At 66.7% G+C, this 56,957-nt stretch carries 52 protein-coding genes, 1 rRNA gene and 1 pseudogene (1 of these 54 running past the window's edge); 18 read left to right on the top strand and 36 right to left on the bottom strand.

What is annotated here, in order from left to right:
- Positions 1–581, top strand: the 3' portion of a protein-coding gene (locus GQY20_RS00270) for a hemolysin family protein (RefSeq protein WP_157215046.1). 751 nt of this gene lie to the left of the window's left edge; the window shows 581 of its 1,332 coding nt (coding positions 752–1,332); its start codon lies off the left edge, out of view; the stop codon is at positions 579–581.
- Between the two features lie 43 nt (positions 582–624).
- Entirely contained in the window at positions 625–2,037 is a 1,413-nt protein-coding gene (locus tag GQY20_RS00265) for a hypothetical protein (RefSeq protein ID WP_157215045.1), read from the top strand.
- 165 nt (positions 2,038–2,202) lie between these two features.
- Here the strand turns inward: GQY20_RS00265 and GQY20_RS00260 are convergent, their stop codons facing one another.
- Entirely contained in the window at positions 2,203–2,661 is a 459-nt protein-coding gene (locus tag GQY20_RS00260; protein ID WP_157215044.1) for a hypothetical protein, read from the bottom strand.
- Positions 2,662–2,722: 61 nt separating this feature from the next.
- Positions 2,723–4,003 carry a phosphoribosylamine--glycine ligase gene (gene purD / locus GQY20_RS00255; protein WP_157215043.1) on the bottom strand — a complete coding sequence of 427 codons (1,281 nt, stop codon included), beginning with the start codon at positions 4,001–4,003 and terminating at the stop codon, positions 2,723–2,725.
- Between purD and xseA the strand changes: the two genes are divergently transcribed.
- The 3 genes from xseA to GQY20_RS00240 are packed head-to-tail and all read left to right on the top strand — an operon-like array spanning position 4,002 to position 6,586.
- Positions 4,002–5,417: an exodeoxyribonuclease VII large subunit gene (xseA, locus tag GQY20_RS00250; protein WP_157215042.1), complete on the top strand. Its 1,416-nt coding sequence runs from the start codon at positions 4,002–4,004 to the stop codon at positions 5,415–5,417. The two genes, purD and xseA, sit on opposite strands and share 2 nt — an antisense overlap.
- A gap of 24 nt (positions 5,418–5,441) precedes the next feature.
- Complete coding sequence (locus GQY20_RS00245) at positions 5,442–5,642, top strand: DUF2093 domain-containing protein (protein ID WP_157215041.1); 201 nt, start codon at positions 5,442–5,444, stop codon at positions 5,640–5,642.
- Positions 5,639–6,586, top strand: coding sequence for a M23 family metallopeptidase (locus GQY20_RS00240; protein ID WP_157215040.1), 948 nt, complete (start codon positions 5,639–5,641; stop codon positions 6,584–6,586). Before GQY20_RS00245 ends, GQY20_RS00240 begins: the two co-directional genes overlap by 4 nt.
- A 1-nt stretch (position 6,587) precedes the next feature.
- On the opposite strand, the gene GQY20_RS00235 is transcribed toward GQY20_RS00240, so the two are convergent.
- Entirely contained in the window at positions 6,588–7,016 is a 429-nt protein-coding gene (locus GQY20_RS00235) for a CBS domain-containing protein (RefSeq protein WP_157215039.1), read from the bottom strand.
- A gap of 117 nt (positions 7,017–7,133) precedes the next feature.
- Between GQY20_RS00235 and GQY20_RS00230 the strand changes: the two genes are divergently transcribed.
- Entirely contained in the window at positions 7,134–7,526 is a 393-nt protein-coding gene (locus tag GQY20_RS00230) for an acyl-CoA thioesterase (RefSeq protein WP_157215038.1), read from the top strand.
- A 19-nt stretch (positions 7,527–7,545) separates the two neighbouring features.
- Here the strand turns inward: GQY20_RS00230 and GQY20_RS00225 are convergent, their stop codons facing one another.
- The 6 genes from GQY20_RS00225 to hisS all read right to left on the bottom strand — a co-directional run bounded on the left by GQY20_RS00225 (position 7,546) and on the right by hisS (position 15,068).
- Positions 7,546–9,090, bottom strand: a complete 1,545-nt coding sequence (locus GQY20_RS00225) for a DUF4139 domain-containing protein (protein WP_157215037.1) — start codon at positions 9,088–9,090, stop codon at positions 7,546–7,548.
- A complete protein-coding gene (locus GQY20_RS00220; protein WP_157215036.1) occupies positions 9,087–10,469 on the bottom strand; it encodes a DUF4139 domain-containing protein in 1,383 nt (460 codons plus the stop codon). Before GQY20_RS00220 ends, GQY20_RS00225 begins: the two co-directional genes overlap by 4 nt.
- A 120-nt stretch (positions 10,470–10,589) precedes the next feature.
- On the bottom strand, positions 10,590–11,501 hold the full coding sequence (locus tag GQY20_RS00215) for a DUF4167 domain-containing protein (RefSeq protein ID WP_157215035.1): 912 nt from the start codon (positions 11,499–11,501) through the stop codon (positions 10,590–10,592).
- Between the two features lie 266 nt (positions 11,502–11,767).
- Positions 11,768–12,625: a peptide chain release factor N(5)-glutamine methyltransferase gene (gene prmC / locus GQY20_RS00210; protein ID WP_157215034.1), complete on the bottom strand. Its 858-nt coding sequence runs from the start codon at positions 12,623–12,625 to the stop codon at positions 11,768–11,770.
- Between the two features lie 113 nt (positions 12,626–12,738).
- On the bottom strand, positions 12,739–13,821 hold the full coding sequence (gene prfA / locus GQY20_RS00205) for a peptide chain release factor 1 (protein ID WP_157215033.1): 1,083 nt from the start codon (positions 13,819–13,821) through the stop codon (positions 12,739–12,741).
- Entirely contained in the window at positions 13,821–15,068 is a 1,248-nt protein-coding gene (gene hisS / locus GQY20_RS00200; protein WP_157215032.1) for a histidine--tRNA ligase, read from the bottom strand. The genes prfA and hisS overlap by 1 nt, the downstream gene beginning before the upstream one ends.
- 236 nt (positions 15,069–15,304) lie before the next feature.
- Here hisS and ppa point away from each other — a divergent pair, with 236 nt between their 5' ends.
- From ppa to GQY20_RS00185, 3 genes are all read left to right on the top strand, one after another.
- Positions 15,305–15,841, top strand: a complete 537-nt coding sequence (gene ppa / locus GQY20_RS00195) for an inorganic diphosphatase (protein WP_157215031.1) — start codon at positions 15,305–15,307, stop codon at positions 15,839–15,841.
- Between the two features lie 55 nt (positions 15,842–15,896).
- The gene (locus GQY20_RS00190; RefSeq protein WP_157215030.1) at positions 15,897–16,547 is read left to right on the top strand and encodes a DUF1345 domain-containing protein; all 651 of its coding nucleotides are present in this window, start codon (positions 15,897–15,899) and stop codon (positions 16,545–16,547) included.
- A gap of 102 nt (positions 16,548–16,649) precedes the next feature.
- Positions 16,650–18,569 (top strand): M61 family metallopeptidase, encoded by a 1,920-nt coding sequence (locus GQY20_RS00185; protein WP_157215029.1) that lies wholly within the window; start codon positions 16,650–16,652, stop codon positions 18,567–18,569.
- Positions 18,570–18,898: 329 nt separating this feature from the next.
- Here the strand turns inward: GQY20_RS00185 and GQY20_RS00180 are convergent, their stop codons facing one another.
- The 4 genes from GQY20_RS00180 to ispG are packed head-to-tail and all read right to left on the bottom strand — an operon-like array spanning position 18,899 to position 21,181.
- Positions 18,899–19,252: a TfoX/Sxy family protein gene (locus tag GQY20_RS00180; RefSeq protein ID WP_157215028.1), complete on the bottom strand. Its 354-nt coding sequence runs from the start codon at positions 19,250–19,252 to the stop codon at positions 18,899–18,901.
- Positions 19,249–19,728 carry a GNAT family N-acetyltransferase gene (locus tag GQY20_RS00175; protein ID WP_157215027.1) on the bottom strand — a complete coding sequence of 160 codons (480 nt, stop codon included), beginning with the start codon at positions 19,726–19,728 and terminating at the stop codon, positions 19,249–19,251. Before GQY20_RS00175 ends, GQY20_RS00180 begins: the two co-directional genes overlap by 4 nt.
- Positions 19,725–20,060 carry a DMT family transporter gene (locus GQY20_RS00170; RefSeq protein WP_232475815.1) on the bottom strand — a complete coding sequence of 112 codons (336 nt, stop codon included), beginning with the start codon at positions 20,058–20,060 and terminating at the stop codon, positions 19,725–19,727. Before GQY20_RS00170 ends, GQY20_RS00175 begins: the two co-directional genes overlap by 4 nt.
- Complete coding sequence (gene ispG / locus GQY20_RS00165) at positions 20,057–21,181, bottom strand: flavodoxin-dependent (E)-4-hydroxy-3-methylbut-2-enyl-diphosphate synthase (RefSeq protein WP_157215026.1); 1,125 nt, start codon at positions 21,179–21,181, stop codon at positions 20,057–20,059. Before ispG ends, GQY20_RS00170 begins: the two co-directional genes overlap by 4 nt.
- 95 nt (positions 21,182–21,276) lie before the next feature.
- Between ispG and GQY20_RS00160 the strand changes: the two genes are divergently transcribed.
- Both GQY20_RS00160 and GQY20_RS00155 read left to right on the top strand, forming a co-directional pair.
- A complete protein-coding gene (locus GQY20_RS00160) occupies positions 21,277–22,404 on the top strand; it encodes an acyltransferase family protein (protein WP_157215025.1) in 1,128 nt (375 codons plus the stop codon).
- A 2-nt stretch (positions 22,405–22,406) separates the two neighbouring features.
- Positions 22,407–23,330, top strand: coding sequence for an isoaspartyl peptidase/L-asparaginase family protein (locus GQY20_RS00155; RefSeq protein ID WP_157215024.1), 924 nt, complete (start codon positions 22,407–22,409; stop codon positions 23,328–23,330).
- An 83-nt stretch (positions 23,331–23,413) separates the two neighbouring features.
- Here the strand turns inward: GQY20_RS00155 and pal are convergent, their stop codons facing one another.
- From pal to GQY20_RS00090, 13 genes and pseudogenes are all read right to left on the bottom strand, one after another.
- Positions 23,414–23,935 (bottom strand): peptidoglycan-associated lipoprotein Pal, encoded by a 522-nt coding sequence (gene pal, locus GQY20_RS00150; protein WP_157215023.1) that lies wholly within the window; start codon positions 23,933–23,935, stop codon positions 23,414–23,416.
- A 76-nt stretch (positions 23,936–24,011) separates the two neighbouring features.
- Positions 24,012–25,289, bottom strand: a pseudogene (gene tolB, locus GQY20_RS00145) (Tol-Pal system beta propeller repeat protein TolB); the annotation flags it as partial.
- Between the two features lie 103 nt (positions 25,290–25,392).
- Entirely contained in the window at positions 25,393–26,421 is a 1,029-nt protein-coding gene (locus GQY20_RS00140) for a cell envelope biogenesis protein TolA (RefSeq protein WP_157215021.1), read from the bottom strand.
- Positions 26,421–26,870: a protein TolR gene (tolR, locus tag GQY20_RS00135; RefSeq protein WP_157215020.1), complete on the bottom strand. Its 450-nt coding sequence runs from the start codon at positions 26,868–26,870 to the stop codon at positions 26,421–26,423. The genes GQY20_RS00140 and tolR overlap by 1 nt, the downstream gene beginning before the upstream one ends.
- A complete protein-coding gene (gene tolQ / locus GQY20_RS00130) occupies positions 26,870–27,565 on the bottom strand; it encodes a protein TolQ (RefSeq protein WP_157216084.1) in 696 nt (231 codons plus the stop codon). Before tolQ ends, tolR begins: the two co-directional genes overlap by 1 nt.
- Complete coding sequence (locus GQY20_RS00125; protein ID WP_157215019.1) at positions 27,565–28,035, bottom strand: YbgC/FadM family acyl-CoA thioesterase; 471 nt, start codon at positions 28,033–28,035, stop codon at positions 27,565–27,567. The genes tolQ and GQY20_RS00125 overlap by 1 nt, the downstream gene beginning before the upstream one ends.
- A 139-nt stretch (positions 28,036–28,174) precedes the next feature.
- Positions 28,175–29,197: a Holliday junction branch migration DNA helicase RuvB gene (gene ruvB / locus GQY20_RS00120; protein ID WP_157215018.1), complete on the bottom strand. Its 1,023-nt coding sequence runs from the start codon at positions 29,195–29,197 to the stop codon at positions 28,175–28,177.
- Positions 29,198–29,276: 79 nt separating this feature from the next.
- Positions 29,277–29,693, bottom strand: coding sequence for an RcnB family protein (locus tag GQY20_RS32755; protein ID WP_157215017.1), 417 nt, complete (start codon positions 29,691–29,693; stop codon positions 29,277–29,279).
- Between the two features lie 233 nt (positions 29,694–29,926).
- Positions 29,927–30,529, bottom strand: coding sequence for a Holliday junction branch migration protein RuvA (ruvA, locus tag GQY20_RS00110; protein ID WP_157215016.1), 603 nt, complete (start codon positions 30,527–30,529; stop codon positions 29,927–29,929).
- A gap of 80 nt (positions 30,530–30,609) precedes the next feature.
- Positions 30,610–31,107, bottom strand: coding sequence for a crossover junction endodeoxyribonuclease RuvC (gene ruvC / locus GQY20_RS00105; protein ID WP_157215015.1), 498 nt, complete (start codon positions 31,105–31,107; stop codon positions 30,610–30,612).
- Positions 31,108–31,343: 236 nt separating this feature from the next.
- Positions 31,344–32,087 (bottom strand): YebC/PmpR family DNA-binding transcriptional regulator, encoded by a 744-nt coding sequence (locus tag GQY20_RS00100; protein WP_157215014.1) that lies wholly within the window; start codon positions 32,085–32,087, stop codon positions 31,344–31,346.
- Between the two features lie 107 nt (positions 32,088–32,194).
- Positions 32,195–32,434: a DUF2312 domain-containing protein gene (locus tag GQY20_RS00095; RefSeq protein ID WP_157215013.1), complete on the bottom strand. Its 240-nt coding sequence runs from the start codon at positions 32,432–32,434 to the stop codon at positions 32,195–32,197.
- Between the two features lie 91 nt (positions 32,435–32,525).
- Positions 32,526–32,831 carry a DUF1244 domain-containing protein gene (locus tag GQY20_RS00090; RefSeq protein WP_157215012.1) on the bottom strand — a complete coding sequence of 102 codons (306 nt, stop codon included), beginning with the start codon at positions 32,829–32,831 and terminating at the stop codon, positions 32,526–32,528.
- Between the two features lie 79 nt (positions 32,832–32,910).
- On the opposite strand from GQY20_RS00090, the gene pyk reads away from it, so the two are divergent.
- The 3 genes from pyk (at position 32,911) to GQY20_RS00075 (ending at position 38,225) form a co-directional block, all read left to right on the top strand.
- Positions 32,911–34,371 carry a pyruvate kinase gene (gene pyk, locus GQY20_RS00085; RefSeq protein ID WP_157215011.1) on the top strand — a complete coding sequence of 487 codons (1,461 nt, stop codon included), beginning with the start codon at positions 32,911–32,913 and terminating at the stop codon, positions 34,369–34,371.
- 369 nt (positions 34,372–34,740) lie between these two features.
- Entirely contained in the window at positions 34,741–37,836 is a 3,096-nt protein-coding gene (locus GQY20_RS00080; RefSeq protein ID WP_157215010.1) for a TonB-dependent receptor plug domain-containing protein, read from the top strand.
- Positions 37,837–37,967: 131 nt separating this feature from the next.
- Positions 37,968–38,225, top strand: coding sequence for a hypothetical protein (locus tag GQY20_RS00075; RefSeq protein ID WP_157215009.1), 258 nt, complete (start codon positions 37,968–37,970; stop codon positions 38,223–38,225).
- Positions 38,226–38,320: 95 nt separating this feature from the next.
- Here GQY20_RS00075 and clpB read toward each other — a convergent pair whose 3' ends face one another.
- On the bottom strand, positions 38,321–40,918 hold the full coding sequence (gene clpB / locus GQY20_RS00070) for an ATP-dependent chaperone ClpB (RefSeq protein WP_157215008.1): 2,598 nt from the start codon (positions 40,916–40,918) through the stop codon (positions 38,321–38,323).
- A 195-nt stretch (positions 40,919–41,113) separates the two neighbouring features.
- Here clpB and GQY20_RS00065 point away from each other — a divergent pair, with 195 nt between their 5' ends.
- Both GQY20_RS00065 and GQY20_RS00060 read left to right on the top strand, forming a co-directional pair.
- Positions 41,114–43,951, top strand: a complete 2,838-nt coding sequence (locus tag GQY20_RS00065; protein WP_157215007.1) for a M16 family metallopeptidase — start codon at positions 41,114–41,116, stop codon at positions 43,949–43,951.
- 29 nt (positions 43,952–43,980) lie between these two features.
- Positions 43,981–44,280 carry a hypothetical protein gene (locus GQY20_RS00060; protein ID WP_157216083.1) on the top strand — a complete coding sequence of 100 codons (300 nt, stop codon included), beginning with the start codon at positions 43,981–43,983 and terminating at the stop codon, positions 44,278–44,280.
- Between the two features lie 263 nt (positions 44,281–44,543).
- Here GQY20_RS00060 and GQY20_RS00055 read toward each other — a convergent pair whose 3' ends face one another.
- From GQY20_RS00055 to GQY20_RS00020, 8 genes are all read right to left on the bottom strand, one after another.
- A complete protein-coding gene (locus GQY20_RS00055) occupies positions 44,544–45,608 on the bottom strand; it encodes a 5-(carboxyamino)imidazole ribonucleotide synthase (RefSeq protein WP_157215006.1) in 1,065 nt (354 codons plus the stop codon).
- Entirely contained in the window at positions 45,605–46,090 is a 486-nt protein-coding gene (purE, locus tag GQY20_RS00050; protein WP_157215005.1) for a 5-(carboxyamino)imidazole ribonucleotide mutase, read from the bottom strand. Before purE ends, GQY20_RS00055 begins: the two co-directional genes overlap by 4 nt.
- A gap of 280 nt (positions 46,091–46,370) precedes the next feature.
- Positions 46,371–47,057, bottom strand: coding sequence for a 2,3-diphosphoglycerate-dependent phosphoglycerate mutase (gene gpmA / locus GQY20_RS00045; protein ID WP_157215004.1), 687 nt, complete (start codon positions 47,055–47,057; stop codon positions 46,371–46,373).
- Between the two features lie 122 nt (positions 47,058–47,179).
- Entirely contained in the window at positions 47,180–49,156 is a 1,977-nt protein-coding gene (locus GQY20_RS00040) for a putative bifunctional diguanylate cyclase/phosphodiesterase (protein WP_157215003.1), read from the bottom strand.
- A 258-nt stretch (positions 49,157–49,414) separates the two neighbouring features.
- Positions 49,415–50,533 (bottom strand): M14 family metallopeptidase, encoded by a 1,119-nt coding sequence (locus GQY20_RS00035; RefSeq protein WP_157215002.1) that lies wholly within the window; start codon positions 50,531–50,533, stop codon positions 49,415–49,417.
- The gene (locus tag GQY20_RS00030; protein WP_157215001.1) at positions 50,530–51,126 is read right to left on the bottom strand and encodes a DUF4136 domain-containing protein; all 597 of its coding nucleotides are present in this window, start codon (positions 51,124–51,126) and stop codon (positions 50,530–50,532) included. The genes GQY20_RS00035 and GQY20_RS00030 overlap by 4 nt, the downstream gene beginning before the upstream one ends.
- 199 nt (positions 51,127–51,325) lie before the next feature.
- Positions 51,326–52,099 carry a GNAT family N-acetyltransferase gene (locus tag GQY20_RS00025; protein ID WP_157215000.1) on the bottom strand — a complete coding sequence of 258 codons (774 nt, stop codon included), beginning with the start codon at positions 52,097–52,099 and terminating at the stop codon, positions 51,326–51,328.
- Between the two features lie 159 nt (positions 52,100–52,258).
- Positions 52,259–53,428, bottom strand: coding sequence for a serine hydrolase domain-containing protein (locus GQY20_RS00020; RefSeq protein WP_157214999.1), 1,170 nt, complete (start codon positions 53,426–53,428; stop codon positions 52,259–52,261).
- A 298-nt stretch (positions 53,429–53,726) separates the two neighbouring features.
- Between GQY20_RS00020 and GQY20_RS00015 the strand changes: the two genes are divergently transcribed.
- Positions 53,727–54,911, top strand: coding sequence for an acyl-CoA dehydrogenase (locus GQY20_RS00015; RefSeq protein ID WP_157214998.1), 1,185 nt, complete (start codon positions 53,727–53,729; stop codon positions 54,909–54,911).
- Between the two features lie 43 nt (positions 54,912–54,954).
- On the opposite strand, the gene GQY20_RS00010 is transcribed toward GQY20_RS00015, so the two are convergent.
- Complete coding sequence (locus tag GQY20_RS00010) at positions 54,955–56,391, bottom strand: lipopolysaccharide biosynthesis protein (RefSeq protein ID WP_232475814.1); 1,437 nt, start codon at positions 56,389–56,391, stop codon at positions 54,955–54,957.
- Positions 56,392–56,872: 481 nt separating this feature from the next.
- Between GQY20_RS00010 and GQY20_RS00005 the strand changes: the two genes are divergently transcribed.
- Positions 56,873–56,957, top strand: a 16S ribosomal RNA gene (locus GQY20_RS00005); the annotation flags it as partial.

The raw sequence follows: 56,957 nt of genomic DNA, 5'->3' as shown, positions 1-56,957 counted from the left end.
CGACCCCCCACAGCCGGCTCGCCGTGGCCGAGGGGTCGATCGATGCGATCATCGGCGTCGTCCAGTCGCGTGACATCGCCGCGGCGCTGATCGAGGGGCAGCCGCTGTCGCTGCGTGCGCTGTTGAGGGCGGTGCCGGTGATTCCCGATCAGATGGACGCGATGGACGCGCTCGACGTGCTGCGCCAGGCCGACGTGCCGGTGGCGCTCGTGCGGGACGAATATGGCCATTTCGAAGGCATGGTCACGCCGACGGACCTGCTCTCGGCGATTGCCGGCGCCTTCGTGTCCGATCAGGACGAGGCGACCGATCCTCCGCTGGTCGAGCGTGAGGACGGCAGCTGGCTGATATCGGGCTCCGCCTCGGCCGATGCGGTGGCGGAGGCGCTGGGCGTCACCCTGCCCGAGGACCGCGACTATGCGACGGCGGCGGGTTTCGCCCTGTCGATCCTCAAGAAGCTGCCGGTTACCGGCGAGCGCTTCGAATGGAAGCGCTGGCATTTCGAGGTGGTCGACATGGACGGCCGCAAGATCGACAAGCTGCTCGCCTGCCATGACCGCACGGGGCTGGACGAGGAATAGGCGCCCTCGCGGCAATCCCCGCGTTCATGCCAGCCTCGCTGTCATGACCGACACGACATCCTACAGCCCCGCCCTGATCCCCGTCGCCCGCACGCTTGCGGCGCGCGGCGCGCTCGACAAGGATCTCGCCACCGCCTTCGGCGTGCCCTTCACGACCATCCGCGCCTGGAAGCAGCAGCATCCCGACTTCGCCGCCGCCTGCCGCCTGTCTCCCGAAGCGGCCGACGCCGCCGTCGAACGCGCGCTGTTCCGACTGGCCACCGGCCATGACCGCGAGACCGAGCAGCTCGCCCTGAAGGACGGCGAACTGATCCGCACCATCGTCACCGAACATGTCCCGCCCAACGACAAGGCCGCCATCTTCTGGCTCCGCATCCGCCGCCCCGAGCGCTGGGCCGCGCCGATGGTGATCCGACGGGCCGGACCCGACGATCTCACGCCTACCGAAGAGACGCTGCGCGAGATCGAGCATGTCGCCTATGAGGCCTGGTGCGCCGCGATCGACGGCGAGCCGGAGACGGCGGGCGACGCCGACACGCTCGCCCGCATCGACGCGCTCGCTCCGGCGGATACGCCGACGGACGACACCGATCCCCTCCAGTTTCTCGCCGATCATCCTCCCCCGCAGGGGGAGGGGGACCAGCCGCAGGCTGGTGGAGGGGCTCACCTCCACTGCGGGCGCGTCGCCTGTCATACGCGGGAACCCCTCCACCGTGCTCCGCACGCGCTCGAGCGAGATTGTGTCCCCCGGACACAAACTTGGCGCGCTGGGAGCGCGCCAAAGCTCGAACGCCCTCCCCCTGCGGGGGAGGATGAAATGGCCGAACCGACGGCAAGCGATACCCTCCCTCATCGCATACACCCCCCTCTGCCGGCACCGATCACCGCACCCCTCGTCGAACCCATCGACGCCGATCCGCCCGCACCCGCAGCGCGCTACGACCCCGCCTTCGTGCCCTTGGCCCGCGCGCTCGCCGGACAAGGTGCGCTCGACCGCGATCTCGCCCGCGCCTTCGGCGTCACCACCACCATCATCCGCCAGTGGACGCTCCGCCACGCCGCCTTCGGACAGGCCGTGCGCCTTCCCAAAGAAGTCGCAGACGATGCCGTCGAAGCCGCTCTCTTCGCCCGCGCCACCGGCTACAGCCATGTCCGCGAGAAACTCCTGCGGAACGACGATGGCGACATCATCCGCACCCGGACCCGCGTCGAGCAGCCGCCCTCGCTCGCGGCCATCCTCTTCTGGCTCTCCCGCTGCCCCGACCATCGCTGGTCACTGAACGCCCGCCCCGATCTCGATCCGGACGAAGCCGCCGCCCTCATCGCCGAGACCCGCGAACGCGTCGCCGACTATGATCTCCACCGCCGCCACTGGCGCACCCATGGCTGCGCCCCGCCCGGCCGCGACGAGCCCGAGCCGCCCGAGTGGCTATGGGATGAGGAAGATCAGGAGTGAGCCTCTTGCCGTGCCTTTCCGGAATGGAGGCGGTCGCGGCAATGGCGGGGCATCTCTCGAAACGCGTCATGCCGGCTTTCGCTGGCATGACGCGGACTTACGCATCGATCGTCGAAGCGGGAAGAGTGCAGGATGCCATCGCCCCCATGTGGCGGGGGCGACGCCTCAGTCTCCGAGCTTGCCGAACTTCGCCTCGAAGCCTGCCTTGTCGCCACGCGCAAGGTAGCTCGCCTGTTCGACCCAACGGTCGCGGGCGATGCGGCCCTTGAAGGTGCCGAGCCGGTCGTCGACCTGCGCGATCTGCTGTTCGTTCAGATTGGCGATCTGCTCGAAGCGGATGATGCCGAGATCGTTGAGTATCGCCGCGGCGCGCGGACCGAGGCCCTTCATCAGCGTGAGCTCGTCCGGCGGACCTTCCCCCGGCGAGGGCAGGTTGAGAAACTGATTGCTGACATTTTCGACGGCAAGCGCCGCTTCATCCGTGATGCCGCGGCCCGGCTCTTCGATCTTGGGCGCGTGGGCGCCGGGGTCGCCGCCTTCGTCACGCCGCCGCCAGATGAAAAGGAAGGCTGCGGCGACGACGAGGACGATGAAGATGATAAGAAGTGTTGTAGTCTGGCTCATGGGGTGCGTTGCCCTTCGCTATTCCGCTCCTGAAACGGTCTATGGGCGAACGTGGCAGCGCTCAAGACGTTCCGGCACGGGCGATTTCCCGCCAGCCGATGTCGCGCCGGCAAAAGCCCGTGGGGAAGTCGATCGCATCCACCGCCTTGTAGGCCGCCGCCTGCGCGATGCGGATGTCGGGCGCGCGCGCGGTGACGTTGAGCACGCGGCCGCCATTGGCGACGAGCGTGCCGTTCTGCAGCGCCGTGCCGGCATGGAACACTTTCACGCCGGGCGTCTCGGCGTCCGCTATGCCTGTGATCGATCCGCCTTTCTCGGGCGTGCCGGGATAGCCATTGGCCGCCATCACCACGGTCAGCGCCGTGTCGCGCGACAGCCGGGGCGCCGGAACCTCGGCCAGCCGGCCCTCGGCGACGGCCAGCAGCAGATCGACCAGATCGTTCTCCAGCCGCATCATCAGCACCTGGCATTCGGGATCGCCGAAGCGCGCATTATATTCGATCAGCTTCGGTCCCTCGGCCGTCAGCATCAGCCCGGCATAGAGCACGCCGGAATAGGGCGTGCCGGCGGCGGCCATGGCCCGGACGGTCGGCTCCACGATCTCGGCCATGGCGCGTGCCTCCAGCGCCGGAGTCAGCACCGGCGCCGGGCTGTAGGCGCCCATGCCGCCGGTATTGGGGCCGACATCGCCGTCGCCGACGCGCTTGTGATCCTGCGCGGATCCCAGCGACACGACGCTATGGCCGTCGGTCAGCGCGAAGAAGCTCGCCTCCTCGCCGGTAAGGAACTCCTCGATCACCACCTCGGCGCCCGCGCTGCCGTAGCCGCCGTCGAACATGTCCTCGATCGCCGCCTCCGCTTCGGCGCGGCGTTCCGCGATCACCACGCCCTTGCCCGCGGCGAGCCCGTCCGCCTTGATCACCACCGGCAACGCGAAGGCGTCGAGGCCGGCAAGCGCGGCATCCTTGTCGGCGAAGCGCCGATAGGCGGCTGTCGGAATCGCCTCCTGCGCGCACAGATCCTTGGTGAAACCCTTCGATCCCTCGAGCTGGGCGGCGGCCTTGTCCGGGCCGAATACCGGAAATCCGGCTGCGCGCAGGGCGTTGCCGAGGCCGTCGACCAGCGGCGCTTCCGGCCCGATCACGACCAGCCCGATCGCGTGCGCGGCGCAGAATGCGGCCACCGCTTCGTGATCGGCGATGTCGAGCGCGACGATCTCGGCATGCTCGGCGATTCCGGGATTGCCGGGCGCGGCGAACAGGCGATCGAGTTTCGGTGATTGCGCCAGCTTCCATGCCAGCGCATGTTCGCGCCCGCCCGACCCGATCAGCAGGACATTCATGCCGTCTTCCCTCTATGATGACCCGCGGCTGTTAGCCGAGGAGGCCCCCGGCGACAATTCGCCCGCGCTTTCGGTTTCCGAGCTCTCCGGCGCGCTGAAGCGGACGGTGGAGGACCAGTTCGGCCATGTGCGCGTGCGCGGCGAGATTTCGGGCTTCAAGCGCGTGGCCTCGGGGCACAGTTACCTCACCTTGAAGGACGATCGCGCCTGCATCGACGGGGTGATGTGGAAGGGCACGCCCGCCCCCGCCTTCCGTCCCGAGGACGGCATCGAGATCATCGCAACCGGCCGGCTGACCACCTTCCCCGGCCGCTCCAAATATCAGATCATCATCGAGCGGATGGAGCTCGCCGGCCAGGGCGCGCTGATGGCGTTGCTCGATCAGCGCCGCCGCGCGCTCGCCGCGGAGGGCCTGTTCGATCAGGCGCGCAAGCGTCCGCTGCCCTTCCTGCCGCGCCGCATCGGCGTCATCACCTCGCCCACCGGCGCGGTGATCCGCGACATCCTCCATCGCCTCGCCGATCGCTGTCCCAGCCATGTGCTGCTCTGGCCCGTCGCCGTGCAGGGCGAGAGTGCGGCGGGGCAGGTCGCCGCCGCGGTGCGTGGTTTCGCGGCGCTGCCCACGCCGCCGGATCTGCTGATCGTGGCGCGCGGCGGCGGCTCGATCGAGGACCTCTGGGCGTTCAACGAGGAGGAGGTGGTGCGCGCCGTCGCCGCCTCGCCGATCCCGGTGATCTCCGCCGTCGGGCACGAGACGGATACGACCCTGTGCGATTTCGCCGCTGACATGCGTGCGCCGACGCCGACCGCCGCCGCCGAGATCGCGGTGCCGGTGCGGGCCGAGCTGCTCGGCCAGATCCGCGAGCTCGGGCTGCGCGCCGGCCGCTGCGCCAATCGCTATCAGGAGCGGGCGGGCGAGCTCCTCGGTCACATCGCCCGCCGGCTGCCGGCGCCGGACGCGCTGCTCGCGCCGCAGCGCCAGCGGCTCGACGATCTCGGCGAACGCTTGCCGCGCGGCCTGCGCCACCGCCTGACCCATGCCCGCAGCGATCTCGCCCACGCCGCCGGCGCGCTGCGTCCGCGGCTGCTCGACGACCGGCTCGGCCGCGCGCGGGACCGGCTGGCAGCGGCACGCCTGCGGCCCGAGCCGATCCGCGCGCGCATCCGGGACGGCAAGACCGCGCTCGACCAGCTGTGGCGGGTGATGGAGCATCTCCACCCGGACAAGCCCCTCCAGCGCGGCTATGCCCGGATCGAGCGGCGGCAGGGCGGCGTCGTCGCCACAGCGGCGGCGGCCCGCGCGGCTGGCGCGCTCACGCTGCACTTTGCGGACGGCGCGGTGGACGCGAAGGTTGAGAGGGATGCGCGCGGCGCATATGATGAGACAAAGCCTGTACAGCCGAAGCTGCTATGAGAGGCGCCTGAAGGAACGCGATAGATGTTGATGTCCCCCGGCGGCCGGCCAGCCCGCCTTCATTATCTGGCCAATGGTTTTCGGGTGCTGACCCCAGGCGATCATGTCGTCTGCGCGGTGACCGGGGCGACGATACCGCTGGATCATCTGCGCTATTGGAGCGTGGCGCGCCAGGAACCTTATGCGACGGCGGAGATCGCGACACGGGCCGAGGCCGGCGCGTGAAGCATGCTGCGCGACGCCTCGGCGCCGCTGCGATTCCCTTCCTTCTCGCCAGCTGCACCCCAATTCCGCCGGCACAGCCGCCTGCGGCCGTCCCGCCATCGCCACCTCCGCCCGTCGCGGAGCGGCCGGCATCGCCGCCCCAGGCTTTTGATTTCGCGCTGCGCGGGCCGCTGAGCCAGGGCGGCGTGGCGATCGGCTCGGCTCCGGCCGGTGCCGTGTCCCTGGCGTTGGACGGCAAGCCGGTGGAACTGGCTTCCGACGGCCGCTTCGTGATCGGCTTCGATCGCGATGCGGCTGCGACGGCGGTGCTCACGGCCCGCCTGGCGGACGGGTCGCTGCTTCGCCAGACCCTCTCCATCCAGCCGCGGCAATGGCGGATCGAAAATCTGCCGACACTGCCGCGCGGGACGACGCCGACACCCGAATTCCTCGCCCGGCGCAAGATCGAGCTCGCGAAGATCAACGCCGCCCGCGAGGTCCGGTCCGGCAGCATGGGCTGGGCGCAGCATTTCCTCTGGCCGGCGACCGGCCGGATCAGCGGCGTCTTCGGATCGCAGCGAATCTATGCGGGCGAGCCCGGTGCCTATCATTCCGGCGTGGACGTCGCCCGCCCGGCGGGCACGCCGGTGGTGTCCCCGGCCGATGGCGTGGTGATCCTCGCGGCGGATGCGCCTTTCTCGCTGGAGGGCAATCTGCTGATGATCGATCATGGCATGGGGTTGAACAGCGCCTTCCTCCATCTCTCGCGCATCGACGTGAAGGTGGGGCAGCGGGTGACGCGGGGCCAGCTCATCGGCGCGGTCGGCATGACGGGCCGGGCGACCGGGCCGCATCTCCACTGGAGCATGAAGTGGCGCGATGCCCGCATCGATCCGCAGGCGCTGGCCGGCCCGATGCCGGGGGCGGCGGGAATACAGCCCTCGTCCGCCGATTCGAGCGATTGATTCAGGCGCTCTGAATATAGTCGCGCATCGCGCGCGCTTCCTGCTCGATCCGGTCGATCCGCATCTTCACCAGATCGCCGATCGAGACGATGCCGATCAGCCGTCCCTGCTCCACCACCGGCAGATGCCGCACGCGCTGCTGGGTCATCATCGCCAGTGCGGAAAGCACGCTGACCTCCCCCGTCACGGTGATCACGGGGCTCGTCATGACGTCGTCCACCCGCTTGTCGAGGATGGCCGCGCCATCGCGTTGCAGGCCCTCGATCACGTCGCGTTCGGAGAATATGCCGGCGACTCTGTCTCCATCCATCACCGGCACCGCACCGATCCTGCGGCCTGCCAGCAAGGCGAGCGCATCCGAAACGCGGGCGCCGACGGCGATGCTCACCACCGCCTTTCCCTTGGTGTCGAGAATTGCCGATATCGTCATGTCAGGCTCCTCTGCATGAAACGGTCCGTGCCGACTGACGCTTGATGATCCCACTTCGGGCCGCCAAAGGAAAGGCACGAACGCCGTTTGCGATCGGAATGTTTGGAGGCCGGAAAGGTGACGGAAACCCGCGAACCCGTGCTGCGAGTCGTGCCAAGGCCGGGAGATATCAACGCCAACGGCCATATTTTCGGCGGCTGGGTGCTCTCGCAGATGGACATCGCCGGCGGTCTGGAGGCCAGCCGCGTAGTGAACGACAGCCGGCTTGCCACCGTCGCCGTCGAATCGATGAAGTTCATCGCCCCGGTGCTGCTGCGCGACGTGGTGTCCGTCTATGCCGAGGTGGAGCGGATCGGACGCACCTCCGTTTCCGTCCGCGTCGAGGTCATATCGAGCCGCAATCGCGGTGCCGAGCAGGTGAAGGTGACCGAAGGCCTGTTCACCTTCGTCGCCATCGACGAGGACAGCCGGCCACGGCCGATCGAGCGATCCGACGGCGGCGGGGCCTGAGCCGCAACGCGCAACCCCGTCAGTCGCGGTCGACCAGCTTATATTGCAGCGTCGCCCGTCCATTGGCAGGCAGCTTCGCGATCCAGAGCGTGCGGCCATTATGCGCATCCAGCCGATGGCTGGGCGAGACCGGCTGCGTCGAGGAGTCCGGCAGGATGAAGGCGATTTCGACCGTGGCCGGCGTGGCGTTGGCGTTGCTGATCTCGATCTCGTAGCGGCGGGACGAAGCGTCGCCGCCTCGCGCGAGGGCGCGCTGCGCGACCTGGATCTGCGGGCTGCTGCCGACGAGCCACTCGATCTCGTTGCCGATCGCGGCATCCTTGAGGATGGTTTCGCCCGCCAGCATCGGCCGCGATCCGGTCTGTTCGAAGATGGCCACCTTGCCGGATGGCAATGGCAGACCGAGTCCGCGTTCCTTCACGTTCTTCGTGCGCATCAGGATCGCGGCCGGCGCCGGATCCTGCTCTTCTCCGACGGTGACTCGCGCGGCGTAGACGGGATCGAAAGCGATATTCTCGCGCGCGAGCAAGGCGACCTGCTTCTGCGCATGCGCCGCCACGGTGACCGCCTCGGGAATCCGGTAGAGCTTCAGGTCGCCCAGTTCCTCCTGCACCGCGGTCATCGCGACGGGAGCCGCCATCAGCCGCTCGACGCGCGCCTGCGCCGTGACGATGATGTCCTCGCCGCCCATCATCGGTGCAGGAGGCGGTGGCGGCGGTGGAGGCGGCATGTCCACGTCGCTGGTCGTGCCCATTGGCCAGCAGGCGAGCGCGACGCTCGGCGCAAGAGGGTCGGCCGCGCCGGTATCACTCTCGGACCGATTGAGCGTTCCCGCCACGGCCTGCGCCTGCGCGTCAGGGAATGTCTCGTCATTGCCATTGGCGAGAGTCATCCAGGCGAACAGGTCGAAATGACGTCCGTCCGCGGCGATCTCGGCAACATAATTGGCCTGCCAATCGAAATTTTCGGCGAGATAGCTGAGCGTGACGACCGCGTGGACCGCGGCCTTGCTCGTGGTTTTCACGCTGAGCGTGGGTCGTGCCGAAAGGCCAGCCGGCGCGCCGTCATAATTCAGCGCTTCGGGAAGACCGGAACAGGAGAGCGCCTCGATCCCCTCGGCCGTCTGCAGGATCACGCCGCCGCCCGGGCCGGCCCGCAGCACCGCATCGGTTTCGCGTACCGCCCCCGTCGCCCGGCTGGTGCGGCGCAGATGGACGCGGCGGCCCAGCCAGCCGTCGATCAGCGCGGCGGGCGAGAGCAGGCGGGCGTCGCGATTCTTCTCGGCCATGCCGCCCGGCAGGCCGGTGACGATCGCGCTCACCGGGATCATGCTGCCGGCCACCCCTTCGAACCGGACTTCGCTGTCTCCGGCAGGAAGGTCGATCGAACGGGTCTCCGTGATCAGCGCGAAGCCGCGCAACCATGCCAGATCCATGCCGTCACCGTCGCCTCGATCGGGATTGCGATAGACCGTGACGGCTACCGTATCCGGCCGCGTCGAGGTGACGACCATGGCCTGCGCCGGCGCGGCCAGCGCCATCGACAGGGCGAGCAGGCGCTTCAATTGCGCGTCTCGAACACCGCCGTCACCTGGGTTTCGCCATTGGCGGCAACCGGCACATGCCATTGCGCCTCGTTGGAGGAGAGACGCTCGCTCTTGAGGCTCTCGCTGGCGATCCGCGTATCCTGCCAGCCCCAGTCGAGGCCGGACTGGATGAGATCCACCGTCACCGGTGCCGCGCGCGCATTGGTGATCGTATAGCGCATCGCCGTGCGCCAGCGCTCGTCGCCCAGCCGCTCCCGCTTTTCGACGACGCTCTTCACCTTGACGTCGAAGGCATCGCCCGTCCGGATGGCCAGTTCCGATCCCATCGGGGTGTGATCGATGCCGTTCTCGCCGATGAACTGGGGGTTGCCGCGCGCATCCTTCATATAGACGCGCACCGTGCCGGCCGGGAGCTGATCCCCCAGCCCGCCTTCCTTGCTGCTGGTGAATTTGAGCACCGTGCTCGCGCTGGCGGCATCGCCGCTCTGCAGCCAGCCGGCGCGATACTCATAAGCCTTGCGGGCCGCCGCGCCCTGTACGTCGAGGAAGCTGACCTGCTTGGTCTGCGCATTGGCGATCGTCGTGCGCTCGGCCAGGGGATAGAGATAATAATCGCCAAGCTGCGCGCGCGGGCCGCTTTCCGTTCCGGCCCGTCGGATCGGCGCAGGCTGCGCGCGATAGCCGTAGCGATTGTCGTTGCCGCCCTGGTTGGGCGTTCCGGCCACCATCACCACGTCGGCATTGGCGAAGCTGGTGCCGGTCGTGTTGCTGAGCGTGATCCAGCCCTGCACGTCGATCTTGCCGGCCGTTTCGTCGAAGCGGGCGACATAGTCGGCCTTCCAGCCGAGGCCGGGCGTCAGATAGCTGAGCCGCGCCGGGCGCGTGCCGCCGCGGCTGCTCTGCAACGTGATCGACAGGGTCGGGCGCGCGCGCAGATTGTCGGGCACCTTGTCGAACACGACGCGCACCGGCAGCCCGTCGTCGCGCAGCACCTCGATCCGCGGGCCGATCTGCAGCACCACGCCGCCATTCACCGCCAGCACCTTGGCCACCTCGCGCGTCTCCGCGCCCGTGGCAGGGTTGGTCCGTACGATGGTGACGGTCTGGCCGACCGCCTTTTCCATCAGCTTGCCGGGCGAGAGCAGGTCATAGTCGAAATTCTGCTCGACGATCGCGGTGCCGTCCGCGGCGAAGGAAACTGTTTCCGGCCGGATCTGCGCGGATACGTCCGGGAATTCCTGGCGGCTGCGCCCGGTGGGGATCGCGAGCGAGCGGGTATCCTGAACGAGGGCGAGATTGTCGTTGTAGATGGTGATGGCGACATCGCCCTGCGCGGTCTGCGCGAAGGCGGCGGCCGGGACGAGCAAAGGCAGGCTGGCTAGGACGGACAGGCGCATGCAGGCATCATCCCCTTATGATCTTGCGGGATAGTGGCCCGGATTCAAGCATTTGCGAAGAGCAAAAGAAAAGGGCGCCGCGCTGGTGCGCGACGCCCTTTCTGGTTTCGGGTCGAAAGATCAGGCTTCAGCGATAGCTGCTGCGCTCTCGTCCTTGCGCGGACGGCCGCGGCGGCGCTTCGGCTTTTCCTCGCCGTCCGGAGCGGCCTCGGCCGCCGGCTCGGGGGCAGGCGCCGAACTCTGCTCGGGTTCCGCGGCGAAGGCCGGCGGCAGGCTGGCGGCGTCGATCCGCTCGCCCTCGGTGCCTTCGGCTTCGCGGCGCGGACGGCCACGGCCGCGGCGTGCGCGCGGCGCGATCTCGACGCCCTCGACGCCGGGCTGCGGCTCGAAAGAAGCCGCGGCGGCAGGAGCGGCGGCTTCCGCGAAATCGAGCTGCGGCGCTGCCTCGGGCCGATCCTGGCGCTCGAAGCGCTGCTGGCGCTCGGGACGATCCTGGCGTTCCGCACGCTCTTGGCGTTCCGGACGGTCCTGACGTTCCGGACGGTCCTGACGTTCGGGGCGGTCCTGGCGGTCTTGGCGATCCTGCCGCTCGTAGCGCTCCTGGCGGGGCTGGCGCTCGCGGCGTTCGCCGCCATGGCCATTGCCCTGCTGCTGCGCATAGCCGTTGCCGTTGCGCTCGCCGCCGCTGTCTTCGCCATATTCGCCGGCGCCGTTGAAATCGCCGTCGCCGTCCTCGTCGAAGTCCTGATTGTCGAACCGGTCGCGGCGTTGATCCTCGAAGCGGCTCCGGGTCTCGCTCAGGACGCGGAAATAATGGTCCGCGAACTGGAGATAATATTCCGTCATCACCCGGTCGCCCTGCATCTGGGCGTCGCGAGCCAGCGTCTTATATTTCTCGTGAAGCTGGTTCGCGTTGCCGCGCGCGCGGTTATCGATCCGATTCCCCCGATCGGGGCCGTTATTGCCACCGTTCGGCCGGGGCGCACCGCCCCCGCGGCCACGACGGCGGCCGTTCTGACGATTGTTGATCAACTGTTCGCTGCCTTCGTCACTGGTGGCAAATGGTCACCACTCCCAAAGGCCGGGCCCACCCCGGCCAAAAATATGTGCACGACTCCCATCGGGGTGGACGGTCCCGAAAATCGGGGCATCCACAGCCTCCTATGCAGAACCGCCAACTTGCAGCGGCGCGGCCATTGGGGGTCGGTCAGGGGCCAGTCGTACCAGTGTCGAGGCCCCCATTCCTGGCGCCTATCTAGTGTCTCGTTCGGCGAAATCCAAGGGGAATTTCGGTCTTTCTACGATGAACCGCCCAGGATCACGCACCGATCCCGTCCGCCCAGATCCTGGCGGATCGACGGATCGAAGCCCGCGTCGCGAAACAGCGCCGAGACCGCGGCCCCTTGCGCAAAACCGATTTCGATGCACGCAACTCCGCCGGGAGCGAGCATTTGCCCGATCTGCGGCGCGAGCCGGCGATATTCGTCGAGGCCCTCCGGCCCGGCAAACAGGGCGGATGCCGGCTCATGCTCGGCTACCTCGCGCGGCAATACGGCCTCGCTTTCGACATAAGGCGGATTGCACAGCACGAGGTCGAAACGGTCGGCTATTCCTTCTCCCCAGTCGCCAGCCTGGAATCGCGCCCGCTCCGCGAGACCCAGCCGTTCCGCATTGCCGCGGGCGATAACCAACGCCTCCGGCGATCGGTCTATCCCGAGGCCATGGGCATCCGGCCATATGTCGAGCGCGGCGAGCAGCAGCGCACCGGATCCCGTGCCGAGATCCAGGATGCTGGCCGGCGCGCGTGCGCCGAAATGATCGATCGCGGCCTCGATCAGCGTCTCCGTGTCGGGCCGCGGGATCAGCACGCCGGGCGCCACCGCCAGCTCGATCGTCCAGAAGGCGCGCCTGCCGGTGATATAGGCGATGGGCTCGCCGTCCAGCCGGCGGCGGAGCAGGCCGGCGAAACTTTCGGGGGCGAGGTCGTCGAGCCGGCCGAGCAGCATCGCCTCACGGCTAAGGCCCAGGGCATGGGCCATCAGCAGCTCCGCATCGAGCCGGGGCGTGTCGCTGATCGTTGCAAGCGCCGTCGCACCGCGCACGATGCCGTCGCGCGCCGTCACGCCTCCGCCCACGGCGCTGGCGGATTCACCCATCGATTCGATCGCATCTTTCTCCCGTCATGCCAGCGTCCGCTGGGATGACGAAGAAGAACAAGCTCCACATCGACGACGCGCGCATGGCGCAATTCCGAGCGGAAGCGCCATCATCAGACATCCAGATTCGCCAGCCTCGCCGCTTCATCCTCGGCGATCAGCGCCGACACCAGTTCTTCGAGACCGGGGCCTTCGAGGATCTCGGGCAGGCGGTGGAGGGTCAGGTTGATGCGATGGTCGGTCACCCGGCCCTGCGGGAAATTATAGGTGCGGATCCGCTCGGACCGGTCGCCCGATCCGACCATCGACTTGCGCGCGCCCGCCCGCTCGCTCGCCAGCCGCTCGCGCTCGGCCTCGTAGAGACGCGTGCGCAGCACCTTCAGTGCCTTGGCCTTGTTCTTGTGTTGCGATTTCTCGTCCTGCTGGATCACGACGAGGCCGGTCGGCAAATGGGTGATGCGCACGGCGCTGTCGGTGGTGTTGACCGATTGGCCGCCCGGGCCCGACGAGCGATAGACATCGATGCGCAGGTCCTTGTCGTCGATCTGCACGTCCACCTCCTCGGCCTCGGGCAGCACCGCGACGGTGGCGGCGGAGGTGTGGATGCGCCCCCCGCTCTCGGTCACCGGCACGCGTTGCACACGGTGGACGCCGCTTTCGAACTTGAGGCGCGCGAACACGCCGGCGCCGGTCAGCGAGGCGATGACTTCCTTATAGCCGCCGAGTTCGGCCGGGCTGGCGGAGATCAGCTCCACCTTCCAGCCGCGTTCCTCGGCATAGCGCTGGTACATGCGCAGCAGGTCGCCCGCGAACAGCGCGGCCTCGTCCCCGCCGGTGCCGGCGCGGATCTCGAGCATGGCCGAACGTTCGTCGGCCGCATCCTTGGGCAGCAGGCGCAAGGCCAGCGTGCGTTCCGCCTCCGGCAGCTTCGCCTTGATCGCCTCGGCCTCTTCCTCGGCCATCGCCCGGATCTCGGCATCGGCTTCGGGGTCGGCGATCATATGGGCGAGATTGTCGAGTTCCGCGCGCAGCCGACGCACCTCGCCCGCGGCCTGCGCCACCGGCTCGACCTCGGCATATTCCTTCGAAAGCTGCACGAAGCGATCGGCGGCGAGATGGCCCGATGCCATTTCCGCCTGCAGTTCGTCGCGCCGCGCCTCGATCGCGGCGATGCGGGACGCGGGGATGGAGACCATCAGCGGCTCACCGCCTCGCCCACCTTGTCCAGCGGAACCATCGTCTGGCTGCCCTCTACGAGATTCTTCACCGCTGCCTCGCCACGCGCGATCTCGTCGTCGCCGATGATCACCGCAAAGCGCGCGCCGCTGGCATCCGCCTTCTGCATGCGGCGCTTCATGTTGCCGCGATAAGCCATGTCGGCGGCGATGCCGGCGCGGCGCAGGCTGGCGAGCAGGCCCGTGGCCACCGCCTCGGCCGCCGCGCCCATCGGCACGATAGCCGCCTGGATGCCGGCAGGCGCGGGTGCGTCGATCAGCATCGCCAGCCGCTCGATGCCGGCGGCCCAGCCGACCGCCGGGGTGGCGGGACCGCCGAGCGCCTCGATCAGCCCGTCATAGCGCCCGCCGCCGAGCACCGTGCCCTGGGCGCCGAGCCGGTCGGTCACGAATTCGAACGCGGTGTGGCGATAATAATCGAGGCCGCGCACCAGCCGGGGGTTGCGCGTCCAGGCAACCCCCGCGGCCTGCAGGCCGCGCGTCACCGCCTCGAAGAAGGCGCCGGCCTCGGAGGAGAGATGATCGTCGATCGTCGGTGCCGCCGCCGCGATCGGGATGTCGCGCGGATCCTTGCTGTCGAGAATGCGCAGCGGATTGCGGCTCAGCCGGTCGACGCTCTCCTCGGACAGCGCGTCCCGATGCGCCTCGAAATGGCGGATCAGCGCCTCGCGCCAGGCTTCCCGGGTCGCCTGGTCGCCCAGCGTGTTGAGCGTCAAGGTCACGCCTTCGGCGACGCCCAGCTCGTGCAGAAGCTGGTCGGCGAAGACGAGCAGCTCGACATCCGCCGCCGGCTCGGCCGATCCGATGACCTCGGCATCGAGCTGGTGGAACTGGCGGAAGCGGCCCTTTTGCGGCCGTTCGTAGCGGAACAGCGGGCCGTGCGTGGCGACCTTGAGCGGCGCATGCTGCTGCCAGCCATTGGTCAGATAGGCACGTGAGATGCCCGCGGTGAATTCGGGACGCAAGGTCAGCGAATCTCCGCCGCGATCCTCGAACGTGTACATTTCCTTGGAAACGACGTCGGTAGTCTCGCCGAGCGAGCGCGAGAACACGGCGGTCGCTTCGAAAACCGGCACCTCGACGCGGCCGAAACCATAGAGCCGGCGCACATGTTCGAACGTCTCGACGACATGTCCGAACCGCAAGGCGTCCTCGCCGAGCATGTCCTGGGTTCCGCGGATGGCCTGGGGTGTGGTGATCTTGCTCATTGCGAGCGCGCTCTTAGAGCCTGATCGCCTGAGGCGAAAGCGGTTTGCGCGCTGTGCAAAGCCGGCCGGTGCCTTCGTTTTCGGGAATGGAGGACAGTGCGGCTTGGCGGCCGGTCTGTCGGAAACGGCCGCAGTCGAAGGCAAAATTAAGGATGTTGGAAATAGACCTTGTGAACGCCGCTGCTCCGTCATAGGCGCGTGCTATTGGTGCGGCGCAACATATCAAGGGGACCCTTGTGAATATCGAGCTTATTCCAGTCGGCGACAATCCTCCTCACAGCCTGAATGTCGTCATCGAGGTGCCTGTGGGCGGCGAGCCGGTGAAATATGAGTTCGACAAGAAGTCGGGAGCACTCTTCGTCGATCGCATCCTGCACACGCCGATGCGCTATCCCGCCAATTACGGCTTCGTCCCGCATACCCTGTCGCCGGACGGCGATCCGTTGGACGCGCTCGTCGTCGCGCGCTCGCCCTTCGTGCCGGGCTGCGTCGTGCGTGCCCGCCCGATCGCGGTGCTGAAGCTGGAGGACGAAGCCGGCGGTGACGAGAAGCTGCTGACCGTGCCGGTCGACGCCACTTTCCCCTATTACAGCAAGGTCGGGGAAAAGGACGATCTGCCCGAGATCGTGATGCAGCAGATCGAGCATTTCTTCACCCATTACAAAGATCTCGAGGCGAAGAAGTGGGTGCGTATCGGTACCTGGGGCGGCGCCGAGGAAGCGCGTACCATCGTCATGGAAGCGATCGAGCGCGCCAAGGCCGCCAAGGCCTGATCGGACACGCTCTTCCTCATTCCATCCCGGCTTCGGCCGGGATAGGTTCGATCGCATGCCGAACCTGAGCCTCGCCATCAGCAGCACCATCGCGCCGCCGCGCTTCCTCGTTTTCGGCGGTCTGCTGATCGCTGGCATACCGATCGCGTCGAGGCTCGGCCTGCAGCATGGGCTGCTGCTGAGCTTCGATGTGGCGGCGGGCGTCTTCCTGCTCTCGCTCCTGCCGCTGCTGCGCAGCCGCACCGCGGACGACATGCGGCGCCGCTCGAAGGAGAATGACGCGAACCGGGCGCTGCTGCTCGGCATCACCGGCGCGGTGATGACGGTCATTCTCGTCGCCGTTGCGGCCGAGCTTTCCCAGAAGCAGCAGACGGACGGCTATGCCATCGCGCTGATCGTCTCGACGCTGCTCATCGCCTGGCTGTTCAGCAACAGCGTCTATGCGCTGCACTATGCCCATATCTTCTATCTGGAAAATCCGGAGGGCGAGGCGGACTGCGGCGGGCTCGACTTTCCGGGGACGAAAGAACCCGATTATTGGGATTTCGTCTATTTCGCCTTCACGCTGGGTATGACGTTCCAAACGTCAGACGTGGACATGACGCAGGGCCATATGCGGCGCGTCGCCACCTTCCACTGCCTGGCTGCCTTCATCTTCAACATCGGCATCCTCGCTTTCTCGATCAACGTGCTCGGCGGCAGCTGATCCGGAATCCCGCCGGGATCGAAGGCCCGGCACGCAGAAGCTGGAACTCGACAGGGCGCTGTGGCCGCGCCAAACAGGGGCATATCCTCTTCGGAGTGCTCGATGCGTTCTTCCCTGCTTGCTATTGCTTCCTGCCTTCTCCTCGCCACGGCACCGGCCGCCCATGCGGCGAACAGCGCCCCCCAGCCGCTCGCCGTCGTCGATACCATCCCGCCGGCGCGCGACGTCGCCTGGCCGGGGACGATCAGGCTCGCCGTCGATGTCAGCGACGTCACGCGCGGCATCTTTCGGGTGAAGGAAAGCATTCCGGTCTCCGCCGCAGGCCCGCTGGTGCTGCTCTTTCCGAAGTGGCTGCCCGGCGATCACCAGCCGAGCGGCGAGATCGAGAAGCTCGTCGGCCTCAAGATCAGCGCAGGCGGCAAGCCGGTCGAATGGCGGCGCGATCCGGTCGACGTCTATGCCTTCCACGTGACGGTGCCCGAAGGCGCCGGAGCTCTCGATCTCGATTTCCAGTTCGTCTCGGCCACGGCGGACAACCAGGGCCGGATCGTCGCGACGCCCGACATGGTGAACCTGCAGTGGAATTCGGTCGCTCTCTATCCGGCTGGCTATTTCGTCAGGAACATCACCTTCGATCCGTCGCTGACTCTGCCCGCCGGCTGGACGGCCGCAACCGCGCTCGATGCCGCGCCGGCCGAGGGCGCGACGCTGCGCTACAAACCCGTGCCGTTCGACGTGCTGGTCGATTCCCCAGTCTATGCCGGCCGCTATCGCCGTACCGAGACGCTGGCGGAGGGCGTGCGTCTCAACGTCTTCGCCGATCGGCCCGAGCAGCTGGCGATGACACCCGACGTGCTGGCCGCGCACCGCAGCCTCGTGGCCCAGGCGGTGAAGCTGTTCGGCGCGCAGCATTATGATCATTATGATTTCCTGCTCGCCGTCACCGACCGGCTGGGCGGGATCGGGCTGGAGCATCATCGCAGCTCCGAGAATAGCGGCGACGGCGATTTCCTGACTAACTGGAAGAATAGCGTCGCCGGGCACGATCTGCTGCCTCACGAATATACCCATAGCTGGAACGGCAAGTTCCGCCGTCCCGCCGACCTGTGGACGCCGGATTATCGCCAGCCGATGCGGGACAGCCTGCTCTGGGTCTATGAAGGCCAGACGCAATTCTGGGGCTATGTGCTCGCGGCGCGCTCCGGCCTGCTGAGCAAGGAGGAGACGCTCGGCGCGCTGGCGATGACCGCGGCGGTCTACGACACCCGCGTCGGCCGCACCTGGCGTCCGCTGATCGACACCACCAACGATCCGATCATGGCCGATCGTCCGCCGCTCGCCTGGCGGAGCTGGCAGCGATCCGAGGATTATTACAGCGAGGGCCAGCTCGTCTGGCTCGACGTCGACAGCCTGATCCGGGAGAAGAGCGGCGGGCGCAAGTCGCTCGACGATTTCGCCCGCGCCTTCTTCGGCCTCACCGATCGCGATTATGGCGAGGTGACCTACACGTTCGACGATGTCGTCGCGACGCTCAACACGGTGATGCCCTATGACTGGGCCGGCTTCCTGCGTCAGCGGCTCGACAAGACCAGCGAGCATGCGCCGCTCGACTGGGTGGCGCGCGGCGGATACCGGCTGACCTATGCCGAGGAGCCGACCACCTATTTCAAGGCGGCCGAAAGCGACCGCAAGATCAAGGATCTGACCTTCTCGATCGGCCTGGTCATCGGCAAGGGCGCCCGTGTGACCAGCGTCCAGTGGGACGGGCCGGCCTTTCAGGCGGGCATCACCGTCGGCAGCGAGATATTGGCGGTGAACGGCCGCACCTATGACGACGATCTGCTCAAGGATGCGATCAAGGCGGCAAAGGGCGGCACCAAGCCAATCACGCTGCTGATCAAGCAGGGTGAAGTCTATCGCAGCGTCGACGTGCAGTGGAATGGCGGCTTGCGCTATCCGCGGCTCGAGCGGGTCGGCGGCGGCGCCAGCACACTCGACGCGCTACTGGCACCGCGATCCTGAGCAAACACACCGTTTGCGCTGAGCTCGTCGAAGTGCTCCCTTCCACCTCTGCGATGGTGGAAGAAGCAGGAAAGGGCTTCGACAAGCTCAGCCCAAGCGGGCCGGGGGTCTGGACCCTGACTGTGCGTTACGGGTTCACACATCCGCGATTTGGAGCTTTGTTCTTCGGCACTCCGGCGAAAGCTGGGCTCGCTCTCCACAAGCATGCCGGGTGCCAGCTGAGAGTGATGCCAGCTTCCGCCGGCATGACGCGGGGAAAAACACGACCCCACCGATGTGGGAACGCCGAGGTGTCCGTGCAGCGATGATCGGGCCGCGTCTCCTCGCGCCTACCGTTTCTTCCGCTTCTTCTTCTCAGGCGCACGCCGCCCCGCCTCGACGGCGAGCAGCGCCCAGCGGCGCATTTCGTCCGGATCGTCATGCACGTCGCCGGGCGCGCGGCGGTAGTTCATGCCGCCGACGCGCCCGTCCTTGAAGGCGTAGCGGAATCGATCGCAGCCCGCTTCATCCCACAGCGGATCGCTCTCGGCGTCCGCCTTGAACCAGAGGTCGTCGAAGCCGAGCAGCGCGAAGACGGTGCCGTCGAGATACAGGATCTTGCCGCCCATCATCGATCGGGCGGTCACTTCGCCGATCGGTGCCAGCGCCTCCTCGATCCAGTCGACGAGGCCGTCGTCGCTCATTGCGCCGCGAGTGCCGTCAGCGCGTCGCCGTCGACGCGCATCACCGTCCACTCGTCCATCGGCTTGGCGCCGAGCGCCTTGTAGAAGGCGATGGACGGAGCGTTCCAATCCAGCACCGCCCATTCGAACCGGCCGCAATCGCGCTCGACCGCGATCCGGGCGAGCTGGACGAGCAAGGCCTTGCCGATGCCCAGCCCGCGGGCCTCGGGCTCCACGAACAGGTCCTCGAGATAGATACCGCGCTTCCCCGTCCAGGTGGAGAAATTGTGGAACCACACGGCGAAGCCGACGGCGCGGCCGTCATGCTCGGCGATCAGGCCATGCGCGTTGGCCTCGGGCCCGAACAGCGCCGCATGCATCATCACGGCATCGGCCTTCACCGCATGCGGCTCATGCTCATAGTCGGCAAGCGCCTGCACGAGGCGCAATATGTCCGGCACATCGGCGGGCATCGCCTCCCGGATGACGATGCTCATGCGTGATTTCCCACCATACGCAGCCCGGTGATGCAGGCGATGATCGCGCCCATCAGCAACAGCCGCACGAGCCCGGCGGGTTCCTGGTAGAAGAGGATACCGACGGCGACCGTGCCGATCGCGCCGATCCCGCCCCATACCAGATAGGCCGTTCCCATCGGCACGATGCGCGCGCCAACCTCGAGCAACGCCATGCTGGCGAGCGCGCAGACCAGGAAGCCGATCGTCCAGGGAATATTGCGGAAGCCTTCGACGTAGCGCAGGCAGGTGGTGAAGCCTACCTCGAACATCCCGCCGATCAGCAGCGCCCCCCACGCCAGCGTCGGATTCACTCCGCAGCCTGTTGCGCCGTCGCGTTCGCCGCCTCGATCTCGGCCGCCTTGGCCTCGACGAGCTTGACGATATGCTCGATCATGTCGGCATCCTGGACATGATGGTCGGTCACGCCGGACAGATAGACCATATGCTTGCCGTTGCCGCCGCCGGTGATGCCGATGTCGGTCTCGCGCGCCTCGCCGGGGCCGTTGACGACGCAGCCGAGCACGGACAGCGACATCGGCGTCGAGATATGCCGCAGCCGGTCTTCCAGCTTCTCGACGGTGCGGATCACGTCGAAGCCCTGCCGCGCGCAGGAGGGGCAGGAGACGACGCGCACGCCGCGGGTGCGGATGCCGAGCGACTTGAGGATCTCGTAGCCGACGCGGACCTCTTCCTCCGGCTCGGCCGAGAGCGAGACCCGGATCGTGTCGCCGATGCCGGCCCAGAGCAGGTTGCCGATGCCGATCGCCGACTTCACCGTGCCGCCGATCAGGCCGCCCGCCTCGGTGATGCCGAGATGCAGCGGGCAATCCACCGCTTCGGCGAGGCCCATATAGGCGGAGACGGCGAGGAACACGTCCGACGCCTTCACCGCCACCTTATATTCGTGGAAATCGTGATCCTGCAGCAGCTTGATATGATCGAGCGCGCTCTCGACCAGCGCCTCGGGGCAGGGCTCGCCATATTTTTCGAGCAGGTCCTTCTCGAGGCTGCCGGCGTTGACGCCGATGCGGATCGCGCAGCCATTGGCCTTGGCCGCACGTACCACCTCGGCAACGCGATCGGACGAGCCGATATTGCCGGGGTTGATGCGCAGGCAGGCCGCGCCCGCATCGGCCGCTTCGAGCGCGCGCTTGTAGTGGAAATGGATGTCCGCGACGATCGGCACCTTCGCCGCGCGCGTGATCTGCCGGAAGGCGGCGGTCGATTCGACATCGGGGCAGGAAACCCGGATGATATCGGCGCCGGCCTCCTCGCAGCGGCGGATCTGGTCGATCGTCGCCTTCGCATCGGAGGTTGGGGTATTGGTCATCGTCTGCACGGTGACAGGGGCGCCGCCACCGACCGGAACGGTACCGACCATGATCTGACGCGAGGTGCGGCGCGTGATATCGCGCCAAGGACGGATAGACATGGCGCCCCCTATAGCGCCAAGAAGGCGCGACTCAAAGACGGGAGCCGATCATCAGCGTTACAAGCCGTACAGCTCCCGTCCTGCGTCATTATGGTTTGGATTGGCTGAGGATCGGCGCCTTCCTGCTGCTGATCGTCTACCATATCGGCCTCTATTTCAGCCCGTGGGACTGGCATGTGAACGCCGCCCCGCCGGTGCCGTGGGTGGTGTACATCCTGCACCTGCTCAACCCCTGGCGGATGACTCTCCTTTTCGTCGTATCCGGTTACGCCTCGCGCGCGCTGCTCAGCCGGTCGCCCAGCCCGGGTGGATTCGCCGTGGCGCGCAGCAAGCGGCTGCTCATCCCGCTGCTGTTCGGCGTGTGCGTGCTGGTCGTGCCGCAGCCCTGGATCGAGGCGCGGGTGAAGGACGGCTATCAGCACGGCTTCTTCTGGTTCTGGATCCACCAATATTTCAACTTCGATCCGTCCGACGGGATCGATACGCCGGCCTTCGACCATCTCTGGTTCGTCGCCTACATCTGGGTCTATTCGATCGTCGTCGCAGCCGGCGCGCGGTTCCTGCCGGCGCCTCGTGCGACCGCGCTGCAGGCTCTGGCAGAGCGCTGGCTGTCCGGCTGGCGGCTGATCGTGCTGCCCATCCTGTGGATCCTGTTCTGGCGGCTCGTCGTCTGCGGGGGCGGCATTCCCAGCAACCGGGTGCTGACCGACTATCAGGGCCATCCGCTCTACCTTCCGGCCTTCCTCTTCGGCTTCGCCCTGGCGCGCAGCGAGGCGCTGTGGCCGTCGATCCTGCGCTGCTGGCGGATCGCGGCGGGAATCGCGGCTATCGCCTATCTTGGCCTGCTGTGGAGCGATGCGGGCTATCCGGGCGTGCGCCTGCCGGAAGAAGCGGGCAGGCAGCTCGGCTTCGCCTTCGCCATCTGCATGCAATGGACGATGGTGGTGGCGCTTCTCGGATTTGCCGAAATCCACCTCAATCGCGACGATCGCATCCGTGCGACGCTGACGGAGGCGGTATTTCCCGTCTATATCATTCACCAGACGGTGATCGTCGCCATGGGCTGGTGGCTGCTGCTGCATCCGATGCCCGTTGCGGCGCAGATCGTCGTCCTGCTCGCCACCACCTGCGGGGCTTGCTGGCTCTTCTACCTGGTGGGACGGTCCATTCCCTGGCTGCGTCCGCTGATCGGGCTCGGCCCGATCGCACGAGGAGCGCGATGACGATGTCCGAACGATGGACGCTACTGATTCACGGCGGCGCCGGCAGCATGCGTCGCGGCGTCTTTCCTGCCGCGGAGGATATTCACTGTCGCACCGGCCTGCGGCGCGCGCTGGATGCAGGTGCCGCGATTCTTGCCGAGGGCGGCGATGCCCTGGATGCCGTCGAGGCGGCGGTTCGCGTGCTGGAGGACGATCCCGGCTTCAATGCGGGACGCGGCTCTGTCTTCACCCATGAGGGCGTCAACGAGCTCGATGCCGCGGTGATGCGTGGATCCGATCGGGCGGCCGGCGCGGTCACCGGCGTCACGCGCACCCGCAATCCGGTCAGCCTCGCCCGGGCGGTGATGGAGCGCAGCCCGCATGTCCTGCTCGGCGGCGGCGGCGCCGATCGCTTCTCGTCCGAGGCAGGGTTGGAGCAGGTCGATCCCGTCTGGTTTCGCACCGAGGAGCGCTGGCGGCAGCTGGAGGAATTGAAAGCGCGGGGCGACAAGGCATTCGACGTCGACATGAAATATGGCACGGTCGGCGCGGTCGCGGTGGATCGCCGGGGACATGTCGCGGCAGCGACGTCGACCGGCGGGCTGACGGCGAAGCGCTGGGGCCGGATCGGCGATTCGCCGCTGATCGGCGCCGGCACCTATGCCGACGATCGTGCGGCGGCCGTCTCCGCCACCGGGGCGGGTGAATATTTCATCCGCGTGGGTGCGGCGCACGAGATTTGCGCGCGGGTGCGGCTGACCGGGGAAGCGCTGCAGAGCGCGAGTGACGCCGTGACTGCGGAAATCGCGGAGCTGGGCGGCAAGGGCGGTGTCATCGCGGTCGCGCCGGATGGCAGCGCGGCATGGTCGTTCACCACGGCAGGCATGTTTCGCGGGCGTATAAGCGCGGGAGAGGATCCCGTCGTCGCCATTTACGGGGACGAATGAGCGGCGGCACGAATGCCGCCGCCCAGTCCGGGCCAATGCGCTGCCTGCCTGATCCTCCCCATTCGTGATGGGGAGGACGAAGCTCAGTTCAGCACCACCGTGACGGCACGGCGGTTCTGTGCCCAGGCTTCCTCGTCGGATCCGAGCGCCGCGGGGCGTTCCTTGCCGTAGCTGATCGTGGTGATGCGTGCCGTCGAGATGCCCTTGCCGGCGAGATAATTCTTCACCGAGTTGGCGCGACGATCGCCGAGCGCGAGATTATATTCGCGCGTGCCGCGCTCGTCGCAATGGCCCTCGATGGTGATCTTCACCGACGGATACTGGTTGAGCCAGCCCGCCTGCTTGTCGAGCGTCGCTTGCGACGGGCCGTCCAGCTCATAGCTGTCGGTGGCGAAATAGACCTTGTCGGAGCCGACCTTGTCCAGGAAGTCGGCCGCCGATCCCGGTACGATCGCCGAGCCGACCTGCGAAGGCGGCGGCGGCGGACCCATGTCGCCCTGAGAGGAGGGTGGAGGCGGCGGCAGCTCCTTCGGCGGCTTCTTGGAGCAGCCGGCCGTCACCGCGAGCGCGGCGATGAGCGTCACTGTGGTCAGCATCTTGGCCATGTCGTATCTCCATCGCTTCATCGTTCAAATATAACGATTCGTCGCCGCACCTTTATGTTGGTGCAGCGCAGCAGGGTCAAGGCAGCAGCGGCCCCCAGCCTGGATCCGAGCCGTCCAGAGGCGTCGGAATCGGCCGCTCATTGACCCCGGTGAGGTCCACGGACCAGATGTCCGCCTTGCCCGAACCCCGGGCGGTCCGGAAGAACATGATCACGCGGCCATTGGGCGACCAGCTCGGCCCTTCATCCTGCCAGCCGTTGGTGAGGATCTTCTCGCCGCTCCCGTCCGGCGCGATCACGCCGACGTTGAAGCCGCCGCCGATCTTGGTGAAGGCGATCAGGTCGCCGCGGGGGCTCCAGACCGGGGTCGCGTAGCGGCCGCTGCCGAAGCTGATCCGGTTCTGGTTCGATCCGTCGGCGTTCATCACATAGAGCTGCTGCGTGCCCGAGCGGTCGCTCTCGAACACGATCTTGCTGCCGTCGGGGGAATAGCTGGCGCTGGTGTCGATGCCGGGCGAGGTCGTCAGCCGCTGCGGCTCGCCTCCCGAAGAAGGCACGCGATAGATGTCGGTATTGCCGTTCACCGCCATCGAAAAGACGATGTAGCGTCCGTCGGGCGAGAAACGCGGCGAGAAGGTCATGTAGGGCTGGCTCACCACCTGCCGCGTCGCGCCGGAGCCCTGATTATAGACGTAGATGCGCGGCTGTTTGTTCGCATAGGTCATATAGACGATCATCTGCTGATTGGGCGCGAAGCGCGGCGTCAGCACGATCGACTGGCCATTGGTCAGGAAGCGATGGTTGGCGCCGTCCTGGTCCATGATGGCAAGGCGCTTGACGCGGTTGTTCTTGGGTCCGCTCTCCGAGACGTACACCACCTTGCTGTCGAAATAGGGGCCTTCACCGGTCAGGCGCTTATAGACTGTGTCGGCGCATTTGTGCGCGGCGCGGCGCCAGTCGCCCGGGCCGACGACGAAGCCCTGCCGGGCCAGCTCATTCTTGGCGAAGATGTCGTAGAGATAGCAGCCGACGGTCAGCGTGCCGTCGCCATTGGCCTGCACGAAGCCCTGCACCAGCGCCTGCGCGCCCGTCGTCGACCAATAGGGGAAATCGGGCGCCGTCACCTGCTGATAGGCGACGGGGTTCAGCGCGTTCGGCCCGAGCGGGTTGAACAGGCCGCTATTCTTGAGGTCCGCCGTCACCACTTCCGCGACGCGTGCGCCGAGTGAGGCCGTGTCGCCCGCGGCGGTATTGGCCGTCGCCGGAGTAGGCATCTTGGGAATCGCGATCGGCATGGGTGCGGAGACGCCGCCGTTGATGTCCACCTGAATCTGCGCGGCGGCCGGAACGGCCGACACGATCGCCGCGGAAGCCGCCAGCCAGCCCCAAAACAAGCCTTTGCGCATTCCGTATACTCCCTTTCGACTGAGCGAACGTCCAGAGATCATTTCGGCTCCATCAATTCATTTGCGCCGGGGTGAACTTGAACTGGATATGGTTCCAGCCATTGCCATCCCCGACATCGTACAGATCGGCCGGCAGGTGGAGCGGCGCGCAGCGCAGCACCGCGCGCTTGGCGGCATCATCCATCTGCTGCACATAGGGCTGGTTGTCCGGCGTCACGCCGAGATGCCCGACGACCGAGGCCGAAGAAACCGAGCCGTCCCGTCCCATACGTAGATCGAGCACGCTCACGATCCTTTCGGATCCGGCGCCGCCGGTCGGAATCTGGTAACAGGGCTTAACCTGTGCCGCGATTGCCGAGGCGAGCCCGGCGATGGACCGCGCATCCAGCTTCGCGCCCTGCGGCGTCTGCGCCTTGCCGGGGCTTTTCTCCGGCTTCACGCCTTTCATGATGTCGTCCAGCGTGAGGCCCGACGTCTTCTTGCCAGCCTTGCTGCCTTCGCCCTTAGGCGAGGTGGCCGGCGCGGGTTTGGCAGGCGCGGACTTGTCCGGTGCCGCCTTCGCGGGCGCGGCCGCCTTGTCCGGCGTTGGCTTCGCCTTGCTGGGCTTTTCCGGAGCCTCCTTCGCGGGTTTCTCCGCCTCCTTCTTCGGCGGTGCCGGCTTGGGCGGCACCGGTTTTGGCGTGGGCTTAGGCTCGGGCCTGGGCGGTTCCGGCTTCGGCTTGGGCTCTGCCTTGGGGGGTGTGGGCTTCGGCGGCGTCGGTTTCGGTTCCGGCTTTGGCGGTACGGGCTTTGGTTCGGGTTTCGGCGGCTGCGGCTTGGGCGGCGCCGGCTGCGGCGGGGCCGGTTCGGGCGGCGGCGCGCTCTCTTCGGGCTTGGCGACCTCGCGCGCGGCCGACTGCGCCGGGGCCTCGGATTTGGGCGCGGCCGACTGCAGCCCGATTTCGCCGACGAGCTGGACTTCCATCGGATCGGATTTGAGCGGGATCTTCGCGCTCGGCATCAGCTTGATCGAAAGTGCCGCCAGCAGCAGGGCATGGGCGACGATCGCGATCCCGAGGCCGTTGCGCTCGGCGCGATCCATCAGGGCTTCTCTCCGTCGCCCTCGCCCACCGTCACCAGCGCCACCTTGTTGAGCCCGGCGTGGTTGAGTTCGCCCATCACCTTCATCACGCGGCCGTAATCGAGCGAGCGATCGGCGCGCAGGAAGATCTGCGGCGCATCCTTGCCGGTGCGTCCGCCGGCCAGCATGGTCAGCCGGTCGGCCAGGCTGCCGTCGGGCACCGGCTCCTCGTCGATATAGACGGCGCCCTTCGGATCGAGCGAGATCTGGATCGGCTTGTCATTCTGGTCGAGCGGGCTCGCCCGGCTGTCCGGCAGATCGACGGGCACGCCGGACGCCATCAGCGGCGCCGCGATCATGAAGATGATCAGCAGCACCAGCATGACGTCGACGAGCGGCGTCACGTTGATCTCGGCCATCGGCGCCCGGCCGCGGCCGCCGCGGCGGGAGGGAAGCGGCCCCATCGCCATCAGCGTTCGAACTCCAGCTCGCGCGAAAGGGTGGAATGGAAGCCGTCGGCGAAACGGGTGAGCCGCGCTTCCATCCGATTGATGCCATGGGTCAGCCGATTATAGCCGATCACGGCGGGAATCGCGGCGAACAGGCCCAGGGCGGTGGCGAACAACGCCTCCGCGATGCCCGGCGCGACGACGCCCAGGCTGGTATTCTGGGTGGCGGCGATGTCGGTGAAGCTGCGCATGATGCCCCACACCGTGCCGAACAGGCCGACGAAGGGGCCGACCGATCCGATCGTCGCGAGGATGTTCAGCCGGTCGGACAGCTTGTCGACCTCATTGGCGACGGCACTGCCCATCGCAGTCGACAGCCGCTGGCGCGTGCCCTCCCGATCCATCGCCGGATTGGCGGTGGAGCGGCGCCACTCGGCAACGCCCGCGGCGAACACCTTGGCGCTCGGCAGGTTCGATCGGCCATAGGCGTCGTGATATTTCTCGATATCCTCGGCCTTCCAGAAATCCCGCTCGAAACGGTCATTCTCCTTGGCGACCTTCCGCATCTTGATCACGTGGGCGATGATGATCGTCCACGTCCAGATGCTGGCGGCGAGCAGGCCGATCATAACGCATTTGACGACGATGTCCGCCTGCAGGAACAAGGCGATAGGTGAAAGAGTCGCCGCCTGGTGGCTGATGCTGATCGATTCCATCATGCTCCCTTGTCTGTTCTGTCCGCACACAGCCGCTCGAAGATCTCGATCCAGGCGCGCGGCTGGCGCCTGGGCCGTCCATCGGGCGAGACGAAGGCGACCGTCACCTCAGCTTCGGTCAGCACATCCCCATTCCGCATGACTCTCTGATGAATGACGCAGGAAGCGGCCCGAATATCCATCAGCCGGCTGGTGACGATCAGATCGTCTTCCAACCGGGCGGGCCGGCGATAGCGGATGGTGACCTCGGTGACGGCATAGGCCCCCTCGCCCGCCTCGAACGCCGCGCGCTGGCCGATGCCGGCGGTGCGCAGCATGTCCGAACGCGCGCGCTCCAGAAATCGCAGATAATTGGCGTGGTAGACTGCGCCGGTCAGATCCGTGTCCTCGAAATAGACGCGGATCGGATACAGGTGGTCGCTGCCCTCGAAACGGCCCTCGGCCGGCAGGTCTCGGTTCGCGCGAGTCATGGTCATCGGCTTAACGACAATATGGGAGGGGTGGAATCGCCGACGGGAGCAGGGGCCGCTGGAAGTCCGTCCGGCGGGGCAGGCTGTGGTGGTATCGCGGTGACTTCCCGCTGCGGGGCCGCCGAGCCGGAGGGCTGCTTTAGTCGAACAGGCCATCCTGGCTGGTCGACGGCGGATTGAGGCCGAGATGTTTCCAGCCTCGGCCGTTGAGGCAGCGCCCGCGCGCCGTGCGGGCGACGAGGCCGAGCTGGATCAGATAGGGCTCGATCACCTCCTCGATCGTGTCGCGCGGCTCCGAAAGGCCGGCGGCGAGGGTCTCGACGCCGACCGGGCCACCGCGATAGATGTCGGCGATCATCATCAGATAGCGCCGGTCCATCGCGTCGAGCCCCAGCGCGTCGACCTCCAGCCGGTTGAGCGCGGCGTCGGCCATCTTCGCATCCACCGTCTCGGCGCCTGCGACATGGGCGAAATCGCGCACCCGGCGCAGCAGGCGGCCGGCGATGCGAGGCGTTCCGCGGGACCGGCGGGCGACCTCGGTCGCGCCGTCCGGCGTCAAAGGCAGGTCGAGCAGCCCCGCCGCGCGGCGCACGACGCTTTCCAGTTCCTCGACCGTGTAGAATTGCAGCCGCACCGGGATGCCGAAGCGATCGCGCAGCGGCGTGGTGATCAGTCCCTGGCGAGTGGTCGCGCCGACCAGCGTGAAGCGCGGCAGGTCGATGCGGACCGAACGGGCGGACGGTCCTTCGCCGATCATCAGATCGAGCGCGCGGTCCTCCATCGCCGGGTAGAGAACTTCCTCGACGGCCGGTTGGAGCCGATGGATCTCGTCGATGAACAGCACGTCGCCATCTTCGAGATTGGTGAGCAAGGCGGCGAGATCGCCCGACTTGGCGATCACCGGGCCGGATGTGGCGCGAAAACCCACCCCCATCTCGCGCGCGATGATCTGGGCGAGCGTGGTCTTGCCGAGGCCGGGCGGCCCGAAGAACAGCACATGGTCGAGCGCATCGCCGCGGCGCCTCGCCGCCTCGATGAAGACGCGCAGATTTTCGCGCGCCGCCTTCTGCCCCACGAACTCGTCGAGCGTCTTGGGGCGAAGCGCGGCGTCGGCGTCCTCTGGGCGGCGCGAGGCGGTCAGAATGCGGTCGGTATCGGTCACGGCACTGGCCTAGCGGGGCTGGGCCGTGCCTGTCGAGGCAGGAAAGCGCATCGGCCCACCCGCCCCGATCGAGGCGTCTTCAGTAGAAGGCCCCGTAGATCACGTCGACAATCCTGCGGTCGCGCGTGCGGACCAGCAGCAGGTCCGGCCCGTAGCGCACCCAGCGATAGCCGCGCGGCGGCGCGCCGACGCCCAGACTGTTCCAATCGCCGAAATAATAGGCGGTAGACAGGAAGATCCGGGGCAGCAGGAGGCCGATCGACCAGCGCCGGTAGCGATAGCCGTGCGGATAATGGAAAGGCGGGCGCTGGATCGGGCGGAAATTCGGTGGTCTGCCCTGGCCCGGGCGATGCGGCGGGCGGACGCCATTGCCGCCGCCGGGGCGGCCGGGCTGCGGCGGTTGGATTTCGGGCCGTCCGGGCTTTGGGGGACGAACCTCGGGCCGGCCGGGTTGCGGCGGTCGGACTTCCGGCCTGCCCGGCTGTGGCGGCCGCATCTCGGGGCGTCCCGGTTGAGGCCGGCCGGGGGGGAAGGCCGGCCGACCGGCCGTTCCGCGCCGGGCGAAGGTCGTGTGGTGGGGCCAGGGCGGTGGTCCGGCTGCTGCTGCGCGGCCGCGATCTCGGGGATCAGCAGCATCAGCGCCGTCGTCGTACAGAGAAGCCGTTTCATGCCGTTCTCTCCCTGTTATGGCGCCTGCACCCTATGTCGGGCGAGGTAGGGCGGCAAGCGTCAGCTCTTTGCGGCCTTGCGCAGCGCGAGACGGACAAGCGCGTCCAGCGTCGCGCCATCCCCCAGATCCTCCTGCGCGGCCGCCACCGCGGCATTGGCCTCGGCCGGCCGGAAGCCGAGATTGGCGAGCGCGGACAGGGCATCGGCGGCGGCGCCGCCCGGCGGCGCTACTGCGACGGACCCGGCGGACCCGATCGGAATCGCGCCGACCTTGTCCTTGAGTTCGTTGACGATCCGCTGGGCGAGCTTCGGTCCGACGCCGTTCGCCCGCGTGACCATCGCCTTGTCGCCGCCAGCGACGGCGCGGCTCAGCTCGTCGGGCGAGAGCACGGAGAGGATGGCGAGGGCGACGCGGCCGCCCACCCCCTGAACGCTGGTCAGGAGCCGGAACCAGTCCCGTTCGCCCGCTGAGCCGAAGCCGTAAAGCGTGATCGCATCCTCGCGCACCTGCATCTCGGTGAACAGCATCACGGCGCCGCCGATCGGGCCCAGCGCGGAGAGTGTGCGCGACGATGCCTGGACGAGATAGCCGACGCCGCCGACGTCGATCACGGCATGGTCGGCCACGCTTTCGGCGAGCGATCCGGAGAGGCGGGCGATCATGGGCGGAGGCCGGGGTGCGGGATCATCGCGATCACCTTAACCGTGCGCCTCGCGCGAAGTCGAGCCGATCGATGCCGGCCTCACCTCAACGCGGCCGGAATGCGCCGCGCGCTGGCAAGATGATGGGCATGAGTGATGGCGACGGCCAACGCATCCGCCGCGTCGGCTCCGGCGATCGCGGTGCCCGGCAGCAGCCGCGCAACCATCGCATGCACTTGCGCCTTTTCCGCGCCGCCGGTGCCGACGACCGCCTTCTTGACCAGCCTCGCGGCATATTCGCCGACCTCCAGCCCCGCTTTCGCCGCCGTCAGCAACACCACGCCGCGCGCCTGGCCGAGCTTCAGCGTGGATTGCGGGTTGGCGTTGACGAACACCTCCTCCACCGCGGCGCCATCGGGCCGGTGGGTCAGCAATATGTCGGTCAGCGCATCGTGCAGGGTCACGAGGCGATCGGCCAGCGCCGTGCCGCTCTCGGTGCGGATCTGGCCGTTGGCGATGTGGCTGAGCCGGTTGCCCGTCGCCGCAATGACGCCCCAGCCGGTGGTGCCGAGCCCGGGATCGAAGCCGATCAGGATCATGCGCAGCTAGGCCCTTTCCCCTTGCAGGCTCTCACAAATTTCCGTCATGCTGAACTTGTTTCAGCATCCACTGCGCGGCCTGCACTATCCCATCGGGAGAAATACTGCCGCCACGTCACCGTCCGACGGCAAACGGACGGTACCCGACGAAAGGTGGATGCTGAAACGAGTTCAGCATGACGAAGAAGGATTCGATGCATGAACGTCGCCGCCTCAAGCGGAGGCGGGGGCGTCCCTCACCCCAGCTTCTCCATCACCTCGTCGGAGACTTCGTAATTGCCCCAGACATTCTGGACGTCGTCATCGTCGTCCAGCGTGTCGATCAGCTTGAACAGCAGCGCGGCATCCTCCGCGCCGACGCTCACCATCGTCTGCGGGCGCCAGGCGAGCTTCGCGCCCTGCGATTCGCCGAGCGAGGCCTCGAGCGCCTTGGCGACTTCGTGGAGCGAATCCGTCGACGTCCAGATTTCGTGCCCCTCCTCGGTGGAGGAGACGTCTTCCGCGCCCGCCTCCAGCGCCGCTTCGAACACCGCGTCGGCGCTGCCCGCGCTGGCCGGATAGCTGATCAGGCCCATCCGGTCGAACCCATGGCTGACCGCGCCGCTCGCGCCGAGATTGCCGCCATTTTTGGAGACCGCGGTGCGCACGTTGGTGGCGGTACGGTTGCGGTTGTCGGTCAGCGTCTCGATGATCAGCGCGACGCCGCCCGGGCCGAAGCCTTCGTAGCGGACTTCCTCATAATTCTCGCCGCCGCCGCCGGCCGCCTTGTTGATCGATCGCTCGATATTGTCCTTGGGCATGCCGCCCTGGCGCGCGGCGAGCACCGCCGCACGCAGACGTGCATTGGCGTTCGGATCGGGCAGGCCCGACTTGGCGGCCACGGTGATCTCGCGGCTCAGCTTGGAGAAAAGGGCGCTACGCTTCTTGTCCTGCGCGCCCTTGCGGTACATGATGTTCTTGAATTTGCTATGGCCGGCCATTGCCGTCTCGCACCTTGTTCGTGGTCGTTTATGGCGCGGTGTCTAGCCGCACGGCACCTGCACTTCAACTCGCGGGAATCGGGCCGGCTGGACGGCCGGTACGGGCATCAGACGAGGCCGAGCGCGTTGCGATATGTTTCGAGCAGCGCGTCCGCCTCGTCGCGGGCGTTCTTCTCCATCTTGCGCAGGCGCACGATGGCCCGCATCGTCTTGGTGTCGTAGCCCTGCGATTTGGCTTCGAGATAGACGTCCTTCACGTCGTCCGCGATGCCCTTCTTTTCCTCTTCGAGCCGCTCGATGCGCTCGATGAACAGGCGCAACTGATCGGCCGCGACGTTATCCGACATAGTTCAACTCCTCAGGATGCAGAAACTGGCCGCTCGTCCCGGAGTGGGGAGAACGGAAAGCCGGAGCCTCTAGGCGAGCGGGCCGGACGGCTCAAGCATGCGATGCGGCATTCTTCGCGACGCTCTCTTCCATTCGCCGCAACTGCTCGGGCGTCGCTTCCGCCTGATGTGCCTTTTTCCATTCGGAATAGGGCATGCCGTAGACCGCATGACGCGCCGTCTCCCGGTCCATGGCACCGCCCGAGGCTTCGGATACCCAGTCCGCCAGGCAGTTGCGGCAGAAACCGGCGAGTCCCATCAGATCGACATTCTGGGCATCGGTGCGATGTCGCAAATGGCCGATCAGCCGGCGGAAGGCGGCTGCCGCGGCGGCATCGTCTATTTCTGGCGCACTCATCTTTCTCTCCCGGGGTTGACCTGTGGCATTCACCCATTAGGGGCCGGACCCGTCGGGGGACAAGGCCGGAGGATCGAGTTTGACCACCCATATCGCGCCCCGTCGGCGCAAGGTTCGCGTGCTTTCGACGCTTGGCCCCGCCAGCCGCTCGCCGGAGATGATCCGCAAGCTGTTCATGGCGGGCGCGGACGCCTTCCGGCTGAACATGAGCCACGGCACGCATGACGATCATGCCGCGTCGGTGGCGGCCATTCGCGCCATGGAAAAGGAACTCGGCCGTCCGACCACGATCCTCGCTGACCTGCAGGGGCCGAAGCTGCGCGTCGGCAATTTCAAGGGCGGCATGGCCGTCCTCGACCATGGCGCGACCTTCGTTCTCGACCGCGGCAAGGCGCCCGGCGATGCGACTCGCGTCAACCTGCCCCATCCGGAGATCTTCCTGGCGCTGCGCGAAGGCGCGCGCCTGCTGCTGGACGACGGCAAGATGGTGCTGCGCGTGCTCGCTGCCACCAAGGACCGGATCGAGACGCGCGTCGAGGTGGGCGGTGTGCTCTCGAACCACAAGGGGCTCAATGTGCCCGACGTGGTCGTGCCGATGGCGGCACTGACCGACAAGGACCGGCTCGATCTCGCCTTCGCGCTGGAACAGGATGTCGACTGGATCGCGCTCAGCTTCGTGCAGCGGCCGGAGGACGTGGCCGAGGCGCGGCGGTTGATCGGCGGCAAGGCCTCGCTGCTCGCCAAGATCGAGAAGCCCTCGGCGATCGAGCGACTGGACGAGATTCTCGAGCTCGCCGATGCGGTGATGGTGGCGCGCGGCGACCTCGGCGTGGAGCTGCCGCCCGAGCGGGTGCCGCCGCTGCAGAAGCGCATCGTGGAAAGCGCGCGGCGGCTCGGCCGGCCGGTGGTCGTCGCCACGCAGATGCTCGAATCGATGATCAAGGCGCCGACGCCGACCCGCGCCGAGGTCTCGGATGTGGCGACTGCCGTCTATGACGGCGCCGATGCGATCATGCTCTCGGCCGAATCCGCGGCGGGCGACTGGCCCGAGGAATCGGTGGCGATGATGGATCGCATCGCCGCCGCGGTGGAGGCCGATCCCGCGCATCAGGCGCGCGTCCATTTCACCGAGACGCTGCCCGATCCGACCACCGCCGACGCGCTGGCCGAGGCGGCGGCGCAGATCAGCCAGACGGTCTCGGCCGCGGCGATCATCTGTTTCACCCTGTCCGGGTCGACCGCGCGGCGCATCGCGCGCGAGCGGCCGTCGGTGCCGCTGCTCGTGCTCACGCCGCGCCAGGCGACGGCGCGGCGGCTCGGTCTGCTATGGGGCGCGCATGCCGTGCATACCAAGGACGTGGCCAGCTTCGAGGAAATGGTGGGCAAGGCCAAGCGCATGGCGTTGCGCCAGGGAATCGCGAAGGCAGGCGATCGCATCATCATCATGGCCGGCATTCCCTTCGCGACGCCCGGATCGACCAACGTCATCCATGTCGTTCGCCTGCTCGGCGACGAACTGAAGGGGCACCGCGCCCTCTGAACCGCTCCGTCCATTCCGGAGCAGATCGTTTCGGGATCAAAAGGGCGGAAGCCGCGTTTCCGAACGACTGACGGACCGCACCATGTCGATCCGCCGCTTTCCGTAGCGTCAGCGGAGGCCGTGACCGGCTGTCTCTGAATTTCCACCGCGGCTTTGCTGCCACAATTTCCTGCGCTCAAATGCCTTTCCAGGACCGGAAACACGCGCGTGCTTTCGGCCCCAACCAGCCCGTGTGTGTCCATTTTGCTACAGCGAACCGGGATCGTTGCGCCCGATCATCATCGCGATTGCTGACGCCTTCGTTCATCTTCTAGAAATCTCCCCAGCATGGCCGGGCGTTTCACCGGCCCTGGTAGTTAGGGGACACCCATGAATCAGAACCTTCGGGATCGCCTGCTGGCATCCACTGTCATCGCAGGGTCGTTGTTCGTCGCGACGGCGGCTTTAGCCCAGTCGGCTCCACCAGCAGCGGCTGCTGCCGAGTCTGCGGGCGAAGATCAGACGATCGTCGTTACCGGCAGCCGTATCGCGCGGCCGGAACTTATCGCCAGCAGCCCGGTCACTGTTGTGAGCGATAAAGCTATTCAGCTGTCGGGACGCAGCCGTACGGAAGATATCGTCAACAGCCTGCCGCAGGTTTATGCGTCGCAGTCGAGCGGCGTTTCCAACGGTGCGGACGGCACCGCAACGCTCAACCTGCGCAACCTTGGTGAAACCCGGACGCTGGTCTTGGTCGACGGACGTCGCTTGCCGCCAGGCGATCCCAGCCGGGAGGCGGGTAGCATCCTCGGCTCCGCTGCTGACATCAACAATATTCCCTCGATCCTGATCAAGCGCGTCGACGTGCTCACCGGCGGTGCATCCGCCATTTATGGTGCGGACGCTGTGGCTGGCGTCGTCAACTTCGTTCTCGATCGCGATTTCGAAGGTTTCAAGATCGACGGACAGACTGGCCTGTACGCGCACAACAACGATAATCCGGTAGCCAGCGTCATCGCGGCGGATCCTCGCAAGTTCAGCTATCCGCACGGAAATGAGACGGACGGTCTCAACTACGACATATCGGGTGCGTTCGGCACCAAGTTCGGCGACGGCCGGGGCCATTTCTCGGTATTCGCAAGCTATCATCAACAGCGCGCCGTGACGCAGGATGCGCGAGATTACAGCGCGTGCGGCTTTGGGTCGAACGCATCCACGACCAGCTTCCTGGACAATCTCTCCTGCTTCGGGTCGCGAAACAGCGCCGTTGCGAATTTCATCACAGACTCCGGCAATGGAGACGCTTTCATCGTCGACTCGACGACGGGAAAAACCTTCCGTCCGTTCGAGAATACGGATCGCTACAATTTTGCGCCGACCAACTATTATCAGCGTCCCGACCGCCGCTACAATATCGGCGCGTTCGTCCATTATGACGTGAGCGACGCATTCAAGCCCTACGCCGATTTCCTCTACATGAAGGACAAGAGCGACGCGCAGATCGCGCCCAGCGGCACGTTCGGCAACTTGTTCACCCTCAATTGCAGCAATCCGATGTTCTCCGCCGTGCAGGCGGGTGCTCTGGGCTGCGCACTTCCGGTAAGCGGCAACTTTGCCGACAGTCGCCAGACCGTGGATACGGTGATCTTCAAGCGCAACGTCGAGGGCGGTTCTCGCGACGATCAGCTCGAGCATCGTGCATTCCGCATCTTGGGCGGCGCAAAGGGCGAACTGTCCAGCGCCTGGTCCTATGACGCCTATGCGCAGCTGGGCAAGACGATCTATCGGGAAACCTATCTCAACGACTTCTCCTTCTCTCGCGTTCGCAATGCGTTGAATGCTTGCCTCAATCCGGACGGCACTCCGATCGCGGATACCTCCTGCGCGCCCTATAATATCTTCACGGGGACGACGACGATCCAGCCCACCTCCGCCACGGGCGTGACCCAGGCGGCGCTCGATTATGTCCAGACTCCGGGCAATAAGAGCGGGTACACCAAGGAATTCGTCGCCGATTTCGCGCTCAATGGCCAGCTCGGCGAATATGGAATCAAAAGCCCGTGGGCCGAGGATGGCGTCAACGTCGCCATCGGCGGCGAATATCGCAAGGAATGGGTGCGGCTGAACACGGACCTTGCCTATTCGACTGGCGATCTGCTGGGCCAGGGCGGCGAGACCAAGCCTTCCGCAGGCTCTTATGACGTCAAGGAAGCCTTCGTCGAAGCGGATATTCCGCTTTTGAAGAATATCCCGGGCTTCCAGCGCTTCGACATAAACGCCGCCTACCGCTATTCCTATTATTCGACCGTCAAGACCACCAATACGTGGAAGGTCGGTTTCGAGTGGCAGCCCTTTGCCGGCGAGATGGAATCCGCCATTCGGTTCCGTGGAACCATCAACCGCGCCGTTCGCGCGCCGACCATATTCGATCTCTTCGCGCCGCGGCAGCTTGGCCTCGGAGGCTCGGGCGATCCTTGCTCGGCAGACGAGTATAACGGGGATGAGGTGGGCTGCCTGCGTACAGGCCGCAACGATCCCAACTTCCTCACCCATCTTCACAACGGCATCGTCTCGAACCCGGCGAGCCAGTATAATTCGCAGACGGCGGGTGCCGTCACCGCTGGCAGCACGCTCAAGCCGGAAACCGCGATCACCAAGACGGTCGGCGTCGTCTTCGCTCCGCGTGGCCTGTTGCGCGGCTTCACAGCTACGGTCGATTATTACACGATCAACCTGCGCGATACGATCAAGACGGATGGATACGACACGATCATCAGCCAGTGCATGGCCACCGGCAGCGATTATTATTGCGATCTGATCAAGCGCGATCCGGTCAATGGTTCGCTCTGGCTCGGCCCGGGCGGTTACATCATCGATCCGATCTACAATTCCGGACATCTCAAAAATTCGGGTATCGACGTCAGCGTGGCCTATCGTCTCGATCTCGATCGTCTCGGCCTCAAGGCCGGCGTGATCGATATGTCGCTGAACGGCACCTATGTCCTGAAGCAGAAGACGGAAGTGCTCAACCATCTGCCGAACGGAAGCCTCTCTTCGGCGGGTTATTATGAGTGCGTCGGTTTCTATGGCGACAATTGCGGCGTACCCACGCCAAAATGGCGTCATACCTTCCGTGCAACCTGGGCTCCGGTCGACAATTTCGCGCTCACCGCGACGTGGCGGCACTTTGGCGGGTCCCGCTGGGAGGCTGCGGCGACGGATATCAATCCGGGTTCGGACGGCACTGGCAAGGCCGGGCATCCGTTCGATCGCATCAAGTCGGTCAACTATCTGGATCTCGTCGCGAGCGTCAACATTGACGACAAGTTCACCTTCCGTGTCGGCGCCAACAATATCTTCGACAAGGATCCGCCGGTCATCAACGGTAACGACCAGCTGAATGCCTATGTGAACGGAAATACCTATCCGGGCGTCTATGACGCGCTGGGCCGGTATCTCTTCGTTGGAGTGACCGCGAGATATTGATGGTACGCAAATAGACGGCCAAAGCCGGGCGAGAACAGATCGTTCCCGCCCGGCTTTGATCATCCGGCGTTGAGGATTGGCTAACTGCCCTTTAGCATTCCCGTCTTGGACATGATCTTGGAGGATGTTGCGTGAACTATCTCGTCCGATACGCTCTGTGGGCAGGCCTCGTTCTCGCAGTTCCGGTCTCCGCGCAACAGATCGGGGACACTGGCAAGCCCCAAAAGGGCGGTCGTGAAGAAGTCATCTGCGAAAGACAGGAGGTGACAGGCAGCCGCCTGGCGACGCGCAAGGTCTGCATGACACGAGCGGAGTGGGATGACCAAAAGCGGTCCGACCGCGACGCGGTGGACAAGGCGCAAAGGAATGTACCTGCTATGCGTCCCTGAGCAACAATGAATTGCCAGAGCCAGCTACGCTATATTGGAAGCGCATAGCTGGCTCCGGGTTAACGATTGCGCGCCTTCGCGCACGATATAGCGGTTCAGGCCGCCAGCGTCGTGCCCGCCACATTCAGCACGAGCTTGCCGTCGCCCTCGTCGATCATCACCATCGATCCGTCCGGGATCTCGCCGCGCAGCAGCGCGTCGGCCAGCGGGTCCTGCAGATATTTCTGCACTGCCCGCTTCAGCGGCCGCGCGCCATAGACGGGATCGTAGCCGACCCGGCCAAGCCACGCGCGGGCGCCGTCCGTCAGGCTCAGCGCGATCTTGCGATCCTTGAGCAGCTTCTGGACGCGGCCGACCTGGATGTCGACGATCGGGCCCATATGCTCCTGGCCGAGCCGGTGGAACAGGATGATCTCGTCCAGCCGGTTCAGGAATTCCGGCCGGAAATGGCCGCGGACGACCTCCATCACCTGGGGCTCGACGCTTTCCACCGTCTGCCCGTCGGGCAGGTTGGAGAGATATTGCGAGCCGAGGTTCGACGTCAGGATGATCAGCGTGTTGGTGAAATCCACCGTGCGCCCCTGCCCATCGGTCAGCCGGCCGTCGTCGAGCACCTGGAGCAGGATGTTGAATACGTCGCCATGCGCCTTCTCCACCTCGTCGAACAGCACGACCTGATAGGGCCGGCGCCGCACGGCCTCGGTCAGCACACCGCCTTCCTCATAGCCGACATAGCCAGGAGGGGCGCCGATCAGCCGGGCGACGCTGTGCTTCTCCATGAATTCGCTCATGTCGATGCGCACCATCGCCGTGTCGTCGTCGAACAGGAAGCCGGCGAGCGCCTTGGTGAGCTCGGTCTTGCCGACGCCGGTCGGGCCGAGGAACAGGAAGCTGCCGAGCGGCCGGTTCGGATCCTGCAGGCCCGCGCGGGCGCGGCGGATCGCGCGGGACACGGCCTCGACCGCATCCCTCTGCCCGATCACGCGCTTGCCGATCTGCTCCTCCATGTGGAGCAGCTTCTCGCGCTCGCCTTCCAGCATCTTGTCGACCGGAATGCCCGTCCAGCGGCTGACCACCGAGGCGATGTCCTCGCTCGTCACCTCCTCGCGCAGCATCGCGCCTTCGGCGGCGCTCGCCACCTCGGCAAGCTGCTTCTCGAGGCCGGGGATCACACCATAGCTGAGCTCGCCCGCCCGGGCGAGGTCGCCGCGGCGCTGGGCCTGGTCCAGCTCGATGCGCGCTGCGTCGAGCTGTTCCTTGACCTTGGCTTCGCCGGCGATCTTCTCCTTTTCGGCCTGCCAGCGCTGGGTGAGCTCGGCAGACTGCTGCTCGAGCTGCGCGAGATCATATTCCAACGCGCCGAGCCGGTCCTGACTCGCCTTGTCGGTCTCCTTCTTCAGCGCCTCGCGCTCGATCTTGAGCTGGATGATGCGCCGGTCGAGCGTCTCGATCTCCTCGGGCTTGCTCTCCACTTCCATGCGCAGCCGGCTCGCCGCCTCGTCCATGAGGTCGATCGCCTTGTCGGGCAGGAAGCGGTCGGTGATGTAGCGGTTGGAGAGCGTCGCCGCCGCGACGATCGCGCCGTCGGTGATCCTGACGCCATGGTGCAGCTCATATTTCTCCTTGAGCCCGCGCAGGATCGAGATGGTGTCCTCGACCGTCGGCTCGCCGACGAACACCGGCTGGAAGCGCCGCTGCAGCGCCGGATCCTTCTCGACATATTTGCGATATTCGTCGAGCGTGGTCGCGCCGATGCAGTGCAGCTCGCCGCGCGCCAGAGCAGGCTTGAGCAGGTTGGAGGCGTCCATCGCGCCTTCCGACTTGCCCGCGCCGACCAGCGTGTGCATCTCGTCGATGAACAGGATGATGTCGCCCTCGGCGGCCTTCACCTCGTCGAGCACGCCCTTCAGCCGCTCCTCGAACTCGCCGCGATATTTGGCGCCGGCGATCAGGCTGCCCATGTCGAGCGCCATCAGCGTCCGGTCCTTGAGGCCGTCCGGCACGTCGCCATTGGCGATGCGCAGCGCGAGGCCCTCGGCGATCGCAGTCTTGCCGACGCCGGGCTCGCCGATCAGCACGGGATTGTTCTTGGTGCGCCGCGCCAGGATCTGGATCGTGCGGCGGATCTCCTCGTCCCGGCCGATCACCGGATCGAGCTTGCCGTCCTTGGCGGCCTGGGTCAGGTCGCGCGCGAACTTCTTGAGCGCGTCGTAGCGATCCTCCGCGCCCGCCGTGTCGGCGGTGCGGCCCTGGCGCAGCTGGTTGATCGCGCCGTTGAGCGCGTCTGCGCGCACCCCGGCGGCGGCCAGCGCCTTGCCCGCAGCGGTGGTCGACGCCAGCACGAGCGCAAGCAGCAGCCGTTCGACGGTGACGTAGCTGTCGCCCGCTTTCTGGGCGATCTGCTCGGCGGAATCGAGCAGGCGTACCGCGTCGTTGTTGAGGCCGGGCGCTCCCTGCGCGCCGCTGCCGCTCACCGCCGGCACCTTGGCAAGCGCCGAGTCGGTCTCGCGCAGCGCCGTCTCCGCCGAGCCGCCGGCGGCGCGGATCAGGCCCGAGGCCATGCCCTGCTCATCTTCCAGCAAGGCTTTGAGTATATGTTCGGGCGCGATCTGCTGATGGCTCATGCGGATGGCGACGGTCTGCGCCGATTGCAGGAAGCCTTTGGCCCGGTCGGTAAATTTCTCGAGGTTCATGGATCTAAATCCCCTTCCAGACCGCCCACATAGTGTTGCTTTTTTGCCACACAAGATGCGGGCCGGCGACAAAATCAAAAATCCGGATTGGTCGAACCGTTCCGGCCGTTCGTCGAACCCCTGCTATTGTAACCCTTTGCCGCGTCGCTAGGATGTCGCATCCGCCGATCGGCGACCCTATACGGAAAGTCCCGCATGATCCGTTCCATCTTCGGCGTTTTCGCAGCCGCACTGCTTTCGACCTCCGCACTCGCGGCGCCCGTCGCCCAACCCGCCCCCGTCGCCGATCTCGTGAAGCTGGTCGACATTCCTCATGAAGGCTTCACCCTGCCCAACGGCCTGCGGGTGATCGTGTCGACCGATCGCAAGGCGCCCGTGGTCGCCGTCTCCATCTGGTATCATGTCGGATCGCGCTACGAGCCGGCCGGAAAGACCGGCTTCGCCCATCTGTTCGAACATCTCATGTTCTACGGCTCCGAAAATGCCGACGGCCCCTTCTTCGGCCGGCTGGAAGATATCGGCGCAACCGATTGGAACGGAACGACCTGGTTCGATCGCACCAATTATTTCGAGACGGTGCCGACCGGCGCGCTGGATCGCGCGCTGTTCCTGGAAGCGGATCGGATGGGCCATCTGCTCGGCGCGATGACCCAGAAGAAGCTGGATGCGCAGCGCGCCGTCGTCCAGAACGAGAAGCGCATGGGGGAGAACAACCCCTATGGTCTCGTCGAATATGCGCAGCTCGCGGCGCTGTTTCCGGAAGGCCACCCCTATCGCCATTCGACGATCGGATCGATGGCCGATCTGAACGCGGCCAGCCTCGACGACGTCAAGACCTGGTTCCGTACCCATTATGGCCCCAACAATGCGGTGCTCGTCCTCGCCGGCGATATCGACGTGGCGACCGCAAAGGAGAAGGTGGCCAAATGGTTCGGCGCCATCCCGTCCGGTCCCGAGCCGAAGGACGTCGACGCCACCGTGCCGACGCTGGACAAGGATGTCGCCAAGACGATGCGCGACCATGTCGCGACGGTGCGGCTCTATCGCAACTGGGTGGTGCCCGGCGTCAACGGCGCGGATCTGCCGGCGCTCGAAATGGCCATGTCGATCTTCGGCGGTCTGTCTTCCTCGCGGCTCGACAATATGCTCGTCCGCCAGGAGAAAACCGCGGTTTCGGTCAGCGCCGGCATCCAGGAGTTCGAGAAGGTCAGCCTCGCCGAGATCACGGTCGACGTGAAGCCGGGCGTCGATCCGGTCGCCGTCGGCAAGCGACTGGACCAGCTCCTTGCCGATTTTCTCGCCAAGGGGCCGAGCGCCGACGAGGTGAAGCGCGCCGCGACCAAGGTGGCGGCCGGGACGATCGCGGGTCTGGAGCAGGTTGGCGGCATGGGCGGCAAGGCGGTGACGCTCGCCGAGGGGGAGGTCTATTCGGGCGATCCCGACAAATATAAGAAGGATCTGGCCGCCTATGCCGCCGCCACGCCGGAATCGGTGGCCGCCGCGGCGCGCAAATGGTTCGGCCGGCCGGTGCTGCGGCTGACCGTGGAACCGGGCGATCGCTCGGCCGAGGACAATGCGCTGGCCGGCAATGCCATCCACCGCCCGGCCTTCTTCAAGGATCCCAGGTCCGGCGGCGCGCCCGCGCCCGCCGCGGCGGCCCCCGTCCCCGCCAAGATCGCCGAGCCGCCGATCCAGCCGGTCGCCGATCTGCAATGGCCGGCGGTGGAGCACGCCAAGCTCTCGAACGGCATTCCGGTGGTGTTCGCGCGCCGCACCGCGGTGCCGACGGTGCGGATCTCGGTGTCGTTCGATGCCGGTACGGCCGCGGACAACAAGGCCAAGCTCGGCACCGGCCAGTTGATGACCATGCTGCTCGACGAAGGCACAGCCACGCGCAATTCGGTACAGATTGCGGAGGAGCAGGAACGGCTCGGCGCCACCATCGGCGCCAATGCCGGGATGGACCGCACCGATGTGGGGCTGTTCGCGCTGAAGCCCAATCTCGGCGCGTCGTTGGATCTGCTCGCGGACATCGTGCAGCATCCGGCCTTCGCGCCGACCGAGGTGGAGCGGCTGCGCAGCCAGCTGCTCACCCGCATCGCGGACGAGAAGACGCAGCCGACCGGGATGGCGATGCGCACCTTGCCCCCGCTGCTCTACGGTCCGGCGCATCCCTATGGCGTGCCGTTCACCGGATCGGGCGACGAGGCGGGCGTGAAGGCTGTCACGCGGGCCGATCTGCTGGCCTTTCACGACGCCTGGATCCGTCCGGACAATGCCACCATCTTCGCGACGGGCGACACCACCCTCGCCGAATTGCTGCCGGAACTGGAAGCGCGCTTCGGCAAGTGGAAGGCGCCGGCCGCGGCGAAGGGCCAGAAGCTGTTCCGGATGGATCGGATGATGCGTCCTTCGCGCATCGTGCTGATCGACAAGCCGCAAAGCCCGCAGTCGATGATCCTGGCCGGCCTGCTGACGCCTGAAAAGGGCACGGACAGCCCGCTGACCCTGCTCACCGCCAATGAGGTGCTGGGCGGCAGCACCACCTCGCGCCTGATCCTCGATCTGCGCGAGAGCAAGGGCTGGGCCTATTATGCGGGCTCGCAGCTTCCGAGCGTCAAGGAGACCATCCCGCTGTTCATCTATGCGCCGGTGCAGACCGACAAGACCGGTGAATCGATCAAGGCGGCGCTGGCCGATATCACGGACTATCTGACCACCAAGGGCACCACCGAGGAAGAGCGCAACCAGACGATCAACAGCCAGATCCTGTCGCTGCCGGGCAGCTTCGAGACCTCGTCCGATCTGCTGGTCGCAATGATGAAGAACACCATGCTCGGCCGGCCGGACGATTATTATGCGACGCTGCCGGCGCGCTACCGGGCGATGACGCCCGCGGATCTCGACAAGGCGGCGCGCGCGGCGATCGATCCCAAGCGCCTGATCTGGGTGGTGATTGGCGATGCCAAGGCGGTCAAGCCGCAGCTTGACGGCATTGGCTTGCCGGTGGAGATGGGGACGGCGGGCAACTGAGCCCGCCCCTGTTGCGCGGAGACCGAATGATGGCGGCGATAGACGGCCAATGGGATTGCACGGCCCGCACGCCGATGGGCGATCAGCGGATGGTGCTGAGCGTGTCCAGCGAAGGCCCGGTCTTCACCGGCAGCGTCGCCGGCGATCTCGGTACGATCGACATCGCAGGATCCGTGGATGGCGACAGCCTGGCGTGGAAGATGGAGATACGCTCCCCCATCCCGCTCACGCTCGACTGCTCGGCGACCGTGACCGGCGATAGTCTCGAAGGATCGGTGACGGCCGGCATGTTCGGCAGCTTCCCGATGACGGGTACCCGCAAGGGGTGACATTTTCTCGGCGCGTCCATGCGGCGGTCATGGGATAGAGCAAGCCGGGCCAGTCCATATCGCGCGGCTCGCTCCCATCCACGTCACCCCAGCGGAAGCTGGCTCTCCCCAGTCACGCCGGCTGCCCGTCGAGAGTCATGCCAGCTCCCGCTGGCATGACGGAAGGGAGGAAAGCACGACCAAATCGGCTGTGAATCCGACAGTGCTTTGGCCGGGACGGTCTGCAGGGCTCGGTCCGCTTCAGGTTACGAACCTCGCTCCCATCACCAGATCCGCGTCACATGCCCCATCTTGCGCCCGGCGCGGGCTTCGGCCTTGCCGTAGAGATGGAGATGGGCGGCAGGATCCGAGAGGATTTCGCGCCACGCATGGGCGTCCTCGCCGATCAGGTTGCGCATCTCGACATGGGGCCGGACGCGCTCGGCGCTGCCGAGCGGCAGGCCGCAGATGGCGCGGACATGGTTTTCGAACTGGCTGGTGACCGCGCCCTCGATCGTCCAGTGGCCGGAATTGTGGACGCGCGGCGCCATCTCGTTGAGCACCGGCCCGTCCGCGGTCGCGAAATATTCGAGGGTCAGCACGCCGACATAATCGAGCGCGGCGGCGATCTGCTCGGCCAGCGCGACCGCCTCGTCGCGCTGAGCGGCGACGATCGGCCGCGCGGGCAAGGTGGAGGTCGCCAATATGCCGCCGACATGACTGTTGTCGGGCGCATCATAGGCGACGGTTGCGCCATCGGCGCCGCGGGCGAGCAGGATCGAGAACTCCGCCTCGAACGACACCATCGCTTCGAGCACGGCCGGACGCCGCCCGATCGCGTCCCAGGCTGCCCCCGCGTCGTCCGAAGAGGCGATGCGCGCCTGGCCCTTGCCGTCATAGCCCATGCGCCGCGTCTTCAGGATGGCCGGCGTGCCGAGCGCGTCGATGGCCGCGCGCAGATCCTCCAGGCAGTCGACCGGACGATAGGGTGCCGGCCGGCCGCCCTGCCCGGCCGCAAAGCTCTTTTCGAACAGCCGGTCCTGCGTCACTTCCAACGCGCGGACCGACGGGCGGACCAGCGCCTGCTCGGCAAGGGCGGCGAGTGGCGCCGCATCGATATTCTCGAACTCGTAGGTGACGACGTCGACTGCGGCGGCGAAGCGCGCCAGCGCATCGCGGTCGTCATAGGCCGCGCGGGTGGCGGCCGCGGCCACGTCGATCGCCGGCGCCTCGCCCTCCGGCGCGAAAATGTGGCAGCGATAGCCGAGCTGCGCGGCGGCGATCGCCATCATCCGGCCAAGCTGGCCGCCGCCGACGATGCCGATGGTGGAACCGGGAGCGAGCGTCACTCGGGCTCCGCCGCCACGTCGGCGGTCTGCTTCGCGCGCCAGGCGTCGAGCCGCTCGGCGAGCGCCTCGTCGGTGGTCGCCAGGATCGCGGCGGCGAGGAGGGCGGCGTTGACCGCGCCTGCCCGACCGATCGCCAGCGTGCCGACAGGAATGCCGGCCGGCATCTGGACGATGGAAAGCAGGCTGTCCATGCCGCTCAGCGCCTTGGATTCGACGGGGACACCGAGCACCGGCAGCCGCGTCATCGATGCCGTCATGCCCGGCAGATGTGCCGCGCCGCCCGCACCCGCGATGATCGCCCGAAGGCCCCGGCCGACCGCCGACTTGGCATAGTCGTAAAGCCGGTCGGGCGTGCGATGCGCCGAAACGACGCGCGTTTCGTACGGCACGCCGAGTGCCGCCAACGTCTCCGACGCGTGGCGCATCGTCTCCCAATCGGAGCGGCTGCCCATGATGATGCCGATCAGCGGATCGTCCGCCATTCCTCTCGCCCCTGCGGCAAAAGCGGGTCCATAAGGCGGCGGCCGGACGCTGGCAACCGCCGCTTTACGCAAAGCGTCCTATCTGGGGATAGAGCGGCGGCGGCAGCTCCGGACCGTCATGCCAGCGCAAGCCGGCATCACTCTCGGCAGTCGCTCCGGTGACGGTGGAGAGCGACCCCAGCTTGCGCTGAAGCGACGAAGTTAGCCTGAACGAGCCGGATTAAAAGCCCGATGCGCAGTCTCCTCGAAAACGCGCAAAGGGCGTTTTCGAGGAAAGCGCTCAACGCTCCGACAGATAATAGCGGTCGATGGCGGACAGTTCGTCGGTCAGCTCGTAGACGATGGGCTGGCCCGTCGGGATCTCCAGCTCGGTAATCTCGTCGTCCGGAATGTTGGAGAGATGCTTGACCAGCGCGCGCAGCGAATTGCCGTGGGCGGAGATCAGCACGCGCTTTCCGGCGCTCAGTTCGGGTGCGATGCGCGATTCCCAATAGGGCAGAACGCGGGCGATCGTGTCCTTCAGGCTCTCGGTCGATGGGATGGCGATGCCGGCATAGCGGCGATCGGCCGCGAGGTCATAGTCTCCGCCCGGCTCCAGCACGGGCGGGGGAATGTCGAACGAGCGGCGCCAGATCTTCACCTGCTCGTCGCCATGCTTGGCGGCGGTCTCGGCCTTGTTGAGGCCGGTCAGGCCGCCATAATGCCGCTCGTTGAGCCGCCAGTCCTTCTCGACCGGCAGCCAGAGACGGCCCATCGCCTCCAGCGCGATGTTCAGCGTCTTGATCGCGCGCGTCTGGAAGCTGGTGAAGCACTGATCGAAATCCAGCCCTTTGGCGGCAAGCAGCTCGCCCGCGGCCTTCGCCTCGGCAATGCCCTGATCGGTCAGGTTGACATCCCACCAGCCAGTGAAGCGATTCTCGAGATTCCAGGCGGATTGGCCGTGGCGGATCAGGACGAGGGTCGGCATGGGGCGCGCTATCTCCGGCAAGGGGTGATTCGGGCCTGCCTTAGAGCGAATTCGTGCCCGGTGGAATGTCCCAACCATCCCGCGACGGAGGGACGGGACGTGCGCGCCGCGGCCTTGCCGCTTCAGCGGAAGAAGGGCAGGCGGGCGATGCGATCGGTGGAAGGGATGGTCTCGGCGAGGATCCTGCCGATCGCATCGGAATCCATCGGCCGGCCGATCAGATACCCCTGAACGCGGCTGCAGCCGAGGCGATCGAGCAGAGCGAGCTGATCCTTGGTCTCCACCTTCTCTGCCGTCGCTTCGAGTCCGGTGGCCGCGCAAAGCTGCAATATGCCCTCCAGCAGCGCCCGCGATCGGTGCGTCGCGGTGATCGATGCGACGAGGTCGCCGTCGATCTTGATGGCGTCGAACATGATCTCCTTGAGGTAGAAGATCGACGCATAGCCCGCACCGAAGTCGTCGAGCACGATGCGGATGCCTCTGGCGCGCAGCGCATCGAAAATCTGGCGCGCCGCCTCGAGGTCCGTCAGCACGGCCGTTTCGGTGACCTCTATCTCAAGGCGGCGCGGATCGAAGCCATAACGATCCATGACGGCCATCAGCGTCGCGGGGGTGCTGGCCGAACGGAGCTGCACCGCACTGAGATTGAACGAGAGGTGGACGTCGCCGGACCAGCAGGCCGCCTCGGCGATCGCGCGCTCGAACAGGGCTTCGGTGAGTGAGACGATGATGCCGGTCTGTTCGGCAATCTGGATGAACTCGGCCGGATTGAGCGGGCCGAGCTCGGGATGGTTCCAGCGCGCCAGCGCTTCGACCGCGACGATCCGCTTGCCCGACAGGCCCAGGATCGGCTGGAACACGATCCGGATGTCGGGTGGATTGCCGATATCGCGCAGAGCCTGCTCGATCGCGATCTGCCGGCGCAGCGCCTCTTCCATCGCAGGAGAGAAAAGCGCCACCTGGCCGCCGCTCAGCGCCTTCGCCCTGTAGAGTGCCTGGTCGGCACGGGCGATCAGTTCCGATGCGCTGTTGCCGCCATGCGGATGAAGGGCGAGGCCGAGCGAGCCGGAGAGGCGGATCTGCGAGCGTGCGAGCTGGAAGGGTGCATCGAGCGCCCGCACGAAGCGCTCGCAAATCGCGCGGGCCGCTGCCTCTTCGGTGATATCGTGCAGCAATATGGCGAATTCGTCGCCGCCGAGGCGCGCGACGACATGGCTGGGCTCTGCCAGCAGGCTCAGCCTGCGCGCGAGCTGCGCCAGTATCTGGTCGCCGGCGGCGTGGCCGTAGCTGTCGTTGATCGGCTTGAAGCCATCGAGATCGAACATCGCCACGGCGAAGCCGGCGCGGTCGCCGCGCCGGGCCTCGACCCGGGCGTCGAGCAGCTCGATGAAGGCGCGCCGGTTGGGCAGGCCGGTGAGCTGGTCATAATAGGCAAGCCGCCGGGTGCGGGTCTGCGCCGCCACTTCCTTGACGAGCTGTCCGAATTGATCGCCGATCAGCCGAAGGATCAGCATCGCGATGATCAGGAAATCGAGCCCGATCGCGATCTGCGTCCGCTCCCCCGAGAGGATCAGCGCGATGCACACCGGCAAGGTGGCGAGGAAGATGCTGGAAAAGGCCGCGGCCGGCAGCACCGACAGGCAATAGGCGCTCGCGAACGAACCCATCGCGATGAACATCGGCACGAACTGACTGTGCACCGCGTCCGACGTTTCGAGCAGCGCGAGCCCCCAGGCGCCGCACATCAGGCTGAGCGCCCGGGCGGTGAGCACGGTGCGGCGCAGTTGCGGGCCGATGCGTTCGGCCGGCGCATCCTGGCCCAGCCGGCTCAGCCATACCATCATCCGCGCGACGAAAATCGTCACCAGCAGCGCAGGCACATGGAGCCACAGGATGCGCGGCACATGCCCCTTGGCGGCATAGGCGGTCAGCAGCGTATTGATCGTCAGCAGCGCGTAGAGAATTGGCGCCTGCCGCGAAAGACGGTGGAACTGCACCTCGGCGAGGGCGCCGCGGAGATCAGGCCTGCGCGTGAGAGACCACAGTCGCGAAATGGCGCCATCTCCAGTTCGTGCCGCGTCGTCCCCCAGGCGATGCATGAGGCGCTCGATCGAGGGACGCGGTGCGGGCGTCCCATCATTCCCCGGCTGTTGTTGTCGATTCTCCCGGCTGGCCGGGCGTGGCGATGCTTGCCGGCAATTGATGAAGAGGAATGAGCCGAAACTGGTTAGGCGAACATTTATATTCGCGGCCCCTTCGCAGCGGAGTCGCGCCGGCGATGGTGGGACTTGCTCCCCGACCGGACGGGCTTAGCGCTCGCTCCACCGGCCAGGAGCGAGCAGCTCGGATGCGGCGGCTCAGCGCAGCGTATCGACGATCTCGGCAAGGACGCCGAGGCAGTCGTGCGCGAGGATCTTCGATCGCTCGGGTGACCAGCCGCGTTCGGGATCGGGCAGGTCGTCATTGTCCTTGAACGGCATTTCCAGCGTCATCGATACGCAGCCGAAGCGATTAGCGAGCTGGTTGGTGGACATGGCGAGATTGGCCTTGCCGGGCGGGGAGACGCCATAGCCGTGCTTGGTCTGGAAATCGGGTGTGCGGGTGGCCAGCAGGTCGCGGAAGCGGGTATAGAGCGCGCCCTGTCGTTCGGTCAGATGCGGCACGCCTTCGAAGCCGGCGAGAAAGACATAGGGGATCGCTTCGTCGCCATGGACGTCCATGGCGAAATCGACGCCGGTCTCGTCCATCTTGCGCAGCGTCAGGAACACTTCCGGGCTGCGCTCCATGCTCGGCGAATGCCATTCGCGGTTGAGGTTCACGCCGGCGGCATTGGTACGCAAATGGCCGCGACGCGAGCCGTCCGGGTTCATGTTGGGGACGATATGGAAGGTCGCCTTGCGGCGCAGCGCGCGTGCCACGGGATCGGCGGGATCGGTGAGCCGTTCCAGCGCGCCTTCCATCCACCATTCGGCCATGCTCTCGCCGGGATGCTGGCGGGCATAGAGCCACACCTGCCGCGGCCCTTCGCCGAGCGAGAGATAGTCCAGGCTCTGTCCGTCGAGCGTCTGCCCCAGGCTTTCGAGCCGCACGCCGGGACGCGCGGCGATGCGGCCGACCAGATCCTGATGCCGCTCCATCGAATAGGGAGCGAAATAGGCGAACCAGGCGCTGCCCGAGGCGGGCGCGGCGCGGAAGCGCAGCACGCCGTCGGCATAGTCGGTTTCGATCTGGCGCCAGGTCTCGCGGTCTTCCGACATCCGCACCCGATAACCCGGCCAGCCGTCCGGATAGGCCGATCCCCCGCAGTTGACGATGCGCAGCGTCACCGGCTCCGCGGCATTGACCAGCCGGAAATGGAACCACTGATAGAAATCGGACTGATTGTCCTTCTCGATCTCGAGGTCGATCTGGTCGCCGATGATCGAGACGAGGCGGATGTTGCCGCTGTCGAAGGCGGAAAGGATGCAGGGCTTCATTTCACCGTGATAGTGCGTCCGGATTCTCCGGGGAACCCCTGGAACATCGCGGCGGCGAGGCGACGCACCGCATAACCCTGTTCGGCCTGGGGCGTGCCGTCGCGCGCCTCGGTGGAGGCGCGCCCTTCCCAGATCACCGTGCCTTCGGAACGGCGCTTGAGCTGCACCGAGAGCCGGGTCTGCACCGCCATCGGCGTGCGCTTCTTGCCAACCGGAAAGCTGATGCCCACGCCGCCGCCCACGCTGCCGCCGAAGCCGCCGCCACCGAGCCCGATCGACGCCGGTGCCTGGGTGGGGCCGATCTGGCGTGCATCGCGGCCCACATCGACGATGGCGACCAGCTCGGATTTGGCGAGGCTGGGCGCCAGGCGAAAGCCCAGCTTCTGCAGCTCTGCACCGATCGCGCCGGCATAGCTCTGGAATTCCAGGCTGTCGGCCATCGTCGGATCCTTGGGCTCGATCGCGATCTCGCCGGGGGCGATCGGCTGATCGAGATGGAAACGCGTCACCTCCGCAGGGGCCGGTCCGGTGGTGCAGCCCGGCAGCATCAGCGCGGAACCGAGCAGCAACGCGGCGGCGATCTGGATCTTCATCGGCACGACCTCCCTGTTTTGGAGCGCGCCTGGGTGGGAGCCGCGCTCTTGCGACGCATACCGGCTCATGCGCCGGTAAAGCTAGATGGGAGATGAACTTGTGCGCCGGACCGCACGGCTCGTCGCTGCGGGGACGAAACATCTTCGTCCCGCAAGAAGATATTGGATTTACCTAACCCCGGCGGTGAAACGGAGAAAATCAGGCCGCCGCGCCGAAACGATCGAGATAGCGCGCCGCGATCGCCTCGACCGGCATGATCATGAACACGTCGATGGTGTTGAACTGGCGATCGATCACCGCCCCGTCGCCGACCATCGCGCCGACGCGCAGATAGCCTTTGATCAGCGGCGGCAGCAGGCGCATCGCGCGGCGCGGATCGTAGCTGCCGACGGCGAGCACGCCCATTTCGACATGGCGATCGGGCAGCGCGCGGGCGCGCAGGTCGGCGGGCGCGAGATGATCGTGGAACAGGTAGGAGAGCGCCGCCGCATGCGCCGCGGCGTCGGTGCCGGGGAAGCTCGCGCAGCCGAACATGCGGCTGATGCCGTGATCGGCGAGATAGCGGGCGATGCCCCGCCACAGCAGCTGGATGGTGCCGGCGTCGCGATAGGCGGGCGCGACGCAGGAGCGGCCGAGCTCGAGCAGCTCGCCGCCCTCACGCTCGCTGCCGCGCAGGATCGCCTCCAGCGCATATTCGCCCGCGGTGTAGAAGCCGCTGTGGCGCATCGCCACGCTCTGGCGGAGCAGGCGATAGGTGCCGACTACCCGGCCGTCATCCTCCACCAGCAGGTGATCGCAGACCGCGTCATAGGGATCGATGTCGAGGCCCTGCGAGAGGCCGGTGCCGTCCGCGCCCATGTCCGCATAGAAGATGTCCCAGCGCAGCCGCTGCGCGGCGGCGATGTCCCGCGGACAATCGGCGAGGCGGACGGTGAGCGCGCGGGGCGATGCCGGTCCGGCGATCGAGGTCATGGGCGATGGTCTCCGGTCCGGCGCGACGGTGCGCCGCACGGGGCCGGAATAGGTCAACCCGATTGCAATATTCGGACGGTGATATGATGGATATGGGTCATCCGCGTAACGATTTTGTGGCGTCGGAGCCGGCGGCGGATCGTGCGTGGGCGGCTTCCGCTAGTCCAGCGCCGCGCGCACGGCGGCGAAGGCCTCGCGATGCAGCATGTCCGTGAAGCCGTTGCTGGCGACCGGATGGGTGCCGACGCGGGCGACCGCGAGGCCGGCGGCGGGATCGATCCACAGCCGCTGGCCGAACACGCCGTTGGCGGTGATTGCCGGCGGCCGTCCATGATCGATCCACCAGAAGCTGCGATAGGATCCGTTCGGCCGCGTCGCCTGGCCGGCCGCCGCGAACAGCGCGCGATCACCGCCCGCGATCAGGCCGGCGAGCGGCTCGCCCGTCTCGATCAGCCAGAGCGCGAGGCGCGCCATGTCCCGCACCGTCGCGTTGAGGCCGGTGGCGGCGATTTCCATTCCGGCCGTGTCGAGCAGCATATAGGCTTCGTCGCCGCAGCCGGCGGGCGTCCATATCTCCTCGGCGACCAGCTCGGCGAGCGGGCGGCCGGTGGCGCGGCGCAGCGCGAGGCCAAGCACGTCGGCCACCGGCGTGCGATAGGCGAACAGCGCGCCGGGCTCCGCCGCGCGGCGCACGATCGAGGGAAGCTGGCCCAGCACCCCGTCAAGGCCGGCCTCGGGCGTCCAATAGGCGGCGGAATAGCGGTGCACCTCGGCATCGGCGTCGGCATAATTCTCGTCGAAGGCGGCGCCGTCGGTCATGTCGAGCAGATGGCGCAGCCGTGCCGGGCCGAAGGCGCCGCCGGCAAGTTCGGGTACCACCGTGCCGACCGGCGCATCCGGGTCGATCCGGCCCGTCGCGATCAGCCGCTCGGCGACAAGGCCGATGATGGATTTGGTGATCGAGAACAGCATGTGCGGGCTCGCCGCGGTCATGCCGTTGGCATAATATTCATGCACGATCGCGCCCCGGTGAAGCACGATCAGGGCGTCGGTATAGCTGCGGCGGAGAAATTCGGCCCAGTCGGTCTCGCCGCCTTCGCCGTCGCCGAAGCGCAGGCCGGAGAGGTCGAGGGGCCGTTCGGGCAAGGTGCGCGCCGCGGGCGCGCGGGGCAGGGCGCGGGAAGGCACCAGCTCGCGCGCATGCTGGAACGCCCAACGCGAATAGGGCCACATCCGCCAGTTGGCGCGGGTCACGCGGCGGTCGGACGGGATATCGGGGCCGGGGCCGATGCCCGCTTCGGGCCAGTCGATGGGGGGCGGCAGGGTCATCGTCCGGCGCGATAGCGCGATGCGCCGGCAAATTCACCCCGCGCGGAAGAGGAGGTACGGACATGTCCTGGCCGGCGGTGACAAGGGTGACGCGCCCGGTGCCTGCCGTTCACCGACGAGGGTCGGGCCGGATGGCGCGTCCGCCTCGGCACGGCGCGCCATTCGGGCTATTGTCGGGCAGTTTCGGCCTCATGACCCGCGCATTCGTCGAGGGAAGGGCGCTGGGGCGGTGGCCGGGCCGAGGGTGGCGCCGCGCGGGTGGCCATGCCTATAGCGGTGGCGAAACGAGGAGCATATCATGACCGTACTGCCGCAATGGGCGGACCTGCTGCTGCTGGACGAGCAGCTCGAAGACGATGAGCGGATGATCCGCGATACCGCCCGCGACTATGCGCAGGACAAGCTGATGCCGCGCGTGATGCAGGCCTATCGCGACGAAGTGACCGATCCCGCGATCTTCCGCGAGATGGGCGCGCTCGGTCTGCTCGGCGTCACCCTGCCGGCCGACTATGGCTGCGCCGGGGCGAGCTATGTCGCCTATGGCCTCGTCGCGCGCGAGATCGAGCGGGTGGATTCGGGCTATCGATCGATGATGAGCGTGCAGTCCTCGCTCGTCATGTATCCGATCCATGCCTATGGCTCCGAGGCACAGCGCCGCAAATATCTGCCGGGCCTGGCGACGGGCACACTGATCGGCTGCTTCGGCCTGACCGAGCCCGACGCCGGATCCGATCCGGCGGGGATGAAGAGCCGCGCCGAACCGCTGCCCGGCGGGGGCTATCGGCTGACCGGCACCAAGACCTGGATCTCCAATGCGCCGATCGCGGACGTGTTCGTGGTCTGGGCGAAGTCCGCCGCGCATGGCGGCGCGATTCGCGGCTTCATCCTGGAGAAGGGGATGGCGGGCCTGTCCGCGCCGAAGATCCACGGCAAGCTCTCGCTGCGCGCGTCGATCACCGGCGAGGTGGTGATGGACGGCGTCGAGGTGGGCGAGGAGGCGCTGCTGCCGAATGTCGAGGGGCTGAAGGGCCCGTTCGGCTGCCTCAATCGGGCGCGTTACGGGATCAGCTGGGGATCGATGGGCTCGGCCGAGGAGTGCTGGCACCGCGCTCGGCAATATACGCTCGACCGCAAGCAGTTCGGCCGGCCGCTGGCGCAGACCCAGCTCGTCCAGACCAAGCTCGCCAACATGCAGACCGAGATCACCCTGGGCCTGCAGGCGAGCCTGCGGGTCGGGCGGCTGTTCGATGCGGGCAAGATGGTGCCGGAGATGATCTCGCTGGTGAAGCGCAACAATTGCGGCAAGGCGCTCGATATCGCCCGCATGGCGCGCGACATGCATGGCGGCAATGGTATCCACGAGGAATATCACGTCATCCGCCACGCCCAGAATCTGGAGACGGTGAACACCTATGAGGGCACCTACGACGTGCACGGCCTGATCCTCGGCCGCGCGCAGACGGGCCTGCAGGCCTTCTTCTGACGATATCGGGCGGCCATCGCCGCCCGCGACGCCGTCCCGGCCGTCAGGCCGGAGCCCTGCGCCGGAGCAGCCGCAGCACCTCCTCGATCAGCGGGCGCGCGAAGAAGAAGAGCAGCAGGCCGTAGGCCGCCGCGCCGGACGCGGAGAGGATGAGGAGGCGCAGCGGTGCGGGCATCGGCGGCAGCTGCAGCAGCAGGACATGATCCAGGCCGATCACGCCCGCCGCCATGGCGAGCGCCGCGACGAGCGAGGGACGCGCGGCGCGGAACATCTCCGCCGGTGACAGGCCGATGATCGGCAGCGACAGCGCCGAGCCGATGATGAGCAGCAGCGGCGCGCCGATCAGCCAGGCCGAGGCCATGCCGACCGGCCCGTAGCGCACGCCGATCAGGAAGGCGATCGGCATGATCACCGCGCCGCCGGCCGAGACCCAGGCGGTCACGCCCGGCCGGCCGAGCGCGGTGGTCGCCGGCCCGTAGAGCACCTGCAGCGTGGCGAACGGCATGGCGAGCGCCAGCAGCCGGACGAGAGGCACCGTCTCCACCCATTTCGGCCCCATCACGGTCAACACCAGCGGTTCGGCCGTCACCGCGAGGCCCAGATAGAAGGGCAGGGCGACGAGCATGATCAGCCGGATCGAGGTGGCGAAGCCATAGGCTACCGCGCGGCGATCGGCCTGGATGCGGGCATAGGTGGGAAAGGCGACGTCGTTCAGCGCCGGGATGAACTTGTTGAGCAGGATCTGCGTCAGGAAGAGTGATTCGGTATAGAGGCCGAGCGGATGGGGGGCCATCGATCGGCCGGCGATGAACACGTCGGCCTGGGTCTGGACGAACCAGAGCAGTTCGCTCACCAGCATCGCGCTGCCGAAGCCGAAGGTAGCGCGCGCGCCGCTGAACCGGAAGCTGGGCCAGACCAGCCAGCGGCCGACGAGGGCGAGGCCGATCGCGCGGGTCCAGAAGAGGACGAGCGGCGCGATCACCAGCGTCCAGACGCCGAGCCCGGCAAAGGCGCAGGCCGGCGCGCTGATCGCGGCGAGCGCCGCCGATGCCATGTTGACCCGAGCCTGGGTGCGGAAGTCGATCGTGCGGCTGAGCAGCGCCTGGGGCAGGACGATGAACGGCGTCGCCAGGTGCAGCAAGCATTGCACGCGCAGCATCGCCTCGACCGCGGGGGTGCGGAAATAGGCGGCGGCGGCGGGCGCCATCATGAACTGCAGCGCGGCGAGGCCGAAGTTCATGAGGATCAGCATGCCGAACACCTGGCGCACGCGATTCTCGTCGATCCGTTCCGCCTGCACGAGGGCGCCGGCGAAGCTGTAGCCATTGGCGAGGTTCATGAAGGCGATGACCACCTGGGTCATCGCGAACAGGCCATAGTCGCTTGGCGAGAGCAGCCGAATCACGAGGAAGGTGGATGCCCACATCACCATCTGCGCGGCGATTTGGCTGCCGGAACGCCAGAAAACGGCGCTTCTCACGCGATGGCGGATCGATTCAGAGTCGGGTGCGGTGGATTGCAAGATTCGTCTCTCTGCCGGGCGGTGCCTTATCGCCCATAGCGGTAACCGTGGCGTAAACCCCATCGTTGCTGGTCGTTTTGAGGAAGTGCAACATATCTGCAAAAAGTGAGTTGACGGGTTTGGAGGGCCTCCATATATGCGCCTCCACCGACGGCGGCGGGCCACTGAACGGCTTGCTGCTGTGCCTTACCAGATCGGAGTTCCGATAGCCCGATGAAAATCGGGTTGGTGAGGCATCGGCTCTTTCTCATTGTCGGTTTGATGAAGGGACATGTGGGCGGCGGCCCCGTGCCTGTGGATTTCAAGGCCACGGGTTCACGGTAGCAATAAGCCGTTCCAAATGTCCTATTACACATCCATTTGTGTATTGTGCAGGAACGGCTCCTTGAAATGCCGGCCTGATGCTCTGGTTATTCCGCCGGGGTGTCTGGTTGGACATCAACTTGAGAGTTTGATTCTGGCTCAGAACGAACGCTGGCGGCATGCCTAACACATGCAAGTCGAACGAAGGCTTCGGCCTTAGT

The organism is Flavisphingomonas formosensis, from assembly GCF_009755815.1.
GTDB classification, from domain to species: Bacteria; Pseudomonadota; Alphaproteobacteria; order Sphingomonadales; family Sphingomonadaceae; genus Flavisphingomonas; species Flavisphingomonas formosensis.
This window is presented reverse-complemented; position numbering and strand designations above follow the sequence as displayed.

Coding starts and splice junctions, on each gene's coding strand:
- ispG (WP_157215026.1), bottom strand. CDS start 21,181: ATGTCTATCCGTCCTTGGCGCGATATCACGCGCCGCACCTCGCGTCAG.
- GQY20_RS00175 (WP_157215027.1), bottom strand. CDS start 19,728: ATGAGCATCGTCATCCGGGAGGCGATGCCCGCCGATGTGCCGGACATA.
- ruvA (WP_157215016.1), bottom strand. CDS start 30,529: ATGATCGCCCGCCTCTCCGGATCGCTCGCCGAAAGCGTGGCCGACCAT.
- GQY20_RS00140 (WP_157215021.1), bottom strand. CDS start 26,421: ATGGATCGCGCCGAGCGCAACGGCCTCGGGATCGCGATCGTCGCCCAT.
- GQY20_RS00265 (WP_157215045.1), top strand. CDS start 625: ATGACCGACACGACATCCTACAGCCCCGCCCTGATCCCCGTCGCCCGC.
- GQY20_RS00030 (WP_157215001.1), bottom strand. CDS start 51,126: ATGAAGATCCAGATCGCCGCCGCGTTGCTGCTCGGTTCCGCGCTGATG.
- GQY20_RS00095 (WP_157215013.1), bottom strand. CDS start 32,434: ATGTCGGATAACGTCGCGGCCGATCAGTTGCGCCTGTTCATCGAGCGC.
- GQY20_RS00235 (WP_157215039.1), bottom strand. CDS start 7,016: ATGACGATATCGGCAATTCTCGACACCAAGGGAAAGGCGGTGGTGAGC.
- clpB (WP_157215008.1), bottom strand. CDS start 40,918: ATGAACCTCGAGAAATTTACCGACCGGGCCAAAGGCTTCCTGCAATCG.
- GQY20_RS00180 (WP_157215028.1), bottom strand. CDS start 19,252: ATGAGCGACGACGGCCTCGTCGACTGGATCGAGGAGGCGCTGGCACCG.
- GQY20_RS00190 (WP_157215030.1), top strand. CDS start 15,897: ATGCCGAACCTGAGCCTCGCCATCAGCAGCACCATCGCGCCGCCGCGC.
- prfA (WP_157215033.1), bottom strand. CDS start 13,821: ATGGTCTCCATCCCCGCGTCCCGCATCGCCGCGATCGAGGCGCGGCGC.
- tolQ (WP_157216084.1), bottom strand. CDS start 27,565: ATGGAATCGATCAGCATCAGCCACCAGGCGGCGACTCTTTCACCTATC.
- GQY20_RS00245 (WP_157215041.1), top strand. CDS start 5,442: ATGTTGATGTCCCCCGGCGGCCGGCCAGCCCGCCTTCATTATCTGGCC.
- GQY20_RS00060 (WP_157216083.1), top strand. CDS start 43,981: ATGGCGGCGATAGACGGCCAATGGGATTGCACGGCCCGCACGCCGATG.
- GQY20_RS00260 (WP_157215044.1), bottom strand. CDS start 2,661: ATGAGCCAGACTACAACACTTCTTATCATCTTCATCGTCCTCGTCGTC.
- purD (WP_157215043.1), bottom strand. CDS start 4,003: ATGAATGTCCTGCTGATCGGGTCGGGCGGGCGCGAACATGCGCTGGCA.
- GQY20_RS32755 (WP_157215017.1), bottom strand. CDS start 29,693: ATGCGGCCGCCACAGCCGGGCAGGCCGGAAGTCCGACCGCCGCAACCC.
- GQY20_RS00155 (WP_157215024.1), top strand. CDS start 22,407: ATGTCCGAACGATGGACGCTACTGATTCACGGCGGCGCCGGCAGCATG.
- GQY20_RS00080 (WP_157215010.1), top strand. CDS start 34,741: ATGAATCAGAACCTTCGGGATCGCCTGCTGGCATCCACTGTCATCGCA.
- GQY20_RS00015 (WP_157214998.1), top strand. CDS start 53,727: ATGACCGTACTGCCGCAATGGGCGGACCTGCTGCTGCTGGACGAGCAG.
- prmC (WP_157215034.1), bottom strand. CDS start 12,625: ATGGGTGAATCCGCCAGCGCCGTGGGCGGAGGCGTGACGGCGCGCGAC.
- gpmA (WP_157215004.1), bottom strand. CDS start 47,057: ATGCCGACCCTCGTCCTGATCCGCCACGGCCAATCCGCCTGGAATCTC.
- GQY20_RS00040 (WP_157215003.1), bottom strand. CDS start 49,156: ATGCATCGCCTGGGGGACGACGCGGCACGAACTGGAGATGGCGCCATT.
- GQY20_RS00185 (WP_157215029.1), top strand. CDS start 16,650: ATGCGTTCTTCCCTGCTTGCTATTGCTTCCTGCCTTCTCCTCGCCACG.
- purE (WP_157215005.1), bottom strand. CDS start 46,090: ATGGCGGACGATCCGCTGATCGGCATCATCATGGGCAGCCGCTCCGAT.
- xseA (WP_157215042.1), top strand. CDS start 4,002: ATGCCGTCTTCCCTCTATGATGACCCGCGGCTGTTAGCCGAGGAGGCC.
- GQY20_RS00025 (WP_157215000.1), bottom strand. CDS start 52,099: ATGACCTCGATCGCCGGACCGGCATCGCCCCGCGCGCTCACCGTCCGC.
- GQY20_RS00090 (WP_157215012.1), bottom strand. CDS start 32,831: ATGAGTGCGCCAGAAATAGACGATGCCGCCGCGGCAGCCGCCTTCCGC.
- GQY20_RS00020 (WP_157214999.1), bottom strand. CDS start 53,428: ATGACCCTGCCGCCCCCCATCGACTGGCCCGAAGCGGGCATCGGCCCC.
- GQY20_RS00065 (WP_157215007.1), top strand. CDS start 41,114: ATGATCCGTTCCATCTTCGGCGTTTTCGCAGCCGCACTGCTTTCGACC.
- GQY20_RS00035 (WP_157215002.1), bottom strand. CDS start 50,533: ATGAAGCCCTGCATCCTTTCCGCCTTCGACAGCGGCAACATCCGCCTC.
- pal (WP_157215023.1), bottom strand. CDS start 23,935: ATGGCCAAGATGCTGACCACAGTGACGCTCATCGCCGCGCTCGCGGTG.
- ruvC (WP_157215015.1), bottom strand. CDS start 31,107: ATGATCCTGATCGGCTTCGATCCCGGGCTCGGCACCACCGGCTGGGGC.
- tolR (WP_157215020.1), bottom strand. CDS start 26,870: ATGGCGATGGGGCCGCTTCCCTCCCGCCGCGGCGGCCGCGGCCGGGCG.
- GQY20_RS00125 (WP_157215019.1), bottom strand. CDS start 28,035: ATGACTCGCGCGAACCGAGACCTGCCGGCCGAGGGCCGTTTCGAGGGC.
- hisS (WP_157215032.1), bottom strand. CDS start 15,068: ATGAGCAAGATCACCACACCCCAGGCCATCCGCGGAACCCAGGACATG.
- GQY20_RS00220 (WP_157215036.1), bottom strand. CDS start 10,469: ATGCGCCTGTCCGTCCTAGCCAGCCTGCCTTTGCTCGTCCCGGCCGCC.
- GQY20_RS00100 (WP_157215014.1), bottom strand. CDS start 32,087: ATGGCCGGCCATAGCAAATTCAAGAACATCATGTACCGCAAGGGCGCG.